This is a genomic window from Solibacillus sp. FSL H8-0538, from assembly GCF_038003525.1.
Lineage (GTDB): Bacteria > Bacillota > Bacilli > Bacillales_A > Planococcaceae > JBBOPI01.
In genome coordinates, this window is record NZ_JBBOPI010000001.1 from 3,613,014 (window position 1) to 3,669,959 (window position 56,946).

The 56,946-nt window shown below is 40.7% G+C and carries 69 protein-coding genes, 2 pseudogenes and 2 other annotated features (2 of these 73 running past the window's edge); of the genes and pseudogenes, 1 reads left to right on the top strand and 70 read right to left on the bottom strand.

What is annotated here, in order from left to right:
- Window positions 1-57: the start of a KinB-signaling pathway activation protein gene (locus tag MHH87_RS17265; RefSeq protein ID WP_340750593.1), read on the bottom strand. 630 nt of this gene lie to the left of the window's left edge; only the first 57 of its 687 coding nucleotides appear in the window; it begins with the start codon at window positions 55-57; the stop codon falls past the left edge of the window.
- A gap of 148 nt (window positions 58-205) precedes the next feature.
- Here MHH87_RS17265 and gerD point away from each other — a divergent pair, with 148 nt between their 5' ends.
- Window positions 206-802, top strand: a complete 597-nt coding sequence (gene gerD / locus MHH87_RS17270; protein WP_340750595.1) for a spore germination lipoprotein GerD — start codon at window positions 206-208, stop codon at window positions 800-802.
- Between the two features lie 48 nt (window positions 803-850).
- Here gerD and MHH87_RS17275 read toward each other — a convergent pair whose 3' ends face one another.
- The 69 genes and pseudogenes from MHH87_RS17275 to ispD all read right to left on the bottom strand — a co-directional run.
- The gene (locus tag MHH87_RS17275; RefSeq protein ID WP_340750597.1) at window positions 851-1,906 is read right to left on the bottom strand and encodes a P-loop NTPase; all 1,056 of its coding nucleotides are present in this window, start codon (window positions 1,904-1,906) and stop codon (window positions 851-853) included.
- Window positions 1,907-1,978: 72 nt separating this feature from the next.
- On the bottom strand, window positions 1,979-2,692 hold the full coding sequence (locus tag MHH87_RS17280) for an N-acetylmuramoyl-L-alanine amidase (RefSeq protein ID WP_340750599.1): 714 nt from the start codon (window positions 2,690-2,692) through the stop codon (window positions 1,979-1,981).
- A gap of 53 nt (window positions 2,693-2,745) precedes the next feature.
- Window positions 2,746-4,547, bottom strand: a pseudogene (locus MHH87_RS17285) (ABC transporter ATP-binding protein).
- Window positions 4,540-6,279: pseudogene (locus tag MHH87_RS17290) on the bottom strand (ABC transporter ATP-binding protein). Before MHH87_RS17290 ends, MHH87_RS17285 begins: the two co-directional pseudogenes overlap by 8 nt.
- A gap of 35 nt (window positions 6,280-6,314) precedes the next feature.
- On the bottom strand, window positions 6,315-6,623 hold the full coding sequence (locus tag MHH87_RS17295) for a 2-keto-3-deoxygluconate kinase (RefSeq protein ID WP_340750602.1): 309 nt from the start codon (window positions 6,621-6,623) through the stop codon (window positions 6,315-6,317).
- A gap of 237 nt (window positions 6,624-6,860) precedes the next feature.
- On the bottom strand, window positions 6,861-7,253 hold the full coding sequence (gene rpsI, locus MHH87_RS17300) for a 30S ribosomal protein S9 (protein WP_340750604.1): 393 nt from the start codon (window positions 7,251-7,253) through the stop codon (window positions 6,861-6,863).
- 28 nt (window positions 7,254-7,281) lie between these two features.
- On the bottom strand, window positions 7,282-7,719 hold the full coding sequence (gene rplM / locus MHH87_RS17305; RefSeq protein ID WP_340750606.1) for a 50S ribosomal protein L13: 438 nt from the start codon (window positions 7,717-7,719) through the stop codon (window positions 7,282-7,284).
- Window positions 7,720-7,983: 264 nt separating this feature from the next.
- Complete coding sequence (gene truA, locus MHH87_RS17310) at window positions 7,984-8,739, bottom strand: tRNA pseudouridine(38-40) synthase TruA (protein WP_340750608.1); 756 nt, start codon at window positions 8,737-8,739, stop codon at window positions 7,984-7,986.
- A 14-nt stretch (window positions 8,740-8,753) separates the two neighbouring features.
- Window positions 8,754-9,551 (bottom strand): energy-coupling factor transporter transmembrane component T family protein, encoded by a 798-nt coding sequence (locus MHH87_RS17315; RefSeq protein ID WP_340750610.1) that lies wholly within the window; start codon window positions 9,549-9,551, stop codon window positions 8,754-8,756.
- Complete coding sequence (locus MHH87_RS17320; RefSeq protein WP_340750611.1) at window positions 9,548-10,420, bottom strand: energy-coupling factor ABC transporter ATP-binding protein; 873 nt, start codon at window positions 10,418-10,420, stop codon at window positions 9,548-9,550. Before MHH87_RS17320 ends, MHH87_RS17315 begins: the two co-directional genes overlap by 4 nt.
- Window positions 10,396-11,241: an energy-coupling factor ABC transporter ATP-binding protein gene (locus tag MHH87_RS17325; RefSeq protein ID WP_340750613.1), complete on the bottom strand. Its 846-nt coding sequence runs from the start codon at window positions 11,239-11,241 to the stop codon at window positions 10,396-10,398. The genes MHH87_RS17320 and MHH87_RS17325 overlap by 25 nt, the downstream gene beginning before the upstream one ends.
- 440 nt (window positions 11,242-11,681) lie before the next feature.
- Window positions 11,682-12,062, bottom strand: coding sequence for a 50S ribosomal protein L17 (rplQ, locus tag MHH87_RS17330; RefSeq protein ID WP_340750615.1), 381 nt, complete (start codon window positions 12,060-12,062; stop codon window positions 11,682-11,684).
- A gap of 51 nt (window positions 12,063-12,113) precedes the next feature.
- Window positions 12,114-13,058 carry a DNA-directed RNA polymerase subunit alpha gene (locus MHH87_RS17335; protein ID WP_340750618.1) on the bottom strand — a complete coding sequence of 315 codons (945 nt, stop codon included), beginning with the start codon at window positions 13,056-13,058 and terminating at the stop codon, window positions 12,114-12,116.
- A 141-nt stretch (window positions 13,059-13,199) separates the two neighbouring features.
- The gene (gene rpsK, locus MHH87_RS17340) at window positions 13,200-13,589 is read right to left on the bottom strand and encodes a 30S ribosomal protein S11 (RefSeq protein WP_340750619.1); all 390 of its coding nucleotides are present in this window, start codon (window positions 13,587-13,589) and stop codon (window positions 13,200-13,202) included.
- 26 nt (window positions 13,590-13,615) lie between these two features.
- Entirely contained in the window at window positions 13,616-13,981 is a 366-nt protein-coding gene (gene rpsM, locus MHH87_RS17345; protein ID WP_340750621.1) for a 30S ribosomal protein S13, read from the bottom strand.
- Window positions 13,982-14,005: 24 nt separating this feature from the next.
- Entirely contained in the window at window positions 14,006-14,119 is a 114-nt protein-coding gene (rpmJ, locus tag MHH87_RS17350; protein ID WP_000868344.1) for a 50S ribosomal protein L36, read from the bottom strand.
- 37 nt (window positions 14,120-14,156) lie between these two features.
- On the bottom strand, window positions 14,157-14,375 hold the full coding sequence (infA, locus tag MHH87_RS17355) for a translation initiation factor IF-1 (RefSeq protein WP_016839390.1): 219 nt from the start codon (window positions 14,373-14,375) through the stop codon (window positions 14,157-14,159).
- A gap of 425 nt (window positions 14,376-14,800) precedes the next feature.
- Window positions 14,801-15,454, bottom strand: a complete 654-nt coding sequence (locus MHH87_RS17360) for an adenylate kinase (protein ID WP_340750623.1) — start codon at window positions 15,452-15,454, stop codon at window positions 14,801-14,803.
- A gap of 63 nt (window positions 15,455-15,517) precedes the next feature.
- Window positions 15,518-16,813, bottom strand: coding sequence for a preprotein translocase subunit SecY (gene secY / locus MHH87_RS17365; protein ID WP_340750626.1), 1,296 nt, complete (start codon window positions 16,811-16,813; stop codon window positions 15,518-15,520).
- Window positions 16,813-17,253, bottom strand: a complete 441-nt coding sequence (gene rplO / locus MHH87_RS17370) for a 50S ribosomal protein L15 (RefSeq protein WP_340750628.1) — start codon at window positions 17,251-17,253, stop codon at window positions 16,813-16,815. Before rplO ends, secY begins: the two co-directional genes overlap by 1 nt.
- 32 nt (window positions 17,254-17,285) lie before the next feature.
- Complete coding sequence (gene rpmD / locus MHH87_RS17375; protein WP_340751043.1) at window positions 17,286-17,468, bottom strand: 50S ribosomal protein L30; 183 nt, start codon at window positions 17,466-17,468, stop codon at window positions 17,286-17,288.
- Between the two features lie 10 nt (window positions 17,469-17,478).
- The gene (gene rpsE / locus MHH87_RS17380) at window positions 17,479-17,979 is read right to left on the bottom strand and encodes a 30S ribosomal protein S5 (protein WP_340750630.1); all 501 of its coding nucleotides are present in this window, start codon (window positions 17,977-17,979) and stop codon (window positions 17,479-17,481) included.
- A gap of 21 nt (window positions 17,980-18,000) precedes the next feature.
- Window positions 18,001-18,360, bottom strand: a complete 360-nt coding sequence (gene rplR, locus MHH87_RS17385) for a 50S ribosomal protein L18 (protein ID WP_340750632.1) — start codon at window positions 18,358-18,360, stop codon at window positions 18,001-18,003.
- Window positions 18,361-18,397: 37 nt separating this feature from the next.
- Window positions 18,398-18,937: a 50S ribosomal protein L6 gene (rplF, locus tag MHH87_RS17390; protein ID WP_340750634.1), complete on the bottom strand. Its 540-nt coding sequence runs from the start codon at window positions 18,935-18,937 to the stop codon at window positions 18,398-18,400.
- Between the two features lie 30 nt (window positions 18,938-18,967).
- Complete coding sequence (gene rpsH, locus MHH87_RS17395) at window positions 18,968-19,366, bottom strand: 30S ribosomal protein S8 (RefSeq protein WP_340750636.1); 399 nt, start codon at window positions 19,364-19,366, stop codon at window positions 18,968-18,970.
- Between the two features lie 30 nt (window positions 19,367-19,396).
- Complete coding sequence (gene rpsN / locus MHH87_RS17400; RefSeq protein ID WP_008406949.1) at window positions 19,397-19,582, bottom strand: 30S ribosomal protein S14; 186 nt, start codon at window positions 19,580-19,582, stop codon at window positions 19,397-19,399.
- A gap of 21 nt (window positions 19,583-19,603) precedes the next feature.
- Window positions 19,604-20,143, bottom strand: coding sequence for a 50S ribosomal protein L5 (gene rplE / locus MHH87_RS17405; RefSeq protein WP_340750638.1), 540 nt, complete (start codon window positions 20,141-20,143; stop codon window positions 19,604-19,606).
- A gap of 28 nt (window positions 20,144-20,171) precedes the next feature.
- Entirely contained in the window at window positions 20,172-20,480 is a 309-nt protein-coding gene (rplX, locus tag MHH87_RS17410) for a 50S ribosomal protein L24 (protein WP_340750640.1), read from the bottom strand.
- Window positions 20,481-20,517: 37 nt separating this feature from the next.
- Window positions 20,518-20,886, bottom strand: a complete 369-nt coding sequence (rplN, locus tag MHH87_RS17415; protein ID WP_008406955.1) for a 50S ribosomal protein L14 — start codon at window positions 20,884-20,886, stop codon at window positions 20,518-20,520.
- 44 nt (window positions 20,887-20,930) lie between these two features.
- Window positions 20,931-21,194 (bottom strand): 30S ribosomal protein S17, encoded by a 264-nt coding sequence (rpsQ, locus tag MHH87_RS17420; RefSeq protein ID WP_340750642.1) that lies wholly within the window; start codon window positions 21,192-21,194, stop codon window positions 20,931-20,933.
- 18 nt (window positions 21,195-21,212) lie between these two features.
- Window positions 21,213-21,413, bottom strand: a complete 201-nt coding sequence (gene rpmC, locus MHH87_RS17425) for a 50S ribosomal protein L29 (protein ID WP_004233646.1) — start codon at window positions 21,411-21,413, stop codon at window positions 21,213-21,215.
- Entirely contained in the window at window positions 21,403-21,837 is a 435-nt protein-coding gene (gene rplP / locus MHH87_RS17430) for a 50S ribosomal protein L16 (RefSeq protein ID WP_340750644.1), read from the bottom strand. Before rplP ends, rpmC begins: the two co-directional genes overlap by 11 nt.
- A gap of 1 nt (window position 21,838) precedes the next feature.
- On the bottom strand, window positions 21,839-22,495 hold the full coding sequence (gene rpsC, locus MHH87_RS17435; protein WP_340750647.1) for a 30S ribosomal protein S3: 657 nt from the start codon (window positions 22,493-22,495) through the stop codon (window positions 21,839-21,841).
- 3 nt (window positions 22,496-22,498) lie between these two features.
- On the bottom strand, window positions 22,499-22,843 hold the full coding sequence (gene rplV / locus MHH87_RS17440; RefSeq protein ID WP_188227236.1) for a 50S ribosomal protein L22: 345 nt from the start codon (window positions 22,841-22,843) through the stop codon (window positions 22,499-22,501).
- Window positions 22,844-22,865: 22 nt separating this feature from the next.
- Window positions 22,866-23,144: a 30S ribosomal protein S19 gene (rpsS, locus tag MHH87_RS17445; RefSeq protein ID WP_004233637.1), complete on the bottom strand. Its 279-nt coding sequence runs from the start codon at window positions 23,142-23,144 to the stop codon at window positions 22,866-22,868.
- Window positions 23,145-23,204: 60 nt separating this feature from the next.
- Window positions 23,205-24,035, bottom strand: a complete 831-nt coding sequence (gene rplB / locus MHH87_RS17450; protein WP_340750650.1) for a 50S ribosomal protein L2 — start codon at window positions 24,033-24,035, stop codon at window positions 23,205-23,207.
- Window positions 24,036-24,084: 49 nt separating this feature from the next.
- Entirely contained in the window at window positions 24,085-24,369 is a 285-nt protein-coding gene (gene rplW / locus MHH87_RS17455; RefSeq protein WP_340750653.1) for a 50S ribosomal protein L23, read from the bottom strand.
- Window positions 24,369-24,992, bottom strand: a complete 624-nt coding sequence (gene rplD / locus MHH87_RS17460; protein ID WP_340750655.1) for a 50S ribosomal protein L4 — start codon at window positions 24,990-24,992, stop codon at window positions 24,369-24,371. Before rplD ends, rplW begins: the two co-directional genes overlap by 1 nt.
- Before the next feature lie 26 nt (window positions 24,993-25,018).
- Window positions 25,019-25,648: a 50S ribosomal protein L3 gene (gene rplC, locus MHH87_RS17465; protein WP_340750658.1), complete on the bottom strand. Its 630-nt coding sequence runs from the start codon at window positions 25,646-25,648 to the stop codon at window positions 25,019-25,021.
- Window positions 25,649-25,695: 47 nt separating this feature from the next.
- Window positions 25,696-26,004, bottom strand: coding sequence for a 30S ribosomal protein S10 (gene rpsJ, locus MHH87_RS17470; RefSeq protein ID WP_008406970.1), 309 nt, complete (start codon window positions 26,002-26,004; stop codon window positions 25,696-25,698).
- Window positions 26,005-26,349: 345 nt separating this feature from the next.
- Window positions 26,350-27,681, bottom strand: a complete 1,332-nt coding sequence (locus MHH87_RS17475; RefSeq protein ID WP_340750660.1) for a Na+/H+ antiporter family protein — start codon at window positions 27,679-27,681, stop codon at window positions 26,350-26,352.
- 114 nt (window positions 27,682-27,795) lie between these two features.
- Window positions 27,796-29,781, bottom strand: a complete 1,986-nt coding sequence (locus MHH87_RS17480; RefSeq protein ID WP_340750662.1) for an ABC transporter permease — start codon at window positions 29,779-29,781, stop codon at window positions 27,796-27,798.
- Window positions 29,771-30,532: an ABC transporter ATP-binding protein gene (locus MHH87_RS17485; protein ID WP_340750664.1), complete on the bottom strand. Its 762-nt coding sequence runs from the start codon at window positions 30,530-30,532 to the stop codon at window positions 29,771-29,773. The genes MHH87_RS17480 and MHH87_RS17485 overlap by 11 nt, the downstream gene beginning before the upstream one ends.
- A 105-nt stretch (window positions 30,533-30,637) precedes the next feature.
- A complete protein-coding gene (locus tag MHH87_RS17490; protein WP_340750666.1) occupies window positions 30,638-31,639 on the bottom strand; it encodes a sensor histidine kinase in 1,002 nt (333 codons plus the stop codon).
- A complete protein-coding gene (locus MHH87_RS17495) occupies window positions 31,636-32,313 on the bottom strand; it encodes a response regulator transcription factor (RefSeq protein WP_340750668.1) in 678 nt (225 codons plus the stop codon). Before MHH87_RS17495 ends, MHH87_RS17490 begins: the two co-directional genes overlap by 4 nt.
- Before the next feature lie 178 nt (window positions 32,314-32,491).
- Window positions 32,492-33,679: an elongation factor Tu gene (gene tuf, locus MHH87_RS17500; RefSeq protein WP_340750670.1), complete on the bottom strand. Its 1,188-nt coding sequence runs from the start codon at window positions 33,677-33,679 to the stop codon at window positions 32,492-32,494.
- Between the two features lie 135 nt (window positions 33,680-33,814).
- The gene (gene fusA, locus MHH87_RS17505; protein ID WP_340750672.1) at window positions 33,815-35,893 is read right to left on the bottom strand and encodes an elongation factor G; all 2,079 of its coding nucleotides are present in this window, start codon (window positions 35,891-35,893) and stop codon (window positions 33,815-33,817) included.
- Window positions 35,894-36,036: 143 nt separating this feature from the next.
- On the bottom strand, window positions 36,037-36,507 hold the full coding sequence (gene rpsG, locus MHH87_RS17510) for a 30S ribosomal protein S7 (protein ID WP_340750674.1): 471 nt from the start codon (window positions 36,505-36,507) through the stop codon (window positions 36,037-36,039).
- A gap of 40 nt (window positions 36,508-36,547) precedes the next feature.
- On the bottom strand, window positions 36,548-36,967 hold the full coding sequence (rpsL, locus tag MHH87_RS17515) for a 30S ribosomal protein S12 (RefSeq protein ID WP_008406983.1): 420 nt from the start codon (window positions 36,965-36,967) through the stop codon (window positions 36,548-36,550).
- 99 nt (window positions 36,968-37,066) lie between these two features.
- Window positions 37,067-37,318, bottom strand: coding sequence for a ribosomal L7Ae/L30e/S12e/Gadd45 family protein (locus tag MHH87_RS17520; protein ID WP_340750676.1), 252 nt, complete (start codon window positions 37,316-37,318; stop codon window positions 37,067-37,069).
- A gap of 156 nt (window positions 37,319-37,474) precedes the next feature.
- Window positions 37,475-41,161: a DNA-directed RNA polymerase subunit beta' gene (gene rpoC / locus MHH87_RS17525; protein ID WP_340750678.1), complete on the bottom strand. Its 3,687-nt coding sequence runs from the start codon at window positions 41,159-41,161 to the stop codon at window positions 37,475-37,477.
- A gap of 177 nt (window positions 41,162-41,338) precedes the next feature.
- Complete coding sequence (rpoB, locus tag MHH87_RS17530; protein WP_340750680.1) at window positions 41,339-44,902, bottom strand: DNA-directed RNA polymerase subunit beta; 3,564 nt, start codon at window positions 44,900-44,902, stop codon at window positions 41,339-41,341.
- Between the two features lie 244 nt (window positions 44,903-45,146).
- Complete coding sequence (locus MHH87_RS17535; RefSeq protein ID WP_340750683.1) at window positions 45,147-45,749, bottom strand: class I SAM-dependent methyltransferase; 603 nt, start codon at window positions 45,747-45,749, stop codon at window positions 45,147-45,149.
- 158 nt (window positions 45,750-45,907) lie between these two features.
- On the bottom strand, window positions 45,908-46,267 hold the full coding sequence (gene rplL, locus MHH87_RS17540; RefSeq protein WP_340750685.1) for a 50S ribosomal protein L7/L12: 360 nt from the start codon (window positions 46,265-46,267) through the stop codon (window positions 45,908-45,910).
- 74 nt (window positions 46,268-46,341) lie between these two features.
- Window positions 46,342-46,842 (bottom strand): 50S ribosomal protein L10, encoded by a 501-nt coding sequence (gene rplJ / locus MHH87_RS17545; RefSeq protein WP_340750686.1) that lies wholly within the window; start codon window positions 46,840-46,842, stop codon window positions 46,342-46,344.
- A gap of 32 nt (window positions 46,843-46,874) precedes the next feature.
- Window positions 46,875-47,019 (bottom strand) — a sequence feature (ribosomal protein L10 leader region).
- 83 nt (window positions 47,020-47,102) lie between these two features.
- Window positions 47,103-47,801, bottom strand: a complete 699-nt coding sequence (gene rplA, locus MHH87_RS17550; protein WP_340750688.1) for a 50S ribosomal protein L1 — start codon at window positions 47,799-47,801, stop codon at window positions 47,103-47,105.
- Window positions 47,802-47,924: 123 nt separating this feature from the next.
- Window positions 47,925-48,350 carry a 50S ribosomal protein L11 gene (rplK, locus tag MHH87_RS17555; RefSeq protein WP_188227259.1) on the bottom strand — a complete coding sequence of 142 codons (426 nt, stop codon included), beginning with the start codon at window positions 48,348-48,350 and terminating at the stop codon, window positions 47,925-47,927.
- A 181-nt stretch (window positions 48,351-48,531) separates the two neighbouring features.
- Window positions 48,532-49,071 carry a transcription termination/antitermination protein NusG gene (nusG, locus tag MHH87_RS17560; RefSeq protein ID WP_340750691.1) on the bottom strand — a complete coding sequence of 180 codons (540 nt, stop codon included), beginning with the start codon at window positions 49,069-49,071 and terminating at the stop codon, window positions 48,532-48,534.
- Between the two features lie 233 nt (window positions 49,072-49,304).
- The gene (gene secE, locus MHH87_RS17565; RefSeq protein ID WP_340750694.1) at window positions 49,305-49,490 is read right to left on the bottom strand and encodes a preprotein translocase subunit SecE; all 186 of its coding nucleotides are present in this window, start codon (window positions 49,488-49,490) and stop codon (window positions 49,305-49,307) included.
- A gap of 45 nt (window positions 49,491-49,535) precedes the next feature.
- On the bottom strand, window positions 49,536-49,682 hold the full coding sequence (gene rpmG, locus MHH87_RS17570) for a 50S ribosomal protein L33 (protein ID WP_340750696.1): 147 nt from the start codon (window positions 49,680-49,682) through the stop codon (window positions 49,536-49,538).
- Between the two features lie 78 nt (window positions 49,683-49,760).
- Complete coding sequence (sigH, locus tag MHH87_RS17575) at window positions 49,761-50,408, bottom strand: RNA polymerase sporulation sigma factor SigH (protein WP_340750698.1); 648 nt, start codon at window positions 50,406-50,408, stop codon at window positions 49,761-49,763.
- 69 nt (window positions 50,409-50,477) lie between these two features.
- Window positions 50,478-50,990: an NYN domain-containing protein gene (locus MHH87_RS17580; protein WP_340750701.1), complete on the bottom strand. Its 513-nt coding sequence runs from the start codon at window positions 50,988-50,990 to the stop codon at window positions 50,478-50,480.
- A gap of 5 nt (window positions 50,991-50,995) precedes the next feature.
- Window positions 50,996-51,751: a 23S rRNA (guanosine(2251)-2'-O)-methyltransferase RlmB gene (gene rlmB / locus MHH87_RS17585; RefSeq protein WP_340750702.1), complete on the bottom strand. Its 756-nt coding sequence runs from the start codon at window positions 51,749-51,751 to the stop codon at window positions 50,996-50,998.
- A gap of 1 nt (window position 51,752) precedes the next feature.
- A complete protein-coding gene (locus tag MHH87_RS17590) occupies window positions 51,753-52,169 on the bottom strand; it encodes a Mini-ribonuclease 3 (RefSeq protein WP_340750704.1) in 417 nt (138 codons plus the stop codon).
- 1 nt (window position 52,170) lies between these two features.
- Complete coding sequence (gene cysS / locus MHH87_RS17595) at window positions 52,171-53,574, bottom strand: cysteine--tRNA ligase (protein WP_340750706.1); 1,404 nt, start codon at window positions 53,572-53,574, stop codon at window positions 52,171-52,173.
- Entirely contained in the window at window positions 53,571-54,224 is a 654-nt protein-coding gene (gene cysE, locus MHH87_RS17600; protein ID WP_340750709.1) for a serine O-acetyltransferase, read from the bottom strand. Before cysE ends, cysS begins: the two co-directional genes overlap by 4 nt.
- A gap of 148 nt (window positions 54,225-54,372) precedes the next feature.
- Window positions 54,373-54,588: a binding site (T-box leader), on the bottom strand.
- Between the two features lie 185 nt (window positions 54,589-54,773).
- Entirely contained in the window at window positions 54,774-56,234 is a 1,461-nt protein-coding gene (gene gltX, locus MHH87_RS17605) for a glutamate--tRNA ligase (protein ID WP_340750711.1), read from the bottom strand.
- Between the two features lie 151 nt (window positions 56,235-56,385).
- Complete coding sequence (gene ispF / locus MHH87_RS17610) at window positions 56,386-56,862, bottom strand: 2-C-methyl-D-erythritol 2,4-cyclodiphosphate synthase (protein WP_340750713.1); 477 nt, start codon at window positions 56,860-56,862, stop codon at window positions 56,386-56,388.
- Window positions 56,863-56,872: 10 nt separating this feature from the next.
- A protein-coding gene (gene ispD / locus MHH87_RS17615) for a 2-C-methyl-D-erythritol 4-phosphate cytidylyltransferase (protein WP_340750715.1) crosses the window boundary here: on the bottom strand, window positions 56,873-56,946 show its 3' portion. The gene runs 610 nt beyond the window's last position; the window shows 74 of its 684 coding nt (coding positions 611-684); its start codon lies off the right edge, out of view — the gene reads right to left on this strand; it ends in the stop codon at window positions 56,873-56,875.

A 56,946-nucleotide genomic window follows, 5' to 3' on the forward strand; every position in this document is an offset into this window, starting at 1 on the left:
ACCACCACCGATTATCATTGCCACAAAGAAAAATTTAACCCAGTTTCTTATCGTCACGACATAACGTCCCCCATTTTCTAAATATCCTCCTCTATTTTATCAATGGTCACATAAAAAAGCTAATGATGATGTAATCGTATACATATTATCCGGAGAATTGTGAACAATAATCGAAAGAGCCTTGAAACGAAAGGACGGATTAAATATGTTTCGACGATATTTTGTACTGCTATTGATTCCTCTATTCCTCATTGGTTGCAGTGATTCCAAAGATAATACCTCATATGATGAAATGAAAAAAATGATGGTCGATGCCATTCAAACAGAGGACGGTAAGAAAGCCATTCGCCAACTGTTTGAAGAACAGAGCTTTCGCGAGTTGCTCGTTCTAGAAACGGACGAGGTTAAAAAGGCAACTCAAGAAACATTACTATCTAAAGACGCAGAGGATTTTTGGAAAAAAACATTTGAGGATCCAAAGTTTAAGGAAACAATAGCCAAGAGCATGAAGAAGCAGCAACAGGAATTAATGAAGGATTTGATTAAGGACCCGTCCTACCAAGAGGAATTAATTACGTTTTTTGGACAGCCTGACATGCAAAAACAACTCGAGACCATTTTAAAGGGCACGACACTTCGCAAGGAAATGGAGAAAGTCGTTATGGAAACGATTGAAAATCCTCTTTTGCAAACGAAATGGCAGGAGCTAATTAAGAAAAGCGGTGAAGCGACTTCCGCTAATAAATCGGGTTCCGGCTCTGAAGATAGTACCAGTACAGAAAAGTCCAGTGGTGAGCAATAAAAAAGACGATTGTACGGGGCGGCTGCCGCGCACAATCGTCTATACATATTAGTTCGTTAGTTTGCCAATGACTTTCTCAGCCATCTCTAAATAAAGTTTACCTGTTGGGTGATCCGTCGCGTATACAGACGGTGCGAAATCTGCATCCGTCCAGTCTGGTTGCCCAAGAGGAATTTGGCCAAGAAGCTCTGTACGTAATTCCTCCACGAGCTTTGGACCGCCTCCTTGACCGAACACATACTCTCGCTCACCTGTTCTTGATTCGTACCATGCCATGTTCTCTACAACACCTAGAATTTCATGGTTTGTTTGTAGTGCCATCGCACCTGCACGAGCCGCAACGAACGCCGCTGTTGGATGTGGTGTTGTCACAACAATTTCCTTTGAAGACGGTAGCATTTGGTGAATGTCCAACGCTACGTCCCCTGTGCCTGGTGGTAAGTCTAATAGAAGGTAATCTAGTTCGCCCCACTCGACATCACGGAAAAATTGGTCTAACACTTTCCCAAGCATTGGGCCTCGCCAAACGATTGGCGCATTATTTTCAACGAAGAAGCCCATTGAAATGACTTTCACTCCCAGTCGCTCTACTGGATAAATACGATCTTCCTTCACAACAGGCATATCTTGTACACCCATCATGTCTGGTACACTGAAACCGTAAATATCGGCATCGATTAATCCAACTTTTTTGCCAAGGCGGGCAAGCGCTACCGCCATATTAACAGAAACCGTTGATTTACCAACGCCGCCCTTACCTGATGCGATCGAAATAAACTGCACGCTTGAAAGCGGAGATAAAATGTCCTGTGCTTCTGATTCCGTTGCTTGACCGCGGAATGCTTCTAGTGCCTCCTGCGAAAGTTCTTCGAAACGAATCCCTACTGAATCCGCACCATTTTCTTTTAACACTTCTACAATTTTCATTTGTAGGGTCATTTGTTCTGGTGTATTCGTTTTTGCAATCGCCACTTTAATGCTAATGTGTTTCTTTTCTTCTTTAATTGATACGTTTGTTAGACCGTTCGTTTCAGCTAAGGTTTTATGTAAAAATGGGTCTTGTAATTGTCCTAAAATTTCGCGTACTTGTTGTTCGTTTATCACCTGAAACACTCCCCTATATTAATGTTAATGCTAGTATAGCATACTGGTTTGGCCTACGTAGTAGTTGTTGTCTTATTCAAATTGTAGATCGAAATAGTTCTCGATGCCGCGCGTAATCGCATACGCCATCTTCTCTTGATAGCTTGGCGTTATGAGTAGCTCTCGTTCCTCGTCATTACTAATAAAACCTGTTTCAACAAGAATCGCCGGTGCTTCTACTTTCTTTAATAAATAAATCTGTTTAATCGATAACGCTTCACGGTCCGTGTTTTGCATTTCTTCACGAATGGAAAGTTGTACCGCCTTTGCAAGTGCCTCGCTATCGGCATGACCCTCTTTATGATAAAACACTTGAGCCCCTCGCCACTTGCTGTTTGGAATGGCATTCGCATGGATCGTTATAAAAAGGTCTGGCTCATGTGAAGCAACCAATGATTCACGCAAGAAAATATCCTGTTTTTTTCGTTCGCGATTAGTCGGAAACTGCTCATTCGGTGCATGCTCTGATAGCACATCGCCATCTTTTGAACGTGTAAGAACAACTTCCGCACCGAGGCGCGTTAATTGCCGCGCAACTCTATGGGTAATCGCTAATGTAATTTCCTTTTCAATGACATCCCCTTTAGAGGCACCACCATCCATTCCGCCGTGACCTGCATCGAGCACAATTTTGACGCCACCTAAAGGCTCTGGTAAGAAGAATCGCTTGTCCGATGCACTTGTTTCATATACTACGACCATCATCGAACAAAACATAATCATCAATAGCGCGAGCCAACGTTTCATTTAGTCCACCGTCCTTTTGGATACTATACGCGAAAGGACGAGGGAGTATTCACTTAGCTCTCCGTATTCAACTGATTTTGAAGTGTCGCATAAAAACCGTTATGGACCATTAGCGTTTCGTGATTGCCCTGCTCTAAAATAGAGCCGTCTTTTATGACAAGAATTTGGTCGGCATTTTCAATCGTTTTTAATCGGTGTGCAATGACAAAGCTTGTGCGCCCATCCATTAAATTAGTTAAGCCTTTTTGAATATGCACCTCCGTCATTGTATCAACGCTCGAAGTTGCCTCATCTAGAATCAAAATATCGGGATCTTCTAAAATCGCACGCGCTATGGCAATCAACTGCCGCTGCCCTTGACTTAAGTTCATGCCGCCAGACGTGAGAAGCGTTTCATACTGCTCCGGCAAATATTTAATAAACGAGTGCGCATAAGCAATTTTCGCTGCCTCTACTACTTCTTCTTCTGTCGCATCAAGCTTCCCGAAACGGATATTTTCGCGTACGGTTCCTGAGAAAAGATACGTATCCTGTAGGACGACACCGACATGATTACGCACATTCTCCATTTTGTATGAGGTAATCGGCTCACCATCTAGTAGAAGTTGGCCACCCGTTGCATCATAAAAACGCGTCAGCAGCTGAATAATCGTTGTCTTCCCCGAACCAGTGGGCCCACAAGCGCAACGGTTTCACCAGGTTTCGCATGAAATGTAAGATCAAATAATACCGGCTTGCCTGGTTCATAGTGGAACTGTACATGCTCAAAGCGCACATCTCCGCTTAGCTTCTGTTTCTCAATTGCGCCTGGAATATTCGCAACTTCTACATTTTCATCTAAAATTTCAAAAACACGCTCCGCTCCAGCAATCGCAGACTGGAATGTATTCAATAAGTTTGATAGCTGGTTAATTGGACGGAAAAATTGGCGTGTGTACGTCACGAACGATGTAATTACCCCAATTGTGATGAATCCATTTACCGCCATTATTGCACCGGTCCCAATTACAAGCCCGAGTCCTAAGTTATTCATAAAGTTATTCATCGGTCCCATGAAGCCAGAAATAATATCTGCGCGCATAGCAGACGTACGTAATTTTTCATTGGCTTCTTTGAATTGCTCGACTGCCGCGGTTTCTTTGCCGAATAGCGTCGTAATATCCCCGTTTGAAATCGTTTCTTCAATAAAACCGTTTAGTACTCCTAAATGTTTTTGGCGCTGTACATAGTTCACACTGCTACGCTTAATAATTTGCTTCGTCGCCCAGACAATTAGCGGAATGACTGTAAGCGTCACAAGCGCGAGCACCCAGTTTAAGTAGAGTAGTGCAATGGCTGTCCCGACAATCTTCAGGACAGACGATACAATTTGAATGACACTTTGTGATAATGCTGCGTTTAAATTATCAACATCATTCGTCATACGACTCATTAAATCCCCTTGCTGCCTTTTATCAAAAAATGACAACGCCAGTGACTGAATTTTTTTGAATAGCTCTTGACGTAGCATCCGAATCGTTTTTTGCGACACGCGAATCATGACAAATGTTTGTAGCCACGTTAAAATGGATGACCCGATAAAGATAGCCGCAAGAACACCCAGCATGCGTACTGTACCCGGTACATCTTTCGGTATAATATACTCATCAATAATTTTCCCGATTAAGAGTGGTCCAAGTAAACTCAAAATTGAAGATAAAACAACAAACGAAATCGCACTAACAATTTCAAGACGCTGCCTTTTTAAATAACTCCAAATGCGAAGTAACGTTTCTTTTTGATGTTTCGGTTTCACAACAGGTCCGTTAAAACGACCACCCGGATGCTTCATTGGTGGCGGGGCTTGTTTATTCATGGAGCGTTCCCCCTTTTTCTATCTGCGTCGCAACGATTTGTTGATAAATTTTACTCGTCTGAAGAAGTTCTTCATGCGTTCCCTGTTCCGCTATATGTCCGTCGTCTAATACGAGAATTTTGTCTGCATGTCGAATCGAAGAGATTTTCGATGATACGATAAATTTTGTACTATCTGCAAAATTTTTAGCGATCGCTTGCTGAATCACCTTTTCCGAAATGCTATCTACAGCTGATGTTGTATCATCTAGTACAAGAATAGCCGGTTTACGAATAAATGCACGAGCCATTGCAAGACGTTATTTTTGCCCACCTGATAAGTTCGTTGCCCCTTGTGTCAGCTGATGCTTTTCTCTATTTGGTAGCTTATCCACAAATTCAGACGCGCAAGACTGGTGTAGCGCTTCAATTAGTTGACTAGTAGTAGCTTGATCATTCCCGTATTTCACATTTTCTTCAATCGTTTTCGAGAACAATGTTGCCTTTTGCGGCGCAAAGCCAATTGACTCGCGCAATGTTTGAAGATCATATTGCGTAATCGGCTGCCCGTCAATACGAACCATGCCACTATCGACATCAAATAAGCGTGGTAGTAATTTCACGAGCGTCGACTTTCCGCTTCCCGTCATCCCAATAACGCCAATCGTATCTCCGGCATTTGCTGTAAATGAAATATTTTTAAGCACTGGTTCGTTCGCCTTTATATAAGAAAAGCTCACTTGATCGAACTCGACTGCCCCTTGAATTGGTAATGCTAGTGGCTGTTGTGGATTCATAATATCTGTCTCTTCCTCTAATACTTCGACAATCCGGTCTGCACTCGGCAGGGCACGCGCAATTTGTACAAGTACCATCGATGAACTCATAAGCCCGTTCATAATAATCATTAAATAGTTAATAAAAGCTAGAATAACGCCTACTTGCAATGTACCAGTTTCGACTTTAACCGCACCTGTCCAGAGCGCAGCAATCATTCCCATATTTACAACGAACATTGTCAGCGGCATTAATAGTCCGATGATTTGGTCCGCATGAATATTACGTTTCATTAATTCATGGTTTACTTCAGCAAATTGTTCGATTTGATGAGCCTTTCGATTGTACGCTTTAATGACGCGAATCCCCGCTAAGCTTTCCTGCATGCGCGTGTTTACCTGGTCGATAGCTTTTTGTACCTTGTGAAAAAGCTTACCTGACAACCGTGTAAAGAAATACATACACAATGCCAAAATCGGCACAACAAATAACAGGACAGAAAATAGTTCGCGCGCGGTAAAAAACACGATAATGACCGCACCAATAAACATCAACGGGCCACGCACAAAAATTTTTAGTAGCATACTAAGTGCGCGCTGCACCATTTCTACATCACTGGTAATGTTCGTAATTAATTTTCCAAGTGTGAAATGGTCTTTATTACGATTTGAAAAATACGTAATTGTTTCATATAAATCTTGGCGAATATCTGTCGCAAAATTGACCGCAGCGCGCGAGCTATAAATCGAACAGCCTACGCCACCAACAAGCCCTATAATCGCACTAACTATCATTAGCCCAAACATCTTAATAATGTAGGGCGTATCATTTTCGGCAATCCCGTCATCAATAATATGTTGCATGATCGTGGGTTGGAGTAAATCCATACTTACTTCAATGACCATCATGAGCGGCGCAATAATCGCAAACGCCATATATGGTTTTAAATATTTTGAAAGTTTTAAAGCTGAATGCATCCGAACACATCTCTTTCATTATGTAGTAGAATACACTACTCTTCCTCTACTCGTTCTTGCTGTTCTTCGACAACTTCCTCTAAACAAAACGCTACTTTAAATTCATCCATTACCGTTTCAATGGCCTTTAATTCACCAGCGATGACTGGTTGAATGGATTTCAGCTCAGTAGATTCGAGCTGACGCTTTAATGTATCCCTTTTCGTGATTAGTTGTTGATAAAATTCTAATACGCGCCCGCGTCTGAATGTTTGCGCACCGCCTCGACCTCTTCGTCCGTCGCGACGACCTTCTTCTCCTGAATGCGGTCCGCGATGAGGTCTTTCACCAAACTCTTTTTTCACAAAATCACCTTCCTTATGAGCATAATTGTATACATTTGTATACATTCAATCAATTCAATTAACAAAAAGTGGTAGATTTTACACGTTACGCAGCAATTTTAACCGTGAGAAAGAAACATCTCGCCCCAATACGAAGCGAGATGACGTCCTTTATTATGGAGGTAAGCAAGTTATCCTTTCTTAACCACAAAAAAAACCTCCCAAGCAAATGCTTGAGAGGTTTCCAATTCGCAAAAATTAACGTTTTGAGAACTGAGGTGCACGACGAGCGCCGCGTAGACCTGGTTTTTTACGTTCTTTCATGCGTGAATCACGTGTTAATAATCCAGCAGCTTTAAGAGCTGAACGGAAATCTGGATCTACTTGTAATAAAGCACGTGCGATACCGTGACGGATAGCACCAGCTTGACCTGTGAATCCACCACCGTTAACGTTAACGTGGATATCATAGCTTCCTTTAGTTTCAGTAGCTACTAAAGGTTGGTTGATGATTAAATGTAAAGTTTCGTATGGTAGGTAATCCCCGATTTCACGGTTGTTGATTACAATGTTACCTTCGCCTGGTACTAAACGTACGCGAGCAGTAGAGCTTTTACGGCGACCTGTGCCGATGTATTGAACTTGTGCCAAGGGTATGTCCTCCTATTATTTTAGTTTATTAACCACGTAGCTCGTAAGCTTCTGGTTTTTGTGCTGCGTGTGGGTGCTCTGTGCCAGTATAAACGTTTAATTTAGTAAACATTTTACGACCTAAAGAGTTTTTAGGAAGCATCCCTTTGATTGCTAACTCAAGCATTTGAGTTGGGTATTTCGCTTTCATTTCGCCAGCTGTACGTTGTTTTAAACCACCAGCGAATTGAGTATGACGGTAGTAAATTTTACCTTCTAATTTGTTACCAGTTAAATGAATTTTCTCCGCGTTGATGATGATAACGTGATCACCTGTGTCAACGTTTGGTGTGAAAGTTGGTTTATGTTTACCGCGTAAGATAGAAGCTACTTCAGAAGCTAAACGTCCAAGAGTTTGGCCTTCTGCGTCGATTACTAACCACTTACGGTCTACTTCGTGGCCTTTAGCCATGAAAGTTGTGCGCATGTTTGTATCCTCCTAATCGATATTAATTACCGTTATTTTTCATTATTCTTCACTTATAAGTTTCGGGGCTTATTATGTGGTGGTAATGAAAATACCATACATCATCATATAATGTATCCTATCTAAAGTCAAGGGATTTAATTGAACACCTGGAGATGTTGTTAAACCCATATAAATCACGCTTTAGCCTATTTTCGTCTTAACTTTAAACGTAATTGCTTTAAAAAAAATTGTGATTACTATGTCAAAATTGGCTGCTAATATTTAGTAGCGGCCTTCTTCATAAAACACTTTTTCTAAGTACAAGCCATGTGCTGGCGCGGTTTTCCCAGCATTGTTGCGATTTTTAGATGCAATCACCTGTGGAATACTTTTCGCTTCACACTTGCCCATGCCAACTTCCCAAAGTGTCCCTGCAATGATACGCACCATATTGTATAAGAAACCATTGCCTTCAATCGTCATATGCAGCTCTTCACCATGCCACTCAAACTGTAGCGCATACACTGTACGGACTTTATCAATCACACTTGTATTGGCCGCACAGAAGCTAGAAAAATCATGCTCGCCTAAAATTGCACCGGCTGCCTCACGCATTGCTTCAATATTCGGTTTCACCCCGTTTGTCTCCACTGTATAGTGACGACGGAACGGACTTTGGACCGGCGCGCAGTCCCAAATATAACGGTAGCGCTTACCGCTCACATGATAGCGCGCATGAAAGTCCGGTGGTACTTCTTCAATCGTGTGCACGCGAATATCACGTGGCAGTTGCACATTGAGCGCTTTCATATATTTTTCAAGTGGAATCGCTAACGGCGTATCAAAATGAATCGTTTGCCCGGTCGCATGTACACGTGCATCTGTACGACCACTTGCTGTAATCTTTACAAGTGCCCCCTTATGCATGACCTCGAGCACCTTTTCAATTTCAAGCTGTACGGTACGTTCCCCTGGCTGTACTTGATAGCCAGAAAAGGCTGTACCATCATAGCTAATCTTTGCCTTTAAACGTCTCATAACAATCTCCTTAGTTAACTACGATAGAAGAACAGTAATGCGCCCATTGCTGCAAGACCTACTAAACTAATCGTATCTTTCACGTCCCATTTCAGCTGACGATAACGCGTACGCCCTTCGCCGCCTCGATAGCCGCGCACTTCCATCGCCGTCGCTAAATCTTCAGCGCGTTTAAACGCACTAACGAATAGCGGCACGAGCAATGGTACGACGGCTTTAAGACGATCCTTAATTGGACCTGCACTCAAATCCGAGCCACGAGCCATTTGAGCTTTCATAATTTTATCTGTCTCATCCATTAAGGTTGGAATGAAGCGCAGTGAGATGGACATCATCAGCGCCAGCTCATGTACAGGTAGTTTAATCTTCTTGAATGGATTTAGTAATGTTTCAATACCATCAGTAATCGAAATCGGTGACGTCGTTAATGTCAAAATTGATGTAATGAACACGAGTACTAAGAAACGAATTGAAATGAATATCCCCTGCTTCAAACCTTCTTCGTAAATTTTTAAGAAGCCCAGATCTAAAATGACCGCACCTTCACGTGTAAACAACACATGTAATAGGAATGTAAACACCATGAGGATAATGACCGGCTTTAGTCCATTTATTAAAAAGTATAGACGAATGTGCGACAGTAAAATCACAAAGAGTGTAAATGCTAGTAGTAGACTATACGTTACTACGTTATTAGCAAGAAACACAACAATAATAAACGCAAAAACGAATACGAGCTTCGAGCGCGGGTCTAACTGATGTACGAATGAGTTCCCCGGTATGTACCGACCAAAAATCATTTTCTCCATCATTGTACGTCACGCCCCTTTCGGATCATGCGTCCAATTTCTTCGGCAAGCTCTTCCTCTGTTAAACAAATTTTCGGAAGTTGTGTATTCATGAGCTTCTCTATTTTACGCTGGAAACGAACGATACGCGGTGGCTCTAAGCGGAATTTTGCAAGTGACTCTGTGTCTGCAAAAATTTCATGCGACCCACCTGTTAGCACACATTTACCTTCGTACATAATCGCAATATGGTCTGCATAACGTGCCGCATCTTCCATACTATGTGTAACAAGGATTGTTGTTAGTCCTTGCTCCTTATGCAATTTATAAAACATATCCATAATTTCTTGTTGCCCGCGTGGATCAAGTCCGGCTGTTGGCTCATCTAATACGATTACTTCAGGCTCCATTGCAAGTACCCCCGCAATTGCTACGCGGCGCATTTGCCCTCCTGATAAATCAAATGGTGATTTCTCTAGTACCGAATCCGGTAAGCCAACGAGTCCAATAAGCTCACGCGCACGGCGCTCAGCTTCTTCAGCTGTCACTCCAAAATTCATTGGGCCAAACATAATATCCTTTAATACGGTTTCTTCAAATAGCTGATGCTCAGGAAATTGGAATACAATGCCAACCTTTTGACGAACTGGCTTTAACTCCTTTGCCTTCTTGCCAGCCTCAATGACACGGTCACCAATATGCACCGTTCCTGATGAAGGTTTCAGTAGCCCGTTAAAATGCTGAAGGATGGTTGATTTACCTGAGCCCGTATGACCGATAATTGCTTGGTATGCTTGATGCGGGATAGCCAGTTCTACATCATGCAGCGCATATTTTTCAAACGGTGTGCCTTTTGAATAGGCATAGCTTACTTGTTGAAGTTTGATGTCCATAGATCATTCACCAGCTCTTCTTCTGTCATATGTTGTCCTACTAGTTGTACGCCTTGCATCTGCAAAAGCTTGGTCATTTTCATTGCAAAGGGTAAGTCTAAGCCAAAATCGACTAGTTTGTCTCCTAGTGCAAAAATTTCTGACGGTGTACCTTCTGAAAACTTCTTACCGTCATTCATGAAGAGAATGCGATCGGCTAAAATCGCCTCTTCTAAATCATGTGTAATCGATAACACCGTCAACCCGATTTTCTCACGCAGTGCTTGTACAATTTGCAGTACTTCGTCACGCCCTTGTGGATCCAGCATGGATGTCGCTTCATCTAAAATGAGTAGCTGAGGATGCATCGCTAGTGCACCAGCAATGGCCACACGCTGTTTTTGTCCACCTGATAAATGGTGCGGCTCATGGTTGAGGAATTTCTCCATCTTTACTTGTGCAAGGGACTCATGCACACGTTCAACCATTTCCTTATACGGCACGCCGTTATTTTCTAAAGAGAAAGCAACATCATCTTGCACTGTTGCTCCTACGAATTGGTTATCTGGATTTTGGAATACCATGCCGATTTGCGAACGAGTTTTCCAAAGGTTTTCTTCTGTAAGTACACTTTTTAATACGCGCACTTCCCCGTCTTCTGGGAATAATAAGCCGCTCATTAATTTGGCCATAGTCGATTTACCAGAACCATTATGTCCAACGATGGCAATCCATTCTCCTTTTTTTACGGAGAAGGAGACATTTTGCACGGCTTTACGTGCTTCCGGTTTATCCGGCGTATAGGAAAAAGTTACGTTGTTAAATGATAAGATTTCTGTCACGCTGCTCTGCTCCTCTCTTTCTCAGCTCTACTAATAAAATTACACTGTTTTACATATGGACGCTACCCTTTCCTAGGAAACATTGAAAGAGTACATATATAAAAATAAAGCACGTTTGCACACGCGCTTTATTTTTATATATGTATAGGAAAAATTTTGAAAATTTTATAAATAAAAAAGCGCGCACCTCATTCAGAGAAATGCGCTTGTCGTTACATTTACAAGAGATTCAGGTGCTCAAGCCCGAATATCTGTTGAATGAGGTGCGGAGAGCTAAACGAGACGCCACACAGATGTGCCCGCTCATCATAACGCTCAGCTTAATTATTGTCGTATAAATCGTATAAAAACTAAATCTGTCTTACAAAAGCAGATTTATATATAAAAGGGCACCCGGATTCAACCGGTGAACCGGGCACCCTTTTCACCAAACATTAAGATTAAACTAATTCAATCACAACGATAGGCGCGCCGTCTCCACGACGAGGACCTACTTTAAGGATACGAGTGTAACCACCTTGACGCTCTGTATAACGTGGTGCAACATCATCGAATAATTTTTGTAATGCGAATGAAGTAGCTTCGTTACCTTCTGCGTCAGTAGTAGTTACTAACTCACGACGGATGAATGCAGCCGCTTGACGACGAGCATGTAAATCTCCGCGTTTACCTAAAGTAATCATTTTTTCAACAGCTTTACGTACTTCTTTAGCGCGAGCTTCAGTAGTTTCAATGCGCTCGTTGATGATTAAATCAGTAGCTAAGTCACGTAATAACGCTTTACGTTGAGAACTTGTACGACCAAGTTTTCTGTAACCCATGGACGTTTCCCTCCTTTATTCATATCTGATCTAGCTTATTTTAAAGTTCGCTTAGTCTTCTTTACGTAATCCTAAACCAAGCTCTTCTAACTTCGCTTTAACTTCTTCTAAAGACTTACGACCTAAGTTGCGTACTTTCATCATGTCGTCTTCTGACTTGTTAGCTAACTCCAGTACCGTATTGATACCAGCGCGCTTTAAGCAGTTATAAGAACGAACAGAAAGATCAAGCTCTTCGATAGTCATCTCTAATACTTTTTCTTTTTGATCTTCTTCTTTTTCGACCATGATTTCAGCAGTTTGTGCTTCGTTCGTCATGCCTACAAAGATGTTTAAATGCTCGGTTAAAATTTTCGCTCCAAGCGAAATCGCCTCTTTCGGACCGATGCTGCCATCTGTCCATACATCAAGTGATAACTTATCGTAGTCAGAATTTTGTCCAACACGAGTGTTTTCAACTTGGAAATTGACGCGTGAAACTGGAGTGTAAATAGAGTCGATCGGGATCACGCCAATAGGAAGATCCTCACGTTTGTTTTGATCAGCAGGAGTATAACCACGGCCGCGTTGTGCGTACATACGCATACGTAAATGACCGTTTTTAGCGATTGTTGCAATATATAGATCTGGATTTAAAATTTCAACGTCACTGTCATGTGTTATGTCAGCAGCTGTAACCGTTCCGTCACCCTTCACATCAATCTCAATGACTTTTTCTTCGTCAGAGTAGATTTTTAAAGCTAGCTTTTTAACGTTTAAGATAATTGATGCAACATCTTCTACAACGCCTTCTACAGTAGAGAATTCGTGTAATACGCCGTCAATTTGAATTGACGTAATAGCAGCTCCTGGTAATGAAGACAGAAGGATACGACGTAAAGAATTACCCAAAGTATTTCCATATCCGCGCTCTAGCGGTTCTACAACAAACTTGCCATATTTGGCAGCTTCGCTGATCTCCACTGTTTCAATCTTTGGTTTTTCAATTTCGATCATTCAATTTACCCTCCTTCAAAACATCAAATGTATAGGTTCATACCATCATAGTTGTCGATCTTTGATTGACCGTTAAAATGCACAAGACTTTTGCACAAAAGAAATGATGTACTTAAGAGTTATACCCTTAAGCTGCACCCATTACACGCGACGACGTTTTGGTGGACGGCAACCGTTATGAGGAACTGGAGTAACGTCTTTAATAGCAGTTACTTCTAAACCAGCAGCTTGAAGTGCACGAATTGCAGCTTCACGACCAGAACCAGGACCTTTAACAGTTACTTCCAACGTTTTCAGACCATGCTCAATTGAAGTTTTTGCAGCAGTTTCAGCAGCCATTTGCGCAGCAAATGGAGTTGATTTACGTGATCCACGGAAACCTAACGCACCAGCTGAAGACCAAGATACTGCGTTACCTTGCATATCTGTAATCGTTACGATTGTATTGTTAAATGTAGAACGGATGTGTGCAATACCAGCTTCGATATTCTTTTTCACACGACGTTTACGAGTTTGTTGTTTACGAGCCATGTTAAGAAGGAACCTCCTTTACTTAATTATTTTTTCTTGTTCGCTACAGTTTTACGAGGACCTTTACGCGTACGCGCATTGTTCTTCGTATTTTGACCACGAACAGGTAAACCACGACGGTGACGGATACCACGGTTACAACCGATGTCCATCAGACGTTTAATGTTTAGTGAAATTTCGCGACGTAAGTCACCTTCCACTTTTAGCGAGTCTAGTTGCTCACGGATTAGGTTTAATTGATCTTCAGTTAAGTCGCGTACGCGAGTATCTTCAGCGATACCTGCAGCAGCTAATACCTTTTCAGAAGTCGTTTTACCAATACCGTAAATGTAAGTTAAAGAAATTACCACGCGTTTGTCGCGAGGAATGTCAACACCAGCAATACGTGCCATGTACGTTGTGCACCTCCTTATTAATTACCCTTGTTTTTGTTTGTGTTTAGGATTTTCACAGATTACCATTACTTTACCGCGTCGGCGAATTACTTTACATTTTTCGCAGATCGGTTTCACAGATGGTCTCACTTTCATCTAACCTAACCTCCTTAGTAGTCCGGAGTGCAAAAGATTATTTAAAACGGTATGTGATACGACCGCGAGTTAAATCATAAGGAGATAACTCAATAGTAACCTTATCTCCAGGTAGAATGCGGATAAAGTGCATACGAATCTTTCCAGATACGTGTGCAAGCACAGTGTGCCCATTTTCTAATTCTACCTTAAACATCGCGTTTGGCAAAGTCTCAACAACTGTCCCTTCGACTTCAATTACATCGTCTTTCGCCATCAACTCTCGTCTCCCTTCTATATGCAAATTCAGAACTCGAAAAATCGAGGTCATGCAACTGTTTTCTCCTATTAAGAAGCAACTCGTCTCAACATATGTTTGGATTGTATGAGAGATGTTCGATAAGACGCTCGTCTGGTTTCGCTTCACACAATCCATGGAATGAACAGTATCCGGTAAAGGAACTGTATCCCTTATGTTAACACGATAGCCGGAATGTCTTGGATGAGAGATTCATACCCGTTACACAGATGCTTCCACGAAACCCATTATACATTGTTTAAGATGTCATCACACAATGAAGTGCTCAACCTTAATGTTCAGTATATACCGGGCACAATATGCTTTTGCAACTCTCAAAAAATTATGTTTCGTTGTTGCCTCCGCACGCCTCCCGCGGAAACTCTCTAGCGCCCGGGCGGGTATCAGCTACGGCTGCTCTTTAATAGAGCATCTAGATCAGCAAAAACTTTTGAAATGTCCTGCTGTCCATCAATATTTGTAAGAACACCTTTTGCTTGATAGAAATCAAGTAACGGTTGTGCTTGGTTCATATTTACTTCCAGACGGTTTGCAACTGTATCAGGATTGTCATCCGCACGAGTGTATAACTCTCCGCCTTCTTTATCACATTTCCCTTCCTCAGCAGGAGGATTGAAAATTAAGTGGTAAGAAGTGCCGCAAGTTTTACAAATACGACGGCCGCTTAAACGTGCTACTAATTCATCTTTTTCAACTTGAATATTGATCGTATGTTCAATACCACGGTTAAGATCTTCAAGAATGCTATCTAGAGCCTCTGCTTGAGGAACTGTGCGTGGGAATCCGTCTAATAAGAATCCTTTTTCGCAGTCTGCTTGAGCCAGTCGCTCACGAACGATACCAATTGTTACTTCATCAGGAACTAAAGCTCCTTGATCCATAAACGATTTAGCCTGTAAGCCTAATTCTGTGCCATCTTTAATAGCAGCACGGAACATGTCGCCTGTAGAAATATGAGGGATTGCGTACTTCTCAACAATTTTGTCAGCCTGTGTACCTTTACCGGCACCAGGTAAACCCATTAAAACGATATTCATACGTAATTGCTCCCCCTTAAAACTTAGCTGGCTCAGGAAACATAACGTTTCCTAAAACCAACATTATTTCATAAAGCCTTTATAGTGGCGTTTCACTAATTGCGACTCTAATTGTTTCATTGTTTCAAGCGCAACACCGACTACGATAATTAAACTTGTTCCCCCAATTTGAGCCGAAGCCGGAAGGTTCATAAAGTTAATAAAGATAATTGGCATTACTGCAATGACACAAAGGAAAATCGCACCAACGAAAGTTAAGCGATAAAGAACTTTAGTAAGATAAGCTTGAGTGTCATTACCTGGGCGAATACCCGGGATATATGCACCTTGCTTTTTCAAGTTGTCGGCTACATTTTCCGGATTCACTTGAATGAATGCATAGAAATATGTGAATGCCACGATCAACGATACGTAAATTAACATCCCAACCGGTTTTGAATAATCAAACGTATTTGTGATGAATTCTGTTACGTTATTTTGACCGAAGAACGTTGCTAAAGTTTGCGGTGTAACAATAAACGCCACTGAGAAGATTACCGGAATAACCCCTGCAGCATTTACTTTTAACGGTAAATGCGTTTGTTGCGCACCAACTTGAGGCGAACGCCCCGCAACTCGTTTTGCATATTGAATCGGAATTTTACGCAACGCTTGTTGAACGTAAATTACCCCAACTACAACAGCAAGTAGCACTAAAACGAGTAATGCTAAGATTACAATCTTAATAAAAAGTTGTTCCCCCGCACCTTCAATTTGTTGTGCATAAATTTGGTTTACTGCATTTGGAATCGCCGCAACGATACCACCGAAGATAATAATAGAAATACCATTACCAACTCCGTTTGCAGTAATTTGTTCAGATAACCACAATAGGAATGCAGTACCAGCAGTAAGAACGATTGAAATCGTTATATACGATCCAATACTAGTGTCTGTAATCAATGATCCGCCGTAGAACTGGTTAAACCCAAATGACATTGCGAAAGATTGTATAAAGGCTAGTACGATCGTAAAGTAACGAGTGAACTGAGTCAACTTACGTCGTCCCACATCACCTTGTTTCGCCCATTCAGCAAACTTCGGTACAACGTCCATTTGTAGTAACTGGACAATAATTGAGGCTGTGATATACGGCATAATTCCCATCGCAAAGATCGAGAAGTTTGCAAGTGCACCACCACCAAACGTATTAAGGAAACCTACTAAGTTAAACTCATCAGTTGCCTTTAATACATTAGAGTCAACGTTTGGTACCGGGATGAATGTCCCGATACGAAAAACGATTAACATTAAAAGTGTAAAGATGATTTTATTTCTTATATCTCGAACGCGCATAAAGTTAGAGATCGTCTGAAACATTAAATCACCTCTGTTGTTCCGCCAGCGTTTTCGATAGCTTCTTTAGCAGAAGCAGAGAACTTGTGAGCTTTAACAGTAAGCTTAGTAGAAAGCGTACCGTGACCAAGAATTTTAATTCCTGCTTTTTCATTGCTCACAACACCAATTTCTAGTAATAATGCAGGTGTTACCTCTGCACCATCTTCGAAACGGTTTAACGCATCAAGGTTAACGATCGCGTATTCTTTACGGTTAATGTTCGTAAAGCCACGTTTAGGTAAACGACGGAATAAAGGGTTTTGACCACCCTCGAATCCAGGACGAACGCCGCCGCCAGAACGAGAGTTTTGACCTTTATGACCTCTACCTGCAGTTTTACCGTTACCAGAACCGATACCACGACCTACACGGTTACGTTGTTTACGAGAACCTTCTGCGGGTTTTAACTCATGAAGTTTCATATGGGAGCACCTCCTTGTTCAATGATGTGAAATTAAATTTCTTTAACTGTAACTAAGTGAGCTACTATTGTTAACATACCGCGAATAGCTGCGTTGTCAGCCTGTTCAACAGTTTGGTTAAGTTTACGTAAGCCTAAAGCTTCAACAGTTTTACGTTGTCCCGGTTTAGAACCGATAACAGATTTAGTAAGGGTGATTTGTAATTTAGCCATTATAATTCCCCCCTTATCCTAATATTTCTTCCACTGATTTACCGCGAAGTTTTGCAACGTCCTCTACGCGTTTTAATTCAGTTAAACCTGCTACAGTTGCGCGCACCATGTTAATTGGTGTGCTTGAACCTAGAGATTTTGAAAGAATATCAGTAATACCAGCAAGTTCAAGTACTGCACGTACTGGACCACCAGCGATAACTCCTGTACCAGGAGCTGCAGGTTTAATTAAAATTGAACCTGCACCGAAGCGACCTTGCACTAAGTGTGGAGTAGTTCCACCCACGCGTGGTACTTCGATTAAGTTTTTCTTCGCGTCTTCAACGGCTTTACGGATTGCATCTGGAACCTCTTGGGCTTTACCAGTACCAAAACCTACATGACCATTTTTATCTCCAACAACAACTAGTGCTGTGAAGCGGAAGCGACGACCACCTTTAACAACTTTAGCAACACGGTTAATAGTAACTACGCGTTCTTCAAGTTCTAATTTGTTTGCGTCAATGCGACTCATGAAGTATGTCCCTCCTTCTTATTAAAATTCTAAGCCGTTTTCACGGGCAGCTTCAGCTAGAGCTTTCACACGTCCATGATATAAGTAACCACCACGGTCAAATATAACAGCAGTAATATTTTTTTCAACAGCGCGTTTAGCGATGATTTCGCCGACTTTAGCAGCAGACTCTACGTTTGCTCCAACACCTTCAAAAGATTTTTCTTGAGTGTTAGCAGAAACTAAAGTTACGCCAGCTACGTCGTCGATTAATTGTGCATAAATGTTCTTGTTAGAACGGAATACGTTTAAACGTGGACGTTGAGCAGTACCCGAAATCTTAGAACGAACACGCCCATGACGTTTTTTACGAACTTGATTTTTGTCTTGTTTCGTAATCACAGAGGTCACTCCTTTCTAAATTAATGCTTAAGCAGCATTATTTACCTGTTTTACCTTCTTTACGACGAACGATTTCGCCTTCGTAACGAATCCCTTTACCTTTGTAAGGCTCTGGTGGACGTACGTCACGGATGTTAGATGCTAATGCACCAACGCGTTCTTTAGAAATACCTTTAACGATGATTTTAGTGTTCGAAGGAACTTCGACTTCTAAACCTTCTTCAGGTGTGAACTCTACTGGATGAGAGTAACCAACGTTCAGCACAAGTTTTGAACCTTGTAATTGAGCACGGTAACCTACACCGATAAGTTCTAGAGAACGAGTGAAACCTTCAGAAACACCAGTTACCATGTTAGCTAGTAACGCACGAGTTGTACCGTGGTTAGTACGATGTTCTTTCGATTCAGATGGACGTGATACAGTTAAGATCGCGCCTTCTACTACGATTGTCATATCTTTATGGAATTGACGAGTTAATTCGCCTTTAGGACCTTTAACAGTAACTACGTTATCAGCAGCGATTTCGATTGTTACGTTAGCAGGTACCTCGATAAGTTTTTTACCTACGCGAGACATATTGTTGCACCTCCATTCATTTATTGCTAATTACCAAACGTATGCTAAGATTTCTCCGCCAACTTGTTTAGCGCGAGCTTCTTTATCAGTTAATAAACCTTGTGAAGTAGATACTAAAGCGATACCAAGACCGTTTAATACTTTTGGTACTTCATTTGTTTTAGCATATACACGTAGACCTGGTTTAGAGATACGTTTAAGACCAGTAATTACACGCTCGTTCTCTTTTCCATATTTTAAGAAAATACGGATGATACCTTGCTTATTGTCTTCTACGTACTCCACGTCACGTACGAAACCTTCACGCTTTAAAATTTCAGCGATCTCTTTCTTAACGTTAGAAGCAGGAACCTCTAACTTCTCGTGACGAACCATGTTCGCATTACGAATGCGAGTCAGCATGTCTGCAATCGGATCAGTCATTGTCATGAAAATTTACCTCCTTCCCAAATTAGGGGATTACCAGCTGGCTTTTTTAACGCCAGGAATTTGTCCCTTATATGCAAGTTCACGGAAACAAATACGGCAAAGTTTAAATTTGCGATATACAGAGTGTGGACGGCCACAGCGTTCACAACGTGTATATTCTTGTACTTTAAATTTTTGCGTGCGTTGTTGTTTAACGATCATTGATTTTTTAGCCACGTTTTCGCCCTCCTTGTTTTATTACTTTTGGAACGGCATACCGAACTGTGTTAATAACTCGCGAGCTTCTTCGTCAGAATTCGCAGTAGTTACGATCACGATGTCCATACCGCGTACTTTTGAAACTTTATCGTAATCGATTTCTGGGAAAATTAACTGTTCTTTAACACCTAGAGTGTAGTTACCGCGACCGTCAAATGCTTTTTTAGAAACACCACGGAAGTCACGTACACGTGGAAGTGCGATAGAAATTAATTTGTCCAGGAATTCATACATACGCTCACCGCGTAATGTAACTTTAGCACCGATTGCTTGACCTTCACGAAGACGGAAACCAGCGATAGATTTTTTAGCTTTAGTTACTACTGGTTTTTGACCAGTGATAGTAGTTAATTCTTCAACAGCTACATCAAGTGCTTTAGAGTTTTGAACAGCATCACCAACACCCATGTTGATAACGATTTTGTCCACTTTAGGCAATTGCATAACTGACGTATATTCAAACTTGCTCATAAGAGCAGGTGAAACTTCATTTAAATATTTTTCTTTTAGGCGGCTCATGTTTGTACCTCCCTTCTCATTTTACTTATTAGTCGATTACTACACCTGATTTTTTTGCAACACGAACTTTTTTGCCGTCTTCGATCTTGAAGCCTACGCGAGTCGGCTCGCCAGATTTCGGATCAATTAGCATTACGTTCGAAACGTGGATTGCAGCTTCTTGAGATACAATCCCACCTTGTGGGTTAAGTTGGTTAGGTTTAACGTGTTTCTTAACGATGTTTACACCTTCAACAAGAACGCGGTCTTGTTTAGGGAAAGCAGCTAAGATTACGCCTTCTTTACCTTTATCTTTACCAGTAATAACTTTTACTTTGTCGCCCTTTTTAACATGCATTATGTGTCGCACCTCCTTGATTGGTACTGTCATGAAATTAAAGAACTTCTGGAGCTAGGGAAACGATTTTCATGAAGTTGCCATCGCGTAATTCGCGTGCAACTGGTCCGAAAATACGAGTTCCGCGTGGTGATTTATCATCTTTGATAATTACGCAAGCATTCTCGTCAAATTTGATGTAAGTGCCGTCTTTACGACGAGCACCTGATTTAGTGCGAACGATAACAGCCTTAACAACGTCACCTTTCTTGACAACGCCACCTGGTGTTGCTTTCTTAACTGTACAAACGACGATATCGCCGATGTTAGCAGTCTTACGTCCAGAACCACCAAGCACTTTAATTGTTAATACTTCACGTGCACCTGAGTTGTCAGCAACTTTCATACGACTTTCTTGTTGGATCACTTAGGTTACCTCCCTTCGGAAATTGGTATGTTCCGAATTAGTTATTAAATAATAACCGCTTTTTCTACAACTTCCACTAGGCGGAAACGTTTCGTAGCTGATAGCGGGCGAGTTTCCATGATACGTACGATATCACCGATTTTCGCTTCGTTTAACTCATCATGAGCTTTAAACTTTTTAGAGTACTTTACACGTTTACCATAAAGCTTGTGCTTTTTGTGTGTTTCGATTAAAACAGAAATTGTTTTGTCCATTTTATCTGAAACTACGCGGCCCGTGTAAACTTTGCGTTGATTACGCTCAGTCATACTTGAAAACCTCCTTTATCAGTTATTTGCACTGATTTCTCTTTCACGAATCACAGTTTTCATACGTGCGATCGCTTTGCGAACTTCACGGATGCGAGCTGTGTTCTCTAATTGACCAGTCGCCAATTGGAAGCGAAGGTTGAAAAGCTCTTCTTTCAGTGATTTCACTTTTAGTTCAATTTCAGAAGTGGCAAGGTCACGGATTTCATTAGCTTTCATTAGATTCACCACCAGTTTCTTGACGTTTTACGATTTTGCATTTCACAGGAAGTTTGTGTGATGCTAAACGAAGTGCTTCACGTGCGATCTCTTCAGATACACCAGCAATTTCGAACATTACTTTTCCTGGTTTTACTACTGCTACCCAGCCTTCTGGAGAACCTTTACCAGAACCCATGCGGACTTCTAGAGGCTTTTTAGTATAAGGCTTGTGCGGGAAGATTTTAATCCAAACTTTACCGCCACGTTTCATGTAACGAGTCATTGCGATACGGGCTGCTTCGATTTGACGGTTAGTAATCCAGCTTGCAGTTTGTGCTTGTAGGCCAAACTCACCGAAAGTTACTTCTTTACCGCCTTTCGCTTCACCACGCATGTTACCACGGTGTTCACGACGATATTTTACGCGTTTAGGTAATAACATATTATTTGCCTCCTTCCACAGAGTTCTTTTTAGTAGGAAGGACTTCACCACGATAGATCCATACTTTAACGCCTAATTTACCATAAGTAGTGTCAGCTTCTGCGTGTGCATAATCAATGTCAGCACGTAGAGTATGAAGTGGAACAGTTCCTTCGCTATAGTGTTCAGCACGCGCGATATCAGCGCCGCCTAGACGACCAGATACTTGCGTTTTGATACCTTTTGCACCAGCGCGCATTGTGCGTTGGATTGATTGTTTTTGAGCACGACGGAAAGATACGCGGTTCTCAAGTTGACGAGCAATATTTTCAGCTACTAATTTAGCGTCAAGATCAGCACGTTTAATTTCAACGATGTTGATGTGTACACGCTTGCCAGTTAAATCGTTAAGATATTTACGTAAGTTTTCAACTTCCGTACCACCTTTACCGATAACCATACCTGGCTTCGCAGTGTGAATTGTGATATTTACGCGGTTTGCAGCGCGTTCGATTTCTACTTTAGATACAGATGCATCTTTAAGTGTTGATTCGATATATTTACGAATTTTGATGTCTTCGTGAAGTAAAGTCGCGTAGTCCTTCTCAGCGTACCATTTTGACTCCCAGTCACGAATAATACCAACACGTAGTCCTATTGGATGTACTTTTTGACCCACGGATTAACCCTCCTTCTTCTCAGATACCACGATAGTGATGTGGCTTGTGCGTTTGTTAATAGCGCTTGCGCGTCCTTGTGCACGTGGACGGAAACGTTTTAATGTTGGACCTTCGTCAACGAAGACTTCAGATACAACTAAGTTATTGATATCTAACTCGTAGTTATGTTCAGCATTTGCAACTGCAGATTTTAATACTTTCTCAACGACTGGAGACGCCGCTTTTGGAGTATGACGTAAAATTGCAACTGCTTCACCGATTTGCTTGCCTCGGATTAAGTCTACTACTAGACGAACTTTACGAGGAGCGATACGAACTGTACGAGCGATAGCTTTAGCTTGTGTCATTAGGAATTACCTCCTCTCAAAATTAGCGTCTTGTTTTCTTATCGTCTGCACCGTGACCTTTGTAAGTACGTGTCGGTGCGAACTCACCTAGTTTGTGACCTACCATATCTTCTGTCACGTATACAGGAACGTGTTTACGTCCGTCATATACTGCGATTGTTAAACCGATGAAGTTCGGGAAGATAGTAGAACGGCGAGACCAAGTTTTAATAACTTGTTTTTTCTCAGAAGCCTCTTGTGCTTCCACCTTTTTCATAAGGTGGTCATCAACAAACGGTCCTTTTTTCAAGCTGCGACCCATTTAGGAACCTCCCTCCGTGACGCCACCACGGTTCTCGAATAGAACCGTAGTAATACCACATTATTTTTTACGACCACGAATAATAAACTTAGAAGTTTTATTTTTCTTTTTGCGTGTTTTGTAACCAAGAGCTGGTTTGCCCCATGGTGTCATTGGAGATTTACGTCCGATTGGAGAACGTCCTTCACCACCACCGTGTGGGTGATCGTTAGGGTTCATTACAGAACCACGAACAGTTGGGCGTTTACCTAACCAACGAGAACGACCGGCTTTACCGATGTTGATAAGTTCGTGTTGTTCATTACCTACTTGACCAATTGTAGCACGGCAAGTTGCAAGAATTAAACGTACTTCACCAGATTGAAGACGAACGATAACATATTTACCTTCACGACCAAGTACTTGCGCAGAAGTACCAGCAGAACGTACTAGTTGTCCACCTTTGCCAGGTTTTAACTCGATGTTATGGATAGTTGTACCCATTGGAATGTTAGCTAATGGTAATGCGTTACCCGCTTTAATATCTGCCTCCGGACCTGAAACGATCGTTTGACCTACTTCAAGACCTTTTGGAGCTAGGATATAACGCTTTTCACCGTCAGCGTAATTAATTAATGCGATATTCGCAGAGCGGTTTGGATCATACTCGATTGTAGCAACGCGTCCTGGAATGCCATCTTTAAGACGTTTGAAATCGATAACACGGTATTGTTTCTTGTGACCACCACCGTGATGACGAACAGTAATTTTACCTTGGTTATTACGACCAGCTTTGCGTTTAGTCGGTTCTAACAGTGATTTCTCAGGCTTGTTAGTTGTGATTTCAGCAAAGTCAGATGAAGTCATGTTACGACGTCCATTTGAGGTTGGTTTATACTTTTTAATCGCCATGTGTTTTCCCTCCTTCTTGATTGTTCAATTGAAAATCCTTATCGGATTATTAGATTTCGAATAATTCGATTTCTTTGCTATCAGCAGTTAATTTAACAATTGCTTTACGGCGTTTGTTAGTGTACCCACCGAATTTACCAACGCGTTTGAATTTACCTTTGTAATTCATAACGTTGACTTTCTCAACTTTAACGCCGAAGATTTCTTCGATAGCGTCTTTTACTTGAGTTTTATTAGCGCGAGTGTCTACTTCGAAAGTGTACTTTTTCTCTGCTAAAATTTCTGAAGAACGCTCAGTAATGACCGGACGTTTGATGATATCACGTGCTTCCATTATCCAAGCACCTCCTCAACTTTTTCTACTGCAGCTTTAGTGAATACAACTTTTTCGTGACCTAATAGGTCTAAAACGTTGATTCCTTCAGCTGTTAAAACTGTAACACCAGGGATGTTGCGAGCTGATAATAATACGTTTTCGTTTAACTCAGCAGTTACGAAAAGCGCTTTTTTGTTGATTTCTAATGCAGCTAATACTGCTTTGAAATCTTTAGTTTTTGGTGCATCTAAAGTTAATGCATCAAGTACTAAGAAGTTTTGTTCTACAACTTTAGCTGATAAAGCTGATTTAAGAGCTAAACGACGAACTTTCTTCGGTAATTTGTAGCTGTAGCTACGTGGAGTTGGTCCGAATACGATACCACCACCGCGCCATTGTGGAGAGCGGATAGATCCTTGACGAGCACGACCAGTTCCTTTTTGACGCCATGGCTTACGACCACCACCAGCAACTTCAGAACGATTTTTCACTTTGTGATTACCTTGACGTAAAGATGCGCGTTGAGCAACAACTGCGTCGAATAATACAGCTTCATTCGGCTCGATTCCGAAAATCGCATCGTTTAATTCGATTTCGCCTACTGAAGCACCTGTTTGACTAAGTAAAGATACTTTTGTCATTCCTGTTTCCTCCTTTCTTCGAGAAATTATTTAGATTTAATAGCAGTCTTAACTGTTACTAATGCTTTTTTAGAACCAGGAACATTACCTTTAACAAGTAGTAAGTTGCGTTCTACATCAACCTTAACGATTTCAAGGTTTTGAATAGTAACAACCGTTCCACCCATTTGTCCAGGTAATTTCTTTTGTTTAAATACGCGGTTCGGAGCAACTGGGCCCATTGAACCAGGACGACGGTGGTAACGAGAACCGTGGGCCATAGGACCACGAGATTGTCCGTGGCGTTTAATTACACCTTGGAAACCTTTACCTTTAGTAACACCTGTTACATCAATTACATCGCCTTCTGCGAAAATTTCTACCTTGACTTCTTGACCAACTTCGTAAGCCGCTACGTCTAGGTTGCGGAACTCACGGATGAAGCGCTTAGGAGCAGTGTTCGCTTTTGCTACGTGCCCTTGAGCCGGTTTGTTTGAAAGCTTAATACGCTTATCTTCAAAACCAACTTGGATTGCTTCGTAACCATCTGTATCAACAGTTTTCTTTTGAAGTACTACGTTTGGAGTAGCTTCGATTACTGTTACCGGGATTAAATCGCCGTTTTCAGCGAAAACTTGAGTCATACCAATTTTTCTACCTAAGATTCCTTTAGTCATTTGTCACACCTCCTGTAAATTTTGAAAAGATTATATTGTTTTTACCATTAAAGTTTGATTTCGATATCAACGCCAGATGGTAAATCAAGCTTCATTAACGCATCAACAGTTTGTGGTGTCGGGTTAACGATGTCGATAAGACGTTTATGTGTGCGCATTTCAAATTGCTCACGAGAATCTTTGTACTTATGAACCGCACGTAAGATTGTATAAACAGATCTTTCAGTTGGTAGCGGGATTGGACCCGATACGCCAGCACCTGAACGTTTCGCAGTTTCAACGATTTTCTCAGCAGATTGATCAAGGATACGGTGATCATACGCTTTTAAACGAATACGAATTTTTTGTTTTGCCATTACTTTCCCTCCTTCTCGCCTATTTTCTAGACATTCTCCACGAAAATTTCTCCTACACACCGCCATGGCAAAGCGGCCGGGTGTGTCGGCAACCTCTCGCTTCATCGCAGTCAAAGACCAACATTCAACATTATATACAATAAAAAAAGAATAAGCAAGTGTTTTAGCAAAATTCTTTTTGAAATAGTATATGGTGTTGTTTATATATAGTAAACCGCTCTTTTTGAGCCGTTTTCTAGTATATAAGAGAATCGTTCATTTGACAACTAAAAAGGTATTACCTCTTTTTACAAGAAAAAGAGACATACCTTTTGAAGGCTCTCGCAATTTATCTTTTCTTCTATATTAAGAGAAGAACATCACTGCCGACCAACCGAATACAATTAACGGAATATTAAAGATTAAGAAAGTCGGAATACATGTATCACGAATATGATCGTGCTGCCCATCCACGTTTAAACCCGCTGTAGGTCCTAGTGTTGAGTCCGATGCTGGTGACCCTGCATCACCTAAGGCACCTGCCGTTCCGATTAATGTGATGATTGCAGCAGTACTTAAACCAAACTCTAACGAAATCGGAACAAAAATTGCGGCGATAATCGGAATCGTTGCAAATGAAGAACCAATCCCCATATCAATTAATAAACCAATTAACAACATGATTAATACAGCTAAGCCTTTATTATCACCAAGAAGATTCGTTGCTGCATTCACTAAGCCATTAACGTGTCCTGTATCCGTTACTACTTGTGCAAAACCACTTGAAGCAATCATAACTAGTCCGATAAATGCCATTAAACGCATTCCGTCTGTTAATACTTGATCTGCATCCTTCCATTTGAGGACACCTGTGATGTATAACGTCATGATCCCTACTAATGCTCCTAAGAACATTGCCCCTGAAGTCGTTGGTACGATTGCTGGGATTTGCACGATTACCGCTGCTAGTAATGCAATGATCGTGAAAATAATATTTTTCTTACTAATTGTTACTTCAATTACCGCTTCCACTTCAACATCTTTGTACTGACGGGGCTTACGGAAAACGACGAACGCAATGATTAAACCCACAATCATTCCAACTGCTGGAATTAGCATTGGTCCATAGACATCTGATTTTGTAATTGCAAGTCCTGCATCTGTAATATTGTTCGCAACAATGCCTTGGTACACTAAACCAAACCCAAACGGCAAACTCATATAGGGCGTAATTAAACCAAACGCTAAAATACATGCAATTAATCGACGATCCACTGCCATTAAGTTTAGAATCTTAATGATTGGCGGAATTAATAATGGAATAAACGCAATATGAATGGGAATTAGGTTTTGAGAGAAAACCGCCATTAGTAAGATTACGATGAATACTAACGCTTTAGCCAAACTTGCTTTTTGGGCCTCCCCTTCACGTTTTACAAGCTTTAGTATGGACGAAACAAGTAATTCTGAAATACCTGTTTTTGAAATTGCGATTGCTAGTCCGCCGAGCATACCATAACTAAGTGCTACTTCTGCACCGTCTCCTAATCCACCTACGAATGATATAAGCGTTTCATCTAAAGTCATGCCTGCTGTTAAACCACCAGCTAGAGCACCGATTGCTAAGGAAAATACAACGTTGATACGTAATACACTCAGTACTAACATCACGACAACGGATACGATAACTGCATTCATAACGACACTCACTTCCATGTACTAAATTACTAATGTGTTAAAGTATATTGTTCACCCAATTAAAAGTCAACGGCAAAAACCGCCGATTAACAAAATATCGACGGCTTCTAATAATTATAAGGATTCATTAATGACTTTTTTATAATAATTTAGTGATAATACGGCAAATATAATATACATTACAATATACAGCGCCACTGTCACTAGAAGTGGTGTAACAAGCTCTGTTCCAAACATCCACCAGCCTGATTTTACCGCATAATAGCTATGTAGCAAACCAACTAAAAGCGGCACACCAAAATTAAAAAGCTGTTTGGCATAAATTCCGCGTAATATTTCCTGCTGGGTAAAGCCAATCTTACGTAATATCGTATACGCATCGCGTTCTTCTTCTGCTTCGGACATTTGCTTAAAGTATAAAATGCTACCCGTTGCAAGTAAGAAGGCCAACCCGAGGAAGGCTGTTGTAAAAATAACCACGCCTAATGACTGAATCGTAGACATCCTTGCTTGCTCGTAGGACACTTGGTTGCGTGTATTTAACTGTTGAACACCATCTTCATCTTCCAAATAAAACTCATGGTGATTGGCTCCTGTCTCGTTATATAGCTGTTCCGTACGGTCAATATCCAAGTGATCTAAAATGGTTATCGAGTGTTGCGTATCCCAAACGAGGTCTTCAGAATGGTTCACCAATTCAATAAATAGGTCATCATTTACAACTAGTATCGGGCTTCCTCCTGATATCACACCGCCAAGAACATAATCTTTGCGAATATCGCTAACATGTACACTATACGTATCCTTCCCTGCGTGTACGGTAACATCTCGGTCTGATTGGAGTGGCATTAACTGGGACATGGCATTATTATAGTTTGTAAACACTACTTCCCCCGTTGCCAATGAATAGTTGGGTGCTAGCTGCTGAAAATCCGTTAACGGAATGACAGGGATCTCTGTATCTTCTTGATTTAGATTATTTGATAGTGTACTGTCAGAAAATAAGTCTTTAACAGATACAGTTACCGCTTTTAAATGATACGTCATCATCTCATAGGCAATAGCCTCTTCTTCCAATGCCGTTAAAAATGCATCCCCGTTATCATCATAAAAAGTATAATCCGTTGGGGATGAGCTTTTTGCTGTTTCTCCCGCTGAATAATAGGCAATGTATGCTAGTGTTGTAATAGCCAAAGACACAGCAGTTAAAACTGTTATCAGCGTCAGTGACTTTGCATTGCCTTTCATACGATGCATAATCGGTGTCACTGCAAGCACATCGAATGGTGTTAAATGGCCATTTTTCTTTACACGAATTAGATTCATGACAAATGAAACAGAAAAACGGAAGACAAGGAATGTTCCACCGATTGTTGTCGCTAAAATAACAACCATTTTTAAGAGTAAATTGCTCCCCATATCAATAACAAATAGCTGCGTAGATGCATAGTAGCCATAAATAATAAGCACTAGCCCAACGGCACCAACAATCATCTGTACCGGACTAAAACGCCTCACACGCTCATCGGCCTGCTTCGACGCTGTAAATAAAGATAACAGTGACATGCGGCGAATCATCCACACCATCTGCACTAAAATAATTCCGAGTAAAATCGCAAATACCATTAATGACTGCTGCAAGGCCTCTACGCTAAATGTCATTGCCACAACAGCATCTTGCTCTAATACTTTTAGTAAAATCATCGCAAACAGTCGCGAGCTTAAAAAGCCGACAACCATTCCTATTATTACCGCACCGCTAAATAAAATAATATTTTCTAGTGCGATTAAACGAAAAATCAACCCTTTCGTCATCCCGATTAACTGATACATCCCTATCTCCTTACTGCGACGTTTCATAAATAAATGATTCGCATACAGCACGAAAAATAAAATAATAAAGTACAGCATATACGTGGCAGCGCCAAACCCAGCAGTCGCAGTGCCACTCTTTGCAACAGTCGTAGCAATCGTTTGATTATATTGCAGTGTCACAAATGAAAAATACAGTGTGACACTAAAAATAAGTGCGAAAAAGTATAAATAATAATGCTTTATATTTTTTACCATACTGCGAAAGACAAGCTGATTAAGCGTCATAGCCATCACCACCTAGCACACTTTGTGTATGCAAAATTTGTTGGAAGAACTTTTGGCGCGTCTTATCTCCTTTATACAATTCTGTATAAATCGCTCCGTCCTTTAGGAACAACACACGTGAGCAGAAGCTAGCTGCAACCGCATCATGTGTTACCATCATAATCGTTACCTCCTGTTCGTTATTAATACTCGCCAAATTTGTAAGTAAATCTGTTGCGGCCTTTGAGTCCAACGCACCTGTTGGCTCATCTGCAAAGACAATCGACGGTTTCGAAATCAATGCACGCGCAGCAGAAGTACGCTGCTTTTGACCACCAGAAATTTCATTCGGATATTTATTCACAATATCCGCTATGTTTAAAGTCCCCACAATGTCCTGAAAACGACTTTCTACTGCGGCTTTTGGCATTTTTGTAATCGACAACGGCAATAAAATATTCTCTTTAACCGTTAGCGTATCTAACAGATTATAGTCTTGAAAAATAAAGCCGAGCTGTTCGCGACGAAATTTCGCAAGTTCCCGCTCTTTCATTTTTTGCAGCGGCTGCCCGTTAATCTCAACTACTCCCTCTGTTACTTGGTCAATCGAGCATAACACGTTAAGAAGCGTTGTTTTCCCTGAACCAGAAGCGCCCATAATGCCGACAAACTCCCCTTTACCTACTTCTATATCAATACCCCTTAATACTTCCTGTGCCATAAACTTTTTACCGTATGTTTTTTTGATTTTACGCCCTATTAATACACTCATAGCCAAACATCCTTTCTTATTCTGTTGTTACTCATATTGTACACAATAGCAATTAGCGTTTCGTGCGATTTACATGACAAAGCAAAACGGCACATGACAATTTCGTCACATACCGTAAGACTGAATATATTCATTTTGAATTGGGAAACGAAGTGTAAACTGCGTGCCTTTCTCGTACTGCGAGATTACCTCGATCTGTATACCGAGCTTGTGGGCTGCATTTTTTGCTAAATATAGCCCCATTCCTGTAGCAGCTGCCGATTCTCGCCCAACTGTTCCTGTATAGGATTTATGGAAAATACGTGGAAAATCATCTTTTTTTATACCTATCCCTTTGTCTTTAATATGTAGCAGTACATGCTGGTCTTCATGCGTTGTAAAAATACGAATTTCTTCATTAGAAGGACTGTATTTCACCGCATTTGATAATAATTGCCTTACAATAAAGCCTGCCCACTTTTTATCCGTTACAACCGTTTCACCTAACTCCTCAACGTCAATGCCAATACCCTTTTCCATGCACCAAGCCTGCATTTCACGTATTTCCTGGTACACAATCTTACGCAGAGTAGTCTTCTCCATACGGTTGTCCTTTTCAATGGTTTGCAAACGTGTCAAGTGAAGTTGTTGGTCTAATAATAAATATACACGGAGCCACTCATGCTCTAAACGCGTTTTCAATTTTAAATCTTTAACCTGCTCAATCATTAGTTTTAATGCAGTCAGTGGGGCCTTCACCTCATGTACCCAAGCTAATAGATCGTCCGTTTCTTCCTGTAGCTGTACCTTCAATTCATTTACTGTCGCTTTTGTTTCAACAAGCTGTTCCATAAAACTTTCAATATACAATGCTTGAAACGACGAAAGCTTCGAGCGTTTAATTTGCTCTAACGAACCGCTTTGTAACAAATCAAGCATTAAAGATCGTTCCTTTATATAACGCCAGCTTAAAAAAAGGAAAAATAGCACGGTGTTCACAACATTAAAATAATAAATGGATATAGAGGAAAATCCAGAGTCAATTACAAACGCAATATTCATCCAAGCAACTATGACTAAAAAAAAGCAGATCCACGCTGCGTACTCCTTTAGAAATGCCCAAATCATTGTGTCACCGCCATATAACCAAGCCCTTTCTTCGTCACAATAACATCAGTTAATCCAATCTCCTCTAAACGTTGACGTAAACGATTCACATTAACCGTTAACGTATTGTCATTGACAAAGCGTTCATCATCCCATAATTTACGCATTAACTCATCCCGCGAGACAATTTTATCGGTACTCTCTACTAACACCCGTAAAATATAGAGCTCATTTTTCGTTAGATCAATGGTCTGTCCATTAGAACTAACAACACTTCGCATATAGTCAATGGTAGCGCCATTCCAACTATGTAAGTCAGACTGTTCCTCTTTGTAATCATATGTTCGACGAAGCAGTGCCTGAACTTTGGCTAGTAGCACTTCCATATGAAACGGCTTCTGTACAAAATCATCTGCACCCATTTGCATCGCCATAACCATATCCATTGGATGATCACGCGAAGATAAGAAAATAATTGGCACTTTCGAACGTGCTCGAATCTCACGGCACCAATGAAACCCGTCATACGCCGGAAGTTGAATATCGATAATGACTAGTTGTGGTTGCTGTATTAGGAAATCATCCATCACCTTTTGAAAACTCAAAGGACTTGTTACATCCATAGACCATTGTTCAAAACGCTCCTTCACAAGTTCAAAAATTGATGAATCATCTTCTATAATAAAGATTTTCATACAACTCCCCCTTTTATAAGTTAGTTTAACACTTTAAAAATTTGCTAGACACAAATCACTTCCTTAAAAAGGAAATAATTTACTTCGCTAGGGAAACCCAAACATTCTATACGAAAAAAAACCATCTTATGAGCGTCCCCATAAGATGGTTTTAATGAAACTTTAGCGTTAGCTAAAATTATTTTTGGATTGTAGCAACAACGCCAGCACCAACAGTACGTCCACCCTCACGGATAGAGAACTTAGTACCTTCTTCAAGAGCGATAGGAGCGATAAGCTCTACAGTCATCTCGATGTTGTCACCAGGCATTACCATTTCAACGCCTTCAGGTAAGTTACAGATACCAGTTACGTCAGTTGTACGGAAGTAGAACTGAGGACGGTAGTTAGTGAAGAATGGAGTATGACGTCCACCCTCTTCTTTTGATAATACATAAACTTCAGCTTTGAAGTTAGTGTGTGGAGTAATTGAGCCTGGTTTAGCTAATACTTGACCACGTTGGATATCTTCACGAGCTACACCACGTAGTAACGCACCGATGTTATCACCAGCTTCAGCATAGTCTAATAATTTACGGAACATTTCTACACCAGTTACAGTTGTAGATTTAGCTTCTTCAGTAATACCTACGATTTCAACTACATCGCCGACTTTAACTTGACCACGTTCAACACGGCCAGTTGCAACTGTACCACGACCAGTGATTGAGAATACGTCCTCGATTGGCATCATGAATGGTTTGTCAGTTTGACGTTCTGGAGTTGGGATGTAAGAATCTACAGCGTCCATAAGTTCAACGATTTTTTCTTCCCATTCTGCTTCGCCTTCTAGGGCTTTAAGAGCAGAACCTTTGATTACTGGAATATCGTCGCCTGGGAAGTCATATTCAGATAGTAGGTCACGGATTTCCATCTCTACTAATTCTAATAATTCTTCGTCATCAACCATATCACATTTGTTCATGAATACTACTAAGTAAGGAACACCAACTTGACGAGATAATAAGATGTGCTCACGAGTTTGTGGCATTGGGCCGTCAGCAGCAGATACTACTAAGATACCGCCGTCCATTTGTGCAGCACCAGTGATCATGTTTTTAACATAGTCAGCGTGTCCTGGGCAGTCAACGTGTGCATAGTGACGAGATTCAGTTTCATACTCTACGTGAGAAGTATTGATTGTGATACCGCGTTCTTTTTCTTCAGGAGCGTTGTCGATATCAGCATATGATTTTGCTGTCCCACCCATTTTTTTAGAAAGAACTGTAGCGATAGCAGCAGTTAAAGTTGTTTTACCATGGTCAACGTGTCCGATTGTACCAACGTTAGCATGGGTTTTAGAACGGTCGAATTTTTCTTTAGCCATTAGAAAATGCCTCCTCAAGGATATGTTATATTTTTTTTAATTTATACTAAAATTGCTGATTGGAAATGGGCCCATCTCCAATCCTGCAATCATAGTTTACAAATTAGTTATACTTTATACAAGATGAAATTTCAATTATTCACCTTTATTTTTTTTGATGATGTCTGCAGCAATTGATTTAGGTACTTCTTCATAATGATCAAATGTCATTGAGAATACACCGCGACCTTGAGTTGCAGAACGAAGAGTAGTTGCATATCCGAACATTTCAGATAGTGGCACCATAGAACGTACTACTTGTGAGTTACCGCGAGCTTCCATACCCTCAACGCGTCCGCGACGAGAAGTAATGTTACCCATGATATCACCAAGGTATTCTTCTGGAACTACAACTTCTACTTTCATCATTGGTTCTAAGATAACTGGGTCACATTTTGACGCAGCTTCTTTAAGAGCCATAGATGCAGCAATTTTAAACGCCATCTCATTTGAGTCAACGTCATGGTAAGAACCGAATACTAATTTCGCTTTAATGTCGATTAATTGGTAACCAGCTAATACACCGCGACCAAGAGAGTCACGAAGACCCGCTTCTACTGCAGGAATGTATTCACGTGGCACTACACCACCGACGATAGCGTTTTCGAATTCGAAGCCTTTACCCTCTTCATTTGGAGAGAACTCGATCGTTACGTCACCGTATTGACCGCGACCACCAGATTGGCGAGTAAATTTACCTTGAACTTTAGCAGAGCCACGGAATGTTTCACGGTAAGATACCATTGGAGCACCTACGTTAGCTTCTACTTTAAATTCGCGCTTCATACGGTCAACTAAGATATCAAGGTGAAGCTCACCCATACCTGAGATGATCGTTTGTCCAGTTTCTACGTCAGTGTGAGCGCGGAAAGTTGGATCTTCTTCTTGAAGTTTCGCTAAAGCTTGACCCATTTTATCTTGGTCTGCTTTAGATTTTGGCTCTACAGAAAGAGAGATTACTGGCTCAGGGAATTCCATTGATTCAAGAATTACTAAGTGCTTCTCGTCACAAAGTGTATCACCTGTTGTAGTATCTTTAAGACCTACAGCAGCAGCGATGTCCCCAGCAAATACTTTTGAAATCTCTTCACGAGAGTTAGCGTGCATTTGTAGAATACGACCTACGCGCTCACGTTTACCTTTAGAAGAGTTTTGTACGTATGAACCTGAATCTAATGTTCCAGAATACACACGGAAGAATGTTAATTTACCTACGAAAGGATCCGTCATTACCTTAAATGCTAAAGCTGAGAATGGAGCTTCATCTTTAGATTCACGGATGATTTCTTCTTCGCCATCAATGTCAGTACCTTTAATTGAAGGTACGTCCGTTGGAGCTGGTAGGTAAGCAACAGCAGCATCTAGCATTTTACGAACACCTTTGTGTTTGAATGCAGTACCGCAAATTACAGGGTAGAATTCTACAGCTAATGTAGCTTTACGGATAGCCGCTTTAAGCTCCTCACCAGAGATTTCTTCGCCATCTAAATATTTTTCCATAAGATCTTCATCAACACTTGCAACAGCGTCGATTAATTTCTCACGGTATTCTTCAGCTTGAGCTTTATGAGATTCAGGAATCTCGCCAACTGTTACAGCAGTACCATCTTCGTTGCCGTAGAAAGTAGCATTCATTTCAACTAAATCGATAATTGCAGAGAACTGATCCTCAGCACCGATTGGTAATTGAATTGGGTGTGCGTTTGCTTGTAAACGGTCGTGTAAAGTTCCTACTGAATATAAGAAGTCTGCACCCATTTTGTCCATTTTGTTAATGAACACGATACGTGGAACACCGTATGTTGTAGCTTGACGCCATACAGTTTCAGTTTGAGGCTCAACACCAGATTGAGCATCAAGAACCGTTACAGCACCATCAAGTACGCGTAAAGAACGCTCTACTTCTACAGTGAAGTCTACGTGTCCTGGAGTATCGATGATGTTGATACGGTGGCCATCCCATTGAGCTGTTGTCGCAGCAGAAGTGATTGTGATACCACGTTCTTGCTCTTGCTCCATCCAGTCCATTTGAGAAGCACCTTCATGCGTTTCACCAATTTTGTGGATCTTACCAGTGTAATAAAGGATACGCTCTGTTGTTGTTGTTTTACCAGCATCAATGTGAGCCATGATCCCAATATTACGTGTATTCTCTAGTGAGAACTCGCGTTTCATAGGAAATTTCTCCTTCCATATTGGGTTAAAACTGTATTAGAAAGACTCATTCCGCCCAATAAAGGGGTGACACGATGTCCTTTCTGACGCAGATATCTTCGAAAAAACCTTGTGTCGGCTAGGCAGCCAACACAGAGGTCAAATTACCAACGGTAGTGAGCGAATGCTTTGTTCGCTTCTGCCATTTTGTGCATATCTTCACGTTTCTTAACTGAAGCACCAGTGTTGTTAGATGCGTCTAAGATTTCGTTAGCTAAACGTTCTTCCATAGTTTTTTCACCACGAAGACGAGAATAGTTAACTAGGTAACGAAGACCTAAAGTTGTACGGCGTTCTGGACGTACTTCAACCGGTACTTGGTAGTTAGAACCACCAACACGGCGAGCGCGTACTTCAAGAACTGGCATTACGTTGTTTAATGCAGCTTCAAATACTTCTAATGGATTTTGACCAGAACGCTCTTGAACTAGTTCGAAAGCTCCGTATAAAATCTTTTGAGAAGTACCTCTTTTACCATCAACCATCATTTTATTGATTAAACGAGTTACTAGTTTCGAATTATAAATTGGATCTGGTAACACGTCACGTTTGGAAACAGGACCTTTACGAGGCATGTGTTTTCCTCCTTTCAAATAGTAATCATATTTTAGTTAATTATTTTTTTTCTTTAGGGCGTTTTGTTCCGTATTTAGAACGTGATTGAAGACGGCCGTTTACACCAGCTGTATCAAGAGCACCACGTACGATATGGTAACGAACACCCGCTAAGTCTTTTACGCGTCCGCCACGGATAAGAACAACACTGTGTTCTTGTAAGTTGTGGCCTTCACCTGGGATATAAGCTGTAACCTCTAATTGGTTAGTTAAACGTACACGAGCGTATTTACGTAACGCTGAGTTAGGTTTACGAGGTGTCATAGTACCTACACGAGTACAAACACCGCGTTTTTGTGGAGATTTAACATCAGTTAAAGATTTTTTAAATGAGTTATATCCTTTGTTTAACGCTGGTGATTTTGATTTCGTGCTTTTAGATTGACGAGGCTTACGTACTAATTGATTAATTGTAGGCATCGGTTTTTCCTCCCTTCATTTATTCCTTGTTAATACCACACATCCAGGTGGTTCATTTTTTGGGTAAAAACAAAGTCTTTGTGTATCATTACACAAAAACTACATCGCAGTAATCGCAACAACCGCAGCTCCAACATGAATGCCGCAAGCTTTACCAAGTTCTTTTTTTGAATCAACGAGATAAACTGGTACACCGATTTCTTTCGCGAAAAGAATGGCCGGATCGATTACCCAATTGTCTGCATCAATTGCGACAAAAAGAGCTGTTACTTGTCCAGCATGCATTGCTTTCACTGCTTGCTTTATACCTATGATTGTTTTACTAGCCTGCTTTACTTGATCATAAGACATTTTCATATCCTCCAAAGTACAGACAGTTAACTATCAACCTTCAATATATTATCATTTCACACTTACACTGTCAACTAATATCTTTAAAAACTCCGGGGAGAGTTGTCTCTCCTCCGGAACCTTTGAGCAAATACATTTTAGCGTATTTGTTACAGATTATTCAGCTGAAGTTACTTCTTCTCCTATAGGACCATCTTGATCCATACGGATTTGACGATAACGTTGCATACCAGTACCTGCAGGAACAAGTTTACCGATAATTACGTTTTCCTTCAGACCAAGAAGTTCATCACGCTTACCTTTAATCGCAGCATCTGTTAACACACGCGTTGTTTCTTGGAATGATGCAGCCGATAAGAATGATTCTGTTTCAAGAGAAGCTTTTGTAATACCAAGAATTACCGGACGGCAAGTTGCTGGGTTTTTACCATTTAATACAGCATCAGCATTCGCTTCTGAGAATTGGTGGATATCTAGTAATGAACCTGGTAATAATTCAGTATCACCTGATTCAATTACACGTACTTTACGAAGCATTTGGCGAACCATTACCTCGATATGTTTATCCCCGATTTCTACCCCTTGCATACGGTATACTTTTTGTACTTCCTTCAACAGATACTCTTGAACTGTTGATACATCTTTTACTTTTAATAATTGTTTTGGATCGATAGAACCTTCTGTAAGAGTTTGCCCAGGAATAATCTCGTCACCTAACTGCACTTTTAAACGTGAGTTATAAGGCGCTTGATATTTACGTGTTTCCACGTTACCTTGAACAGTAATTTCTTTAAGACCTTCACGAATCTCTTCGATTTCTGACACTTGACCTGAGATTTCAGAAATCACGGATTGACCTTTCGGATTACGTGCTTCGAAAATCTCTTGGATACGTGGAAGACCTTGAGTGATATCGTTTCCGGCAACCCCACCTGTATGGAAAGTACGCATTGTTAACTGTGTACCTGGCTCACCGATAGATTGAGCAGCGATAATACCAACCGCTTCCCCAACTTCTACCTCTTCACCCGTTGCTAAGTTCATACCGTAACATTTTTTACATACGCCATGTTTTGTATTACATGTGAATGCTGAACGAATTGTAATTTCTTCAATGCCCGCTTCTTCAATTACACGCGCTACATCTTGAGTAATTAGTCCGTCACGTTCTAAAATGACTTCGCCCGTTTGTGGATGACGAATTGTTTTCTTCCCATAACGACCTACAATACGCTCATCTAATCCTTCAATTAGTTCGTTACCTTCCATTAAGGCACCGATTAGTAAACCACGGTCAGTTCCACAGTCATCTTCGCGGACGATAACATCTTGTGCTACATCTACTAAACGACGAGTTAAGTAACCTGAATCGGCAGTTTTCAGTGCTGTATCAGCAAGACCTTTACGCGCACCGTGAGTAGAGATAAAGTACTCTAATACTGTTAAACCTTCACGGAATGAAGATTTGATTGGTAACTCGATAATACGACCAGCCGGGTTGGCCATCAGACCACGCATACCAGCAAGCTGTGTAAAGTTCGATGCGTTACCACGCGCTCCTGAATCAGACATCATGAAGATCGGGTTCGTTTTTTGTAGAGAGTTCATTAACTTGCCTTGGATCGTATCTTTAGCTGCAGACCAACTAGAAATAACTCGGTCATAACGCTCTTCTTCCGTGATTAAACCACGACGGAATTGCATCATTACTTTATCTACCTTTTGTTGCGCTTCTTCTAAGATGACACCTTTATCTGGTAATACCACAATATCCGATACACCTACTGTGATACCAGCGCGCGTAGAGTATTTGAAACCTAAGTCTTTCATACGGTCAAGCATTTTAGATGTCTCAGTAATATGGAATCGTTTAAATACTTCAGCAATGACATTTCCTAAGAATTTCTTACGGAATGGATCCACTGGTGGAACAGAAGCAAAGTATTTACTTAAAACTGCACGACGTTGAGCTTCGATTTGTTCTGCTTCAGAAAGTTCACTGTACCCTTCAGTCGCTTCAATATCTTTTTGTAGTTCTTCATCGATTGTTAAATTAACGAAATAATTCTCAGGCGTTTTTTGCTCTAAGTTCACATCAGTTGGTTCATTGATGTAAGGGAATGATTTAGGAAGAATTTCGTTGAAAATTACCTTACCAACTGTTGTTAATAGGAACATATTGTTTTGTTCTTCAGTAAACGTCGGGTTATTTAAAGAACTTGCTTTAATTGCAATACGTGAATGTAAATGTACATGACCGTTTTGATATGCGATTAATACTTCATCATGACCATAGAAAATTGAACCTTCACCTACAGCACTTTCACGCTCAAGCGTTAAGTAATAGTTACCTAATACCATATCTTGAGATGGAGTTACTACTGGTTTACCATCTTTAGGGTTCAGGATGTTTTGAGCAGCTAACATAAGTAAACGTGCCTCTGCTTGCGCTTCTGCTGATAAAGGAACGTGAACCGCCATTTGGTCACCATCGAAGTCAGCGTTGTAAGCTGTACATACTAGTGGGTGAAGACGAATTGCACGGCCTTCTACTAATGTAGGCTCGAATGCTTGAATACCAAGACGGTGAAGAGTCGGTGCACGGTTAAGTAATACCGGATGCTCACGAATTACATCTTCTAAAACGTCCCATACTTCATTGTGCATACGCTCAATTTTACGTTTTGCACTCTTAATGTTATGAGCAAGGCCTCGTTCTACTAATTCTTTCATTACGAAAGGCTTGAATAGTTCGATTGCCATTTCTTTTGGAAGACCACATTGGTACATTTTTAAGTTTGGACCTACTACGATAACCGAACGACCAGAGTAGTCAACACGTTTACCAAGTAAGTTTTGACGGAAACGACCTTGTTTACCTTTCAGCATATGTGAAAGTGATTTTAACGGACGGTTACCAGGACCAGTTACCGGACGACCACGACGACCGTTATCGATTAATGCATCGACAGCTTCTTGTAGCATACGTTTTTCGTTTTGTACGATAATGCTCGGAGCACCAAGGTCTAATAAACGTTTTAAGCGGTTGTTACGGTTAATTACACGACGGTAAAGATCATTTAAGTCAGAAGTTGCAAAACGACCACCATCTAATTGCACCATTGGACGAAGCTCTGGCGGAATAACAGGAAGTACGTCTAGAATCATCCATTCAGGTTTGTTACCAGAGTGACGGAATGATTCTACTACTTCAAGGCGTTTGATCGCACGAGTACGACGTTGACCTTGCGCAGTTTTTAACTCTTCTTTTAATGTAACTGTTTCGTCTTCAAGATCTAGTTTTTCAAGTAGTCTTTTGATTGCTTCTGCGCCCATTGCTGCTTCGAAACCGGTACCAAATTTTTCACGGTATGCACGGTATTCTTTTTCAGAAAGAAGATCTTTGAAGCCTAAAGCTGTTGCCCCCGGCTCGATTACTACATAAGAAGCAAAGTAAATTACTTCTTCTAACGATCGTGGAGACATATCTAAGATAAGTCCCATACGGCTCGGAATTCCCTTGAAGTACCAAATGTGAGAAACAGGTGCTGCTAACTCGATGTGTCCCATGCGTTCACGACGTACTTTTGCACGTGTAACTTCCACTCCACAACGATCACAAACTACACCTTTATAGCGTACACGTTTGTATTTACCACAGTGACATTCCCAGTCTTTAGTTGGTCCAAAAATACGTTCACAGAAAAGACCATCTTTTTCTGGTTTTAATGTACGGTAGTTGATTGTTTCAGGTTTTTTAACCTCACCATAAGACCAAGAACGAATCTTGTCTGGAGAAGCTAAACCGATTTTCATATATTCAAATTCATTAACATCTATCAAGGAGCCTACCTCCCTTTAGTATAAGTCCTCTAACGACTTTTCCGTAGCTCGACAATCAATGGCAAAAAAAGCTTAAACTAGACCAGATTAAACTTTTTTTGCATGAAATTCATGTTTTAATTTTTTATGCAAGAAAATCGGGCAGGGCATATACCTGCCCGATTTTATTTGAAATTATTACTCAAATGACTCTACTGGGACTTCTTCTTTCTCAGTAGGTACGATATTTAAAGCATCAGCTGGTTGAAGCTCTTCTTCGTCATCTAAATCACGAAGCTCTACTTCTTCATCGTTGATTGTTAGCATTTTAACATCCATACCTAAAGATTGAAGTTCTTTAATTAATACTTTGAATGATTCTGGAACACCTGGTTCTGGAACACTTTCACCTTTAACGATGGCTTCATATGTTTTCACACGACCTACAACGTCATCCGATTTTACAGTTAAAATCTCTTGAAGTGTGTAAGCAGCACCGTATGCTTCAAGTGCCCAAACCTCCATCTCACCGAAACGTTGCCCACCAAACTGAGCTTTACCACCCAATGGCTGTTGCGTAACTAATGAGTAAGGTCCAGTTGAACGTGCGTGAAGTTTATCATCAACCATGTGGGCAAGTTTGATCATGTACATGATCCCTACTGATACACGGTTGTCGAATGGCTCACCTGAACGTCCATCATAAAGAATTGTTTTACCGTCACGGTTCATACCAGCTTCTTCCATCGTTTCCCATACATCCGCTTCATTGGCACCATCGAATACTGGTGTTGCCATATGAATACCTAAGTAACGAGAAGCCATACCTAAGTGTAGCTCTAGCACTTGTCCGATGTTCATACGAGAAGGTACCCCAAGTGGGTTAAGCATGATATCTACTGGCGTGCCGTCTGGCATGAATGGCATATCTTCTTCCGGTAAGATACGAGAGATAACCCCTTTGTTACCATGTCGTCCGGCCATTTTGTCCCCAACGCGGATTTTACGCTTTTGAACAATATAAGCACGTACTAATTGGTTAACGCCTGGTGGTAATTCGTCGCCATCTTCACGGTTGAATACTTTAACGTCAAGGATAATACCGCCAGCTCCGTGTGGTACACGAAGTGAAGTATCACGGACTTCACGTGCTTTTTCACCGAAAATTGCATGTAATAAACGTTCTTCAGCAGTTAATTCAGTAACCCCTTTAGGAGTAACTTTACCTACTAGAATATCACCATCACGAACTTCCGCACCGATACGGATAATACCGCGATCGTCTAGGTTACGAAGTGCATCCTCACCTACGTTTGGAATGTCACGCGTGATTTCTTCTGGTCCAAGCTTTGTATCACGAGACTCTGATTCATATTCTTCAATATGAACAGATGTATATACGTCATCTTTCACAAGACGCTCACTCATGATTACAGCATCCTCATAGTTAAAGCCATCCCATGTCATGAAAGCAACAAGTACGTTACGCCCAAGTGCAAGTTCTCCGCGTTCCATAGATGGACCGTCAGCTAAAATGTCACGAGGCTTCACGCGATCGCCAACTTTAACGATTGGGCGTTGGTTATATGAAGTACCTTGGTTTGAACGAATGAATTTTTGTAATTTATAGTTTGTTAAATCGCCTTTAACTTCTTTACCGTCAACGATTTCGATACGACGTACGCGGATTGAACGAGCTTCTACATGCTCAACAATACCATCATATTTCGCAACAACCGCTGCACCTGAGTCACGAGCGTCTACATGTTCCATACCAGTACCAACGAATGGTGCTTCTGGGTTTAATAAAGGAACCGCTTGACGTTGCATGTTTGCTCCCATTAGCGCACGGTTTGAGTCATCGTTTTCTAAGAACGGAATACATGCAGTGGCAGCAGATACTACTTGTTTAGGAGATACGTCCATGTAGTCAATACGGTCTTTGTTGAATACAGTGTTATCACCACGGAAACGTCCAACGACTTCTTCGTTAGCGAATGCACCCTCTTCAGTTAAAATCGAGTTGGCTTGAGCTACTACGTAGTTATCTTCTTCATCAGCAGTTAAATAATCGATACGATCAGTCACTAAACCAGTTTCCGGATCCACGCGACGGTAAGGTGTTTCGATAAAGCCGAATTTATTTACTTTTGCAAACGATGATAACGAGTTGATAAGACCAATGTTTGGTCCCTCAGGCGTTTCAATCGGACACATACGACCATAGTGAGAATAGTGAACGTCACGTACTTCCATACCAGCACGCTCACGTGTTAAACCACCAGGCCCTAATGCAGATAGACGACGCTTATGCGTTAATTCTGCTAGTGGGTTTGTTTGGTCCATGAATTGAGATAATTGAGAGCTACCAAAGAACTCTTTAATTGACGCAATTACAGGACGAATGTTAATTAATTGTTGTGGCACGATTGCAGCTGTGTCATTAATCGACATACGCTCACGTACTACACGCTCCATACGAGATAATCCGATACGGAATTGGTTTTGCAGAAGCTCACCAACAGAACGTAAACGACGATTACCTAAATGGTCAATATCATCCGTGTTCCCAACACCATATAATAAGTTAAAGAAATATGATACAGAAGCAATTACGTCAGCTGGCGTAATATTCTTCACTTCTTCATCAATATAAGCATTGGAAATAACGTTAATTTCTTTTTGCGCTTCATCATTAGGTGCATAGATTTTAATTGATTGGATTGTAACATCGTCTTCTAATACGCCACCTACTTGAGATAGTGTACGGAAGCCTACACCTGCCTCTAAATAAGGAATTAACTTATCTAGTGTACGACGGTCTAATAACGTTCCTTGTTCTACTAAAATTTCACCTGTTTCAGAATCAACAATTGTTTCTGCAATCGTTTGGTTGAACAAACGATTTTTGATGTGAAGCTTTTTGTTCATTTTGTAACGACCAACATTCGCTAAATCATAGCGTTTCGCGTCAAAGAAACGAGAATACAATAAGTTTTTCGCACTTTCAACTGTAGGTGGTTCACCCGGACGTAGACGCTCATAGATTTCAAGAAGCGCTTTTTCAGTGCTTTCTGTGTTGTCCTTTTCAAGCGTGTTACGTAAGAACTCGTTGTCACCAACGATGTCTAAAATCTCTTGATCTGATCCGAAACCTAATGCACGTAACAGAACAGTTACAGGAAGTTTACGCGTACGATCAATACGTACGTATACTACATCCTTTGCATCTATTTCATATTCAAGCCAAGCACCACGGTTAGGAATTACTGTAGCGCCAAAGCCTTTTTTACCGTTTTTGTCAGTTTTATCATGGAAGTAAACACTAGGAGAACGAACTAACTGTGAAACGATAACGCGCTCAGCACCGTTAATAATAAACGTACCCGTTTCCGTCATTAATGGGAAATCACCCATAAAGACGTCTTGCTCTTTTACTTCATCTGTTTCTTTGTTGTACAAACGTACTTTTACACGCAGTGGTGCAGCATAAGTTACGTCACGTTCTTTACACTCATCTACATCATACTTAGGATCTCCTAATGTATAGTCGACGAATTCAAGTGAAAGATTACCTGTAAAATCTTCGATTGGAGAAATGTCGTGGAACATCTCGCGCAATCCTTCTTCAAGGAACCACTCATAAGATGCTGTTTGGATCTCGATTAAATTCGGAAGTTCCAGCACCTCACTAATACGCGCAAAACTTCTACGCTGACGGTGTTGTCCGTACTGAACTAGTTGACCTGTCAACTCATTCACCCCTCAATAAAGCGATAATAGGTCTTTGCAAAATCACCCAAATAGTGTATGATTTCGAAAGACAAAAAGAAAACGAGTCTTTTGTAAGATCTCATTTTCGGTTAAACTAAACTTATTCTTGGTGAGTATACCCAGAAAAACTTGTTAATAATACAAAAGGGCACACGACCTCAAAATAATAATTTTGCATTTTATTATGTTATCATAGTCGATTTGTCAAGTCAATATTTTATATGAATCTTACTTATTTCTTCGCTCGTATGATCCAATATCCTTTTTTCTTCTCAACAACATCTACTTCTGCAAAAATTTCTTCTAAATGACTTACTGTCGATGGAGCACCTTGCTTCTTCTGAATCACGACCCAAAGTTCTCCGTCTTCTACTAACAAATCAAAAGCACCATCATAAAATTTAAAGACAGTATCTTTACCTGCACGAATTGGCGGGTTTGTTAGGATTGCCGCAGCCTTTGTTCCCTGTTCTACCGAAGAAAGTCCATCGCTTTCAAAAATACGTACATTTTGAACCCCGTTAACCTGTGCATTTTTTTGCGACAAAGTAATTGCACGCGTATTGATATCCATCATATGCACTTCACGCTCTGGGTTCGCTTTCGCAATTGATAACCCAATTGGTCCATAGCCACAGCCCACATCAAGTAAAACACCGTCTACTTTTGGCATTTCAAACGCGTCAATTAATACACGGGAGCCAAAATCTACTTCGCTTTTACTAAACACGCCCGCATCTGTTTCAAATGTAAACGTATTTCCTAGTAAAGTAAATTTCCATTGGCGCGGTTTACTCTCAGTTTGAGGCTTATTTGAATAATAATGTTCAGACATAAACACGCCTCCACACATAACTTAGAAAGGCGCAACTTGCCCCAAATAGAGCGAGTTAACGTTCTTTCTTATGCAGTTAAGAAATTACTTAACTGCTAAAATGAAGAAAAGCTCGTCAAAAGAGACGAGCTTTTCTTATTTACAGATGTAAGTAATAATTACTTAACTTCTACAGATGCGCCAACTTCTTCAAGTTTAGCTTTAATTGTTTCTGCTTCATCTTTAGAAATACCTTCTTTAAGAGCTTTAGGAGCGTTGTCTACAACTTCTTTAGCTTCTTTAAGACCTAAACCAGTGATTTCACGCACTGCTTTGATTACTTTAATTTTTTCTGCACCAGCAGATGCTAATACTACGTCAAACTCAGTTTTTTCTTCAACTGCTGCAGCACCGCCAGCAACTACAGCTACAGGAGCTGCTGCTGTTACACCGAATTCTTCTTCGATAGCTTTTACTAAATCGTTTAATTCTAGAACTGTCATAGCTTTGATAGCTTCTAAGATTTGCTCATTGTTCATTTTAATTTCCTCCTATTGGATGTTTTATGGTTTGTTAGGCGATTACGCCATATTTTGAAGTTGGGATGCGAAAATTACGCGCCTTGCTCTTCTTTTTGTTCTGCAACAGCTTTTGTTGCAAGCGCGAAGTTGCGCATTGGAGCTTGAAGTACAGATAAAAGCATAGATAGTAGACCTTCGCGAGATGGAAGTTCTGCAAGAGCTTTAACATCTTCAACAGATGCGATTGTACCTTCGATGATACCAGCTTTAATTTCTAACGCTTCGTTTTTCTTAGCGAATTCGTTAATAATTTTTGCTGGAGCTACTACGTCTTCGTTAGAGAACGCAACAGCGTTTGGACCAGTTAAGAATTCGTTGATACCTTCAATACCTGCGATTTCAGTAGCACGGCGAGTTAAAGTATTTTTGTAAACTTTGAACTCAACACCAGCTTCGCGAAGTTGTTTACGTAATTCTGTAACTTGAGCTACAGTTAAACCACGATAGTCAACAACTACTACTGAAGCAGCAGCTTCGAATTTACCAGCGATTTCTTGTACTTGAACTGATTTAGTTTCAATTGCTTTGCTCATGATGACACCTCCTATTAGAATGAGTCATTTATACCGACAAAAGAAAAGCCTCTATATCTGAATAGACATAGAGGCTGAAAGTCATCATCTTAAAAAGAATCCGAATTCCGATGTCCTCGGTAGGATCATTAAGTGACAAGTCACTCCTACTGTCTACGGTACAAATGGATGATTCACAACAGCATCCATCTTACCAAGTAAGCGGGTGTGTTGTCAACTAATTTATTTCATTAGTGAATTCACTAAAAAATAACGTTTTATTATTTATTTACTACGCTAGAAGCATCAACTTTAACAGCCGGCCCCATTGTTGTAGTTAAGTTTACTGACTTCATGTAAGTACCTTTTGCTGCAGCTGGTTTAGCTTTAGCTACTACATCAAATACTGCTAAGAAGTTTTCTACTAATTTTTCTGTTTCGAAAGAAACTTTACCGATAGGAGCGTGGATGATACCAGCTTTTTCAGCGCGGTACTCTACTTTACCAGCTTTGATTTCTTCGATAGCTTTCGTTACGTCGAAAGTAACTGTACCAGTTTTAGGGTTTGGCATTAAACCTTTTGGTCCTAATACGCGACCTAATTTACCAACTTCACCCATCATATCAGGAGTAGCTACGATTACATCGAAATCAAACCAACCTTGTTGGATTTTTTGGATGTATTCAGCATCGCCTACATAATCAGCGCCAGCTGCTTCTGCTTCTTTAAGTTTTTCACCTTTAGCGAATACTAAAACTTTTTGAGTTTTACCAGTACCGTGTGGAAGTACTACTGCACCACGGATTTGTTGGTCGTTTTTACGAGTATCGATTCCAAGTTTGAAAGCTACTTCTACAGTTGCGTCGAAGTTTACTGTGCTTGTTTTTTGTGCTAAAGCTACTGCTTCTTCTACTGAGTATAGAGTTGCACGGTCTACTAATTTAGCTGCATCTTGCAGTTTTTTACCTTTTTTAGCCATTATAATTTCCTCCTTGATTGTGGTTATAGCGGATTTTACCTCCCACGAATAAAGGTTGCGCACCCAAATAAGAGTGCAGCAACCTTCCAAAAACAAAAGCATCATCAAGTCTTGAAGATGGGATTAGTCTTCGATAACGATACCCATGCTTCGCGCAGTACCTTCAACCATTAACATAGCAGCTTCAACTGAAGCAGCGTTAAGGTCTGGCATTTTTTGTTCAGCGATTTCGCGAACTTTATCACGTTTAACCGTTGCGACTTTATTACGGTTTGGTTCACCAGATCCAGATTGGATACCAGCTGCTACTTTAAGTAACACTGCTGCAGGTGGAGTTTTTGTAATGAAAGTAAATGAACGATCTTCGAATACTGAAATTTCAACTGGAATAATAAGACCAGCTTGATCAGCAGTACGAGCGTTGAATTCTTTACAGAATCCCATAATGTTAACACCGGCTTGACCTAATGCAGGACCAACTGGCGGTGCTGGGTTTGCTTTTCCAGCAGGGATTTGAAGTTTTACAACTTTAATAACTTTTTTAGCCACGAGACACACCTCCTTAAGTCCGTGATGTGGTAATTGGGTTGCCCCTCCCACTCAATATCTGTTCGTCAGCTAACTTGCCGATAACATTAAAAATAAATTATCATATCAGATACCAAACGAATGACAGTCTGACCTATGAAATGATAACACTTTTAAAGTGTATAATCAAGCAGAAATAATTCTATAATTTACGAATTTGTTCAAAGTCAAGTTCCATTTTTGTTTCGCGCCCAAACATATCAACGCTTACTTTCACTTTTGCATTTTCAATATCAATTTCATGGATACGTCCTTGGAAGTGCGCAAACGGTCCTTCAAGTACTTCAACAACCTCATCCACTGAAAAGTGAATTTCACCTTGTTTAGTTTCAGTCATACCCATTTGTTCTAATAGGCGATCTGCTTCTTCTGGAAGTAATGGTGTTGGTTTAACACCGCCGCCTGAAGAACCGATAAATCCAGTTACACCTGGTGTATTACGTACAACATACCAAGCATCGTCTGTCATGATTAGTTCAACTAATACATAACCTGGGAATACTTTACGCATTACTGTACGCTTTTTACCATCTTCTTTTACATCAATTTCTTCTTGTTCAGCAACGATGACACGGAAGATTTTATCTTGCATCCCCATCGTTTCAACACGCTTTTCAAGGTTTGCTTTTACTCGGTTTTCATAACCTGAATAAGTATGAACTACATACCAATTTTTCTCCATATTAGGCAGGACTAATCGTCCGTCCCTCCTTCACTTATAAAATGTGAGAGGTATTTTTTCAATACTCCATCACAAAACCATTAAAAAATAATATCCATCGAACATAGCTTCCGAAAACGAACCTCGTAGACCGAATGCTGCACGTTGGCTAAAATTGTAAGCTACAAAAACAACTGAAAAAACCCGTTACTTGGCATGGACGGGCTATTTCAAAAATATTAACATTATGCTGATTATATTTCTAAGAACCAACGGAATAATTCTGAAATTCCTAAATCAACTAGCACAAAAAATAGAGCCATAATAACAACTGTAGAAACTACTACAACTGTATACTTCGTTAGCTCTTTACTTTTTGGCCAGCTTGTTTTTCTCATCTCTGCGCCAACTTCATGCAGAAAGTTTGTAATCTTGCCCATTCTAGCCTAACCTCCGAACAAATGGTTTTTCTATGTTTAAATCATTTATAACGTCTGCTTATGCACTGTATGTTCATTGCAATGTGAGCAAAACTTTTTCAATTCAAGACGCATTGTTGCTCCCTCTTTAGCAGGAAGTGTATAGTTTCTTGAGCCACATTTCTCACAACTTAGAACGACTTTTTTTGCCATTCGAATCACCTTTTTCGGCAGTTTGTCTTTTAAAGACTAACACCTAATAATCATACTGTCAACAAGCGTAGCAATGCCTCAACTCATTTCTCCGATTTCCAAATGACGCTCCAATTTACGCTTTACACGTTGCAACGCATTATCAATCGACTTTACGTGCCGATTCAATTCTTCAGAAATTTCATTATAGGATTGGCCTTCCAAATAGCGCTCTAATACTTGCTGTTCTAGCTCACTTAGCACCTCGCTCATTTTTTGCTCAAGGTGACTATATTCTTCACGGTTAATCATTAAGTATTCCGGATTTTCAGAGATTGGACTCGTAATAATATCCATTAATGTTCGTTCGGACTCTTCATCATAAATCGGTTTGTCTAAAGAGACGTACGAATTTAACGGAATATGCTTTTGACGCGTTGCTGTTTTAATCGCCGTAATAATTTGCCGCGTAATACATAACTCCGCAAATGCACGGAACGAAGACAGCTTGTCTCCTCTAAAGTCCCGAACGGCTTTATATAAACCAATCATACCTTCTTGGACAATGTCTTCCTTATCCGCACCAATCAAAAAATAAGACCTTGCCTTCGCTTTCACAAAAAGTCGATACTTTGTAATCAAAAAATCCAACGCATCGGCATTGCCTAGATGCACCTGCTCAATAAGTTGTTCATCTGAAAATTGTTCAAACTGCTGTATGACTTGTATCTTCTCACTTTTAAGCAACGGACTCACCTCGGCTACGCCAGAATCATTAGGGATAGTATAACTTAATTGGTAAATACGGGCAACGAGTTATTTCATGCCCCTTCTCCATTTCTCGAACGCTAATTCAACATCTCTTGATAATCTAATTCGTGAAGCGGGTTTTTCGACCTGTGATAATTTTACCTTTGAAGATATCCTTGATTGAATGATTTGCATCTCAATTTCTAACTCACGCGCCGATTTTCGAAGGGCACCATGTCCAAATACAACGTTTTGCTCCGTCATATCCGACGTCGCTACATGGATTTGTACTTTTCTACCCTTCAATTCAGTGGAAAGTTTTTCAATACGTTCATCTGCCGTTTCGTTTTTACGTGTATAAATAACTTCCACCGCATGTTGAACGTATAACTGCTCAGTGCCCGGTACTAAATGTGCATCAAATACAACGACGACGCGCCAACCTGTATCCGCTTTATATTCTGCCATAAGCTCGATCAAACGGTCACGCGCATCTTCGAAATGGTCATCACGTAATGACCGGAGCTCTTTCCAAGCACCGATCATATTATAGCCGTCTACTAGCAAAATATTTTGCATCACACTTATCCGTTAACTTCTTGTCGCTTACGGTACACTTCATACATAAGTAACGCTGCTGCTACTGACGCATTTAACGAAGTAACATGACCAACCATTGGCAAGTGGTAAAGGAAATCACATTTATCTTTTAAGAGACGGCTCATGCCCTTGCCTTCACTTCCAATAATAAGCGCAAGTGGTAATGTCGCATCCATCTTGCGGTAGTCTGCTGAACCTTTTGCATCTGTACCCGCAATCCAAACGCCACGGTCCTTTAGCTCGTCCACTGTTTGCGCTAAATTCGTTACACGTACAACCGGCACGTGCTCAATTGCTCCTGTAGAGGATTTTGCAACAACCGCCGTTAAACCAACTGCACGGCGCTTCGGAATGATAATGCCATGCGCCCCAATTGCATCTGCTGTACGCATAATGGAACCTAAGTTATGCGGGTCTTCTAACTCATCTAAAATTAAAAAGAACGGGTCTTCACTTTTTTCTTTCGCTGCTGCGAATAAATCGTCTAGCTGGGCATAATCATATGCCGCAACGGACGCTACGATCCCTTGATGATTAGCATCTGTTAGCTGATCAACCTTTTTCTTCGGGACAAATTGTACAAGGACTCCACGTTCACGTGCTAAATCCAGCAATTCGTTAATACCCGCTTTTTTAACCCCTTCGCCAATCCATACTTTATTAATTTCACGACCTGAACGAAGTGCTTCTAATACCGGATTTTTACCTGCGATCATTTCTCCATTTTGTTCTTCCGCCATTTCATGACACTCCTTTTGATTCTTCAATGATTTCAATTGCGTAATCAATTATTTCATTTACGCGGTCTAGTTGTTTCGTTAGGAATAGACTACCTAATACCGCCTCAAAGCCTGAGCTATTACGGTAAGTTCGTACGTCTGTATTTTTCGGAACAGAGCCCGATTTCGCATTGCGCCCACGACGGAATACAGCGAGCTCCTCTTCCGTTAAAAATTGTACATCTATTAAGCGATGCATAATCATGGACTGTGCTTTTGCTGATACATAACTTGTCGCCTCTTTATGCAGCGCATTCGGCTTTACGCCTCCTGATAACAGCAGGTGTTCACGAATGCGCTGCTCTAAAACTGCGTCACCCATATATGCGAGTGCGAGTGCATTTAACTGTTTTACATCTTGTGTTCGAAGCTTATGCATATTACTGTCCTCGTTTCCAGCGTGTCCCTTGACGAGTGTCTTCAAGTACAATATCCATGCTCAGTAGTTGGTCACGAATTTCATCAGAACGTGCAAAATCACGGTTTTTACGTGCTGTGTTACGCTCAACAATTAACGCTTCGATTTCTTCATCTAATAAACCCGCTTCTACCGCTACTTGAATTCCAAGGACCTCACCAATAGTATCAAATGTAACTAAGAATGCCTGCAGTACAGTTACATCTGTATTGCTTTCGTTTAAGTAAATGTTCGCAATACGTGACAGATCGAATAATACTGAAATCGCGTTCGCTGTATTGAAATCATCATTCATCGCCTCTTCAAACTGTACTTTTGCCGTGGCAATTTTTTCTAACCAATCATTGCTACCATCTGCTAAGCTTGCCGTTGTCGTTAAACGGTGCTGCACATTGGCATAGGCTGTACGAATTCGTTCTAACCCCACACGAGCCGATTCAACTAAATCTTGAGCAAAGTTAATCGGATGACGGTAATGTACAGATAGCATGAAGAAACGCAGGACTTGCGGATCAATTTGCTTGCGGATGTCATTAACTAATACAAAATTACCAAGAGATTTAGACATTTTTTCGTTATCAATATTAATGTACCCGTTATGCATCCAGTAACGTGCGAATTCTTTATTATTATGCGCTTCTGATTGCGCGATTTCATTTTCATGGTGAGGGAATGTTAAATCCTGCCCACCCGCATGAATATCAATTGTGTCTCCTAAATGTTCACGTGCCATAACCGAACACTCGATATGCCAGCCTGGGCGTCCATCCCCCCAAGGAGATGCCCAAAATACTTCGCCTGGTTTTACAGCCTTCCAAAGCGCGAAGTCTAGAGGGTCTTCTTTTTTCTCACCCGCTTCAATTCGTGCCCCTACTTTCAAATCATCAATTGATTGATGTGATAGTTTACCGTAGCCGTCAAATTTACGCGTACGGTAATAGACATCGCCTTGTGATTCATATGCATAACCTTTTTCAATTAGAACCCCAATAAAGGTAATAATGTCATCCATATGATCAGTTACTCGTGGATGAGCGTCTGCTTTTTTACAACCCAGTGCTGTAATATCTTCAAAATAAGCACCGATGAAACGTTCCGTTAACTCAAATACTTCCTCACCAAGCTCGTTTGCTGCTTTAATAATTTTGTCATCTACATCTGTAAAATTTGATACGAATTTCACATGATAGCCTGCGTATTGTAAGTAGCGGCGTACTGTATCATAGACAATAACTGGACGAGAATTTCCGATATGAATATAGTTATAAACAGTTGGTCCACATACATACATTTTTACTTTGCCTTCTTCTAACGGAATGAAAGGCTCCTTTTGTCTTGTTAACGAGTTAAAAATTTGAATACTCATTTGCTGCTCTCCTTTTGTAATCGTGTAATTTCTTGTTGTACTAGTTGTAAGGATTTCTCTAAGTAATCACAGCGATCTCCCATTGGGTCAGGGAAATTTTGATGATCTAATTTCCCCTTATTTTCTAAGCAAATACCGTCTTTTATAACGACCTTGCCCGGGATGCCAACAACCGTTGCATTTTGCGGCACATCTTTTAACACAACAGACCCTGCCCCTACTTTACTATTTTCACCGACAGTAATCGAGCCAAGTACTTTCGCACCCGTCGCCACAAGTACATTATTTTCTAAAGTCGGGTGACGTTTCCCCTTTTCTTTTCCCGTACCACCTAGCGTAACACCTTGGTAAAGAGTGACATCATCACCAATCTCACATGTTTCCCCAATAACCACACCCATACCATGATCAATAAAGAAACGACGACCTATTACTGCACCTGGGTGAACTTCAATGCCTGTAAAGAAGCGACTGACTTGTGAAATACAACGTGCAATAAAGTAAAATTTTCTTTTGAAAAACCAATGTGCAATGCGGTGTGACCAAGTAGCATGTAAGCCTGAATACGTTAAAACGACTTCTAATACGCTACGTGCAGCAGGATCATTTTCAAAAATAGTCGCTACATCTTCCCTCATTCGTTTAAACATCAACCAACCTTCTCTCTTTTTTGATTTCCCCAAAATCAGAAAGACACATCTCACCCAAAAAGCGTGAGCTAATTTCCTTTATTATGCGGTTAAGAACGTTCTTCTTTCTTAACCATAAAAAAAACGTCCCCGCCACCTCATTAAAGGTGACAGAGACGCTTGTTTGCGCGGTTCCACTCTGGTTGAGGGCATACACCCTCCTCTCAAAAGTCCAATAACGTGGACGAACCGACTTAGCCTACTTCATTTCAACTAAGTACTCAAAGGTGCATTTCTGTTTTGCCTGGGCTCAGACCACTTTCAGCCGGTGATGGTCCTCTCTAAAGAGCATGCGCCACATACTTCTCCTTCTCAACGCGTTTTAATTATGTGCAATGTAAATTCATTTTACATAAATTTTCTGAAAAAACAAAGTTTTTTCTCTTCTGGGCATTTTCGCCACATTCTCGAAGCCGCTTTGATCCCTCGGGCGAAAGTTGAAAACCCACTTTCACTTCGGACTTTCCATCGCTTATCAGATGTAAAAAGGCGCAAATGCACTATTAATTATTACTTAGCGTATTTTTCTACTCGTGCAATTGCTTTTTCTTGACCAATTAACGCGATCGAATTCGGTAATTCTGGGCCATGTGTTTGACCAGTTGTTACAACACGGATTGGCATGAATAAGTTTTTCCCTTTATGACCTGTTTCTTTTTGCACTGCTTTAATCGCCGCTTTAATCGAATCTGCATCAAATGACTCTAATACTTCAAGTTGTTTTTTGAATGAAGCCATTACTTCTGGAACTTGCTCACCAGCTAATACTTCGTTTGCCTCTTCATCATATTCGATTTCATCTACGAAGAATAGGCTAGATAATTCCACGATTTCTGCACCAAAGCTCATTTGCTCATGGTAAAGACCAATTACATCAGCAGCCCATGCATATTGCTCTGCAGAAAGTTCTTCTGGTAAAAGACCTGCTTTTTGTAAGTGCGGCAAGGCAAGTGCCACTACATTTTCACGAGATAATGTTTTAATATATTGGTTATTCATCCAAGTAAGCTTTGTTTTATCAAACATCGATGGTGATTTAGAAAGGCGTTTTTCATCAAATAATTGGATGAATTCTTCTTTCGAAAAGATTTCATCCTCCCCTTCTGGAGACCAACCAAGTAAACCAAAGAAGTTGAACATCGCTTCTGGTAAGAAACCAAGGTCTTTATATTGCGCAACGAACTGAATAATTGTTTCGTCACGTTTTGATAATTTTTTGCGGTCTTCGTTCACGATTAATGTCATGTGACCGTACGCTGGATATTCCCAACCAAATGCATCAAAGATCATCATTTGTTTTGGTGTGTTTGATAAATGTTCTTCCCCACGGAATACGTGTGAAATTTCCATGAAGTGATCATCAAGAACAACCGCATAGTTGTAAGTTGGAATACCGTTCGCTTTAACGAGCACCCAGTCACCGATATCTTTTGACTCGAATGTAACCTCACCGCGTACTAGGTCATTGAATTTATAAGTTGTATTTTCTGGAACAGCCATACGAATAGTGTATGCTTCGCCAGCAGCTTCTTTCGCCGCAACTTCTTCAGCCGATAAATGACGACAAGTACCATCATAAGTTGGTGCTGCTACGCCGTTTGCTTTTTGCGCTTCACGAGCTGCTTCTAATTTTTCTGAAGAACAGAAGCATTTATACGCTTGGCCAGCTTCCAACATTTTTTCTGCATGCTCTTTATAAATATCTAAGCGCTCCATTTGGCGGTACGGTGCGTATGGACCACCGATATCAATTGATTCATCTGGTGTAATACCTAACCAACGTAAGTTATCCAGCTGAGATGCCTCTCCACCTTCTACGTTGCGTTCGATGTCTGTATCCTCAATACGAACCACAAATGTTCCGTTATGGTGTTTTGCATATAAGTAATTGAATAACGCTGTGCGTGCTCCACCGATGTGTAAGAAACCCGTTGGAGATGGCGCATAACGTACGCGAACTTGTTTCGTCATAGTTAAATGCCTCCTAATTGTATCGTGCAAATTATTGTATATTTTGGCTACATAAGCCCTTTTACTTTAACTCCGTTCATTTTACCACTGTGTTTCATAGAATAAAAGTAGCGCATGCCAATGAATTTGGCACACGCAAGATTTTCAGACTTTATTTTTTGATTAATAAAATCGTTGCCATTGCAGCGATCCCTTCCTCACGACCAGTGAAGCCTAACTTTTCTGTCGTTGTCGCTTTCACATTCACTTGTGTGGGATCGGCATTTAATAACTCCGCAATGCGATTTTGCATTTGCCCAATATATGGCGCCATTTTCGGACGCTGTGCCATTATCGTGCAATCAACGTTACCAAGCACATAACCTTTATCCTCAACAATTTTCCAGATGTACGCAAGTAACTTTGCTGAATCTGCATCTTTCCATTCTGGGTCTGTATCAGGGAAGTGACGACCAATATCCCCTTCACCAATTGCGCCAAGTGCGGCATCTGTTACAGTATGTAGTAATACGTCTGCATCAGAGTGACCTAGTAAGCCGCGGTCATGGGGGATTTCAATTCCACCTAAAATTAATGGACGTCCTTCTGCAAAGGCATGAACGTCAAAACCTTGTCCAATACGAAACATACATATCCTCCTAGCGGCTACGATTCGCTAAAATCGCCTCACCGAATAATAAGTCTTCTTTAGTTGTCATTTTAACATTTTCAT

What these genes read in the sequence shown, in the direction of transcription:
- MHH87_RS17315 (WP_340750610.1), bottom strand. Translation starts at nt 9,551, where the DNA reads ATGATGGAGAAAATGATTTTTGGTCGGTACATACCGGGGAACTCATTC.
- MHH87_RS17580 (WP_340750701.1), bottom strand. Translation starts at nt 50,990, where the DNA reads ATGCAAAATATTTTGCTAGTAGACGGCTATAATATGATCGGTGCTTGG.
- ispF (WP_340750713.1), bottom strand. Translation starts at nt 56,862, where the DNA reads ATGTTTCGTATTGGACAAGGTTTTGACGTTCATGCCTTTGCAGAAGGA.
- rpsQ (WP_340750642.1), bottom strand. Translation starts at nt 21,194, where the DNA reads ATGACTGAGCGTAATCAACGCAAAGTTTACACGGGCCGCGTAGTTTCA.
- rpmC (WP_004233646.1), bottom strand. Translation starts at nt 21,413, where the DNA reads ATGAAAGCTAATGAAATCCGTGACCTTGCCACTTCTGAAATTGAACTA.
- rpmJ (WP_000868344.1), bottom strand. Translation starts at nt 14,119, where the DNA reads ATGAAAGTGAGACCATCTGTGAAACCGATCTGCGAAAAATGTAAAGTA.
- gerD (WP_340750595.1), top strand. Translation starts at nt 206, where the DNA reads ATGTTTCGACGATATTTTGTACTGCTATTGATTCCTCTATTCCTCATT.
- rplF (WP_340750634.1), bottom strand. Translation starts at nt 18,937, where the DNA reads ATGTCTCGCGTAGGTAAAAAACTTATCGAGGTACCTGCTAACGTAACA.
- MHH87_RS17480 (WP_340750662.1), bottom strand. Translation starts at nt 29,781, where the DNA reads ATGACGCTTAATCAGCTTGTCTTTCGCAGTATGGTAAAAAATATAAAG.
- MHH87_RS17590 (WP_340750704.1), bottom strand. Translation starts at nt 52,169, where the DNA reads ATGCATAAGCTTCGAACACAAGATGTAAAACAGTTAAATGCACTCGCA.
- rpsH (WP_340750636.1), bottom strand. Translation starts at nt 19,366, where the DNA reads ATGACAATGACTGATCCGATTGCAGACATGCTGACTCGCATTCGTAAT.
- rplW (WP_340750653.1), bottom strand. Translation starts at nt 24,369, where the DNA reads ATGGAAGCACGTGATATCATCAAACGTCCGGTCATTACTGAGCGTTCT.
- rplJ (WP_340750686.1), bottom strand. Translation starts at nt 46,842, where the DNA reads ATGAGCAAAGCAATTGAAACTAAATCAGTTCAAGTACAAGAAATCGCT.
- cysS (WP_340750706.1), bottom strand. Translation starts at nt 53,574, where the DNA reads ATGAGTATTCAAATTTTTAACTCGTTAACAAGACAAAAGGAGCCTTTC.
- rplV (WP_188227236.1), bottom strand. Translation starts at nt 22,843, where the DNA reads ATGACACAAGCTAAAGCTATCGCTCGTACAGTTCGTATCGCTCCTCGT.
- MHH87_RS17360 (WP_340750623.1), bottom strand. Translation starts at nt 15,454, where the DNA reads ATGAATATCGTTTTAATGGGTTTACCTGGTGCCGGTAAAGGTACACAG.
- secY (WP_340750626.1), bottom strand. Translation starts at nt 16,813, where the DNA reads ATGTTTCAGACGATCTCTAACTTTATGCGCGTTCGAGATATAAGAAAT.
- MHH87_RS17495 (WP_340750668.1), bottom strand. Translation starts at nt 32,313, where the DNA reads ATGAAAATCTTTATTATAGAAGATGATTCATCAATTTTTGAACTTGTG.
- rpsM (WP_340750621.1), bottom strand. Translation starts at nt 13,981, where the DNA reads ATGGCACGTATTGCTGGTGTTGACATTCCTCGCGACAAACGCGTGGTA.
- secE (WP_340750694.1), bottom strand. Translation starts at nt 49,490, where the DNA reads ATGGGCAAGATTACAAACTTTCTGCATGAAGTTGGCGCAGAGATGAGA.
- MHH87_RS17490 (WP_340750666.1), bottom strand. Translation starts at nt 31,639, where the DNA reads ATGATTTGGGCATTTCTAAAGGAGTACGCAGCGTGGATCTGCTTTTTT.
- gltX (WP_340750711.1), bottom strand. Translation starts at nt 56,234, where the DNA reads ATGACGAAACAAGTTCGCGTACGTTATGCGCCATCTCCAACGGGTTTC.
- MHH87_RS17335 (WP_340750618.1), bottom strand. Translation starts at nt 13,058, where the DNA reads ATGATCGAAATTGAAAAACCAAAGATTGAAACAGTGGAGATCAGCGAA.
- MHH87_RS17280 (WP_340750599.1), bottom strand. Translation starts at nt 2,692, where the DNA reads ATGAAACGTTGGCTCGCGCTATTGATGATTATGTTTTGTTCGATGATG.
- infA (WP_016839390.1), bottom strand. Translation starts at nt 14,375, where the DNA reads ATGGCGAAAGACGATGTAATTGAAGTCGAAGGGACAGTTGTTGAGACT.
- rlmB (WP_340750702.1), bottom strand. Translation starts at nt 51,751, where the DNA reads ATGGCGGAAGAACAAAATGGAGAAATGATCGCAGGTAAAAATCCGGTA.
- rpsG (WP_340750674.1), bottom strand. Translation starts at nt 36,507, where the DNA reads ATGCCTCGTAAAGGTCCTGTTTCCAAACGTGACGTGTTACCAGATCCA.
- MHH87_RS17320 (WP_340750611.1), bottom strand. Translation starts at nt 10,420, where the DNA reads ATGGACATCAAACTTCAACAAGTAAGCTATGCCTATTCAAAAGGCACA.
- MHH87_RS17475 (WP_340750660.1), bottom strand. Translation starts at nt 27,681, where the DNA reads ATGAATGCAGTTATCGTATCCGTTGTCGTGATGTTAGTACTGAGTGTA.
- rpmG (WP_340750696.1), bottom strand. Translation starts at nt 49,682, where the DNA reads ATGGCAAAAAAAGTCGTTCTAAGTTGTGAGAAATGTGGCTCAAGAAAC.
- cysE (WP_340750709.1), bottom strand. Translation starts at nt 54,224, where the DNA reads ATGTTTAAACGAATGAGGGAAGATGTAGCGACTATTTTTGAAAATGAT.
- fusA (WP_340750672.1), bottom strand. Translation starts at nt 35,893, where the DNA reads ATGAAACGCGAGTTCTCACTAGAGAATACACGTAATATTGGGATCATG.
- rplQ (WP_340750615.1), bottom strand. Translation starts at nt 12,062, where the DNA reads ATGGGTTACAGAAAACTTGGTCGTACAAGTTCTCAACGTAAAGCGTTA.
- MHH87_RS17535 (WP_340750683.1), bottom strand. Translation starts at nt 45,749, where the DNA reads ATGTCTGAACATTATTATTCAAATAAGCCTCAAACTGAGAGTAAACCG.
- rpsJ (WP_008406970.1), bottom strand. Translation starts at nt 26,004, where the DNA reads ATGGCAAAACAAAAAATTCGTATTCGTTTAAAAGCGTATGATCACCGT.
- rplO (WP_340750628.1), bottom strand. Translation starts at nt 17,253, where the DNA reads ATGAAACTTCATGAGTTAAAACCCGCAGAAGGTTCTCGTAAACAACGT.
- rplL (WP_340750685.1), bottom strand. Translation starts at nt 46,267, where the DNA reads ATGAACAATGAGCAAATCTTAGAAGCTATCAAAGCTATGACAGTTCTA.
- nusG (WP_340750691.1), bottom strand. Translation starts at nt 49,071, where the DNA reads ATGGAGAAAAATTGGTATGTAGTTCATACTTATTCAGGTTATGAAAAC.
- rplE (WP_340750638.1), bottom strand. Translation starts at nt 20,143, where the DNA reads ATGAGCCGCCTAAAAGAAAAATATTTAAATGAAGTTTCACCTGCTCTT.
- rpsE (WP_340750630.1), bottom strand. Translation starts at nt 17,979, where the DNA reads ATGAGTCGCATTGACGCAAACAAATTAGAACTTGAAGAACGCGTAGTT.
- rplX (WP_340750640.1), bottom strand. Translation starts at nt 20,480, where the DNA reads ATGCATGTTAAAAAGGGCGACAAAGTAAAAGTTATTACTGGTAAAGAT.
- MHH87_RS17485 (WP_340750664.1), bottom strand. Translation starts at nt 30,532, where the DNA reads ATGAGTGTATTAATAGGGCGTAAAATCAAAAAAACATACGGTAAAAAG.
- rpsK (WP_340750619.1), bottom strand. Translation starts at nt 13,589, where the DNA reads ATGGCTCGTAAACAACAAACTCGTAAACGTCGTGTGAAAAAGAATATC.
- rpsL (WP_008406983.1), bottom strand. Translation starts at nt 36,967, where the DNA reads ATGCCTACAATTAATCAATTAGTACGTAAGCCTCGTCAATCTAAAAGC.
- rplD (WP_340750655.1), bottom strand. Translation starts at nt 24,992, where the DNA reads ATGACAAAAGTATCTTTACTTAGTCAAACAGGTGCTTCAGTAGGCGAA.
- rplB (WP_340750650.1), bottom strand. Translation starts at nt 24,035, where the DNA reads ATGGCGATTAAAAAGTATAAACCAACCTCAAATGGACGTCGTAACATG.
- tuf (WP_340750670.1), bottom strand. Translation starts at nt 33,679, where the DNA reads ATGGCTAAAGAAAAATTCGACCGTTCTAAAACCCATGCTAACGTTGGT.
- rpsS (WP_004233637.1), bottom strand. Translation starts at nt 23,144, where the DNA reads ATGGGTCGCAGCTTGAAAAAAGGACCGTTTGTTGATGACCACCTTATG.
- rplC (WP_340750658.1), bottom strand. Translation starts at nt 25,648, where the DNA reads ATGACTAAAGGAATCTTAGGTAGAAAAATTGGTATGACTCAAGTTTTC.
- rplM (WP_340750606.1), bottom strand. Translation starts at nt 7,719, where the DNA reads ATGCGCACAACTTTCATGGCTAAAGGCCACGAAGTAGACCGTAAGTGG.
- rplP (WP_340750644.1), bottom strand. Translation starts at nt 21,837, where the DNA reads ATGTTATTACCTAAACGCGTAAAATATCGTCGTGAACACCGTGGTAAC.
- rplA (WP_340750688.1), bottom strand. Translation starts at nt 47,801, where the DNA reads ATGGCTAAAAAAGGTAAAAAACTGCAAGATGCAGCTAAATTAGTAGAC.
- truA (WP_340750608.1), bottom strand. Translation starts at nt 8,739, where the DNA reads ATGAGACGTTTAAAGGCAAAGATTAGCTATGATGGTACAGCCTTTTCT.
- MHH87_RS17520 (WP_340750676.1), bottom strand. Translation starts at nt 37,318, where the DNA reads ATGTCTTATGATCAAGTAAAGCAGGCTAGTAAAACAATCATAGGTATA.